Annotated in this window: 52 protein-coding genes, 1 tRNA gene and 1 pseudogene (1 of these 54 only partly in view); 27 read left to right on the top strand and 27 right to left on the bottom strand. The window is 70.5% G+C overall.

Going from position 1 to position 56,727, the window contains the following annotated elements; genetic code table 11:
- Positions 1–100: the 3' end of an anti-sigma factor gene (locus tag ABZU76_RS15370; RefSeq protein ID WP_354869417.1), read on the top strand. 623 nt of this gene lie to the left of the window's left edge; 100 of the gene's 723 nt are visible here — the last part of the coding sequence; its start codon lies beyond the left edge, outside the window; it ends in the stop codon at positions 98–100.
- Positions 101–280: 180 nt separating this feature from the next.
- Here ABZU76_RS15370 and ABZU76_RS15365 read toward each other — a convergent pair whose 3' ends face one another.
- Positions 281–1,039: an LLM class flavin-dependent oxidoreductase gene (locus ABZU76_RS15365; RefSeq protein ID WP_354869415.1), complete on the bottom strand. Its 759-nt coding sequence runs from the start codon at positions 1,037–1,039 to the stop codon at positions 281–283.
- Positions 1,040–1,206: 167 nt separating this feature from the next.
- Between ABZU76_RS15365 and ABZU76_RS15360 the strand changes: the two genes are divergently transcribed.
- From ABZU76_RS15360 to ABZU76_RS15325, 8 genes are all read left to right on the top strand, one after another.
- Positions 1,207–1,407: a hypothetical protein gene (locus ABZU76_RS15360; RefSeq protein WP_354869412.1), complete on the top strand. Its 201-nt coding sequence runs from the start codon at positions 1,207–1,209 to the stop codon at positions 1,405–1,407.
- A 222-nt stretch (positions 1,408–1,629) separates the two neighbouring features.
- Positions 1,630–1,764, top strand: coding sequence for a hypothetical protein (locus ABZU76_RS15355; protein ID WP_354869410.1), 135 nt, complete (start codon positions 1,630–1,632; stop codon positions 1,762–1,764).
- Positions 1,765–1,893: 129 nt separating this feature from the next.
- Positions 1,894–2,742, top strand: coding sequence for a molybdenum cofactor guanylyltransferase (locus ABZU76_RS15350; RefSeq protein WP_220242060.1), 849 nt, complete (start codon positions 1,894–1,896; stop codon positions 2,740–2,742).
- A gap of 38 nt (positions 2,743–2,780) precedes the next feature.
- A complete protein-coding gene (locus tag ABZU76_RS15345; protein ID WP_354869407.1) occupies positions 2,781–4,583 on the top strand; it encodes an aldehyde ferredoxin oxidoreductase C-terminal domain-containing protein in 1,803 nt (600 codons plus the stop codon).
- 53 nt (positions 4,584–4,636) lie between these two features.
- A complete protein-coding gene (gene fdhF, locus ABZU76_RS15340; protein ID WP_354869404.1) occupies positions 4,637–7,591 on the top strand; it encodes a formate dehydrogenase subunit alpha in 2,955 nt (984 codons plus the stop codon).
- Complete coding sequence (locus tag ABZU76_RS15335; RefSeq protein WP_354869401.1) at positions 7,588–9,318, top strand: NAD(P)H-dependent oxidoreductase subunit E; 1,731 nt, start codon at positions 7,588–7,590, stop codon at positions 9,316–9,318. Before fdhF ends, ABZU76_RS15335 begins: the two co-directional genes overlap by 4 nt.
- Positions 9,315–10,535 carry a gephyrin-like molybdotransferase Glp gene (gene glp, locus ABZU76_RS15330; RefSeq protein ID WP_354869398.1) on the top strand — a complete coding sequence of 407 codons (1,221 nt, stop codon included), beginning with the start codon at positions 9,315–9,317 and terminating at the stop codon, positions 10,533–10,535. The genes ABZU76_RS15335 and glp overlap by 4 nt, the downstream gene beginning before the upstream one ends.
- On the top strand, positions 10,532–12,439 hold the full coding sequence (locus ABZU76_RS15325) for a molybdopterin biosynthesis protein (RefSeq protein WP_354869395.1): 1,908 nt from the start codon (positions 10,532–10,534) through the stop codon (positions 12,437–12,439). Before glp ends, ABZU76_RS15325 begins: the two co-directional genes overlap by 4 nt.
- 49 nt (positions 12,440–12,488) lie before the next feature.
- Here ABZU76_RS15325 and ABZU76_RS15320 read toward each other — a convergent pair whose 3' ends face one another.
- Both ABZU76_RS15320 and ABZU76_RS15315 read right to left on the bottom strand, forming a co-directional pair.
- Positions 12,489–13,214 carry an NIPSNAP family protein gene (locus tag ABZU76_RS15320; protein ID WP_354869393.1) on the bottom strand — a complete coding sequence of 242 codons (726 nt, stop codon included), beginning with the start codon at positions 13,212–13,214 and terminating at the stop codon, positions 12,489–12,491.
- Positions 13,211–13,690: a hypothetical protein gene (locus ABZU76_RS15315; RefSeq protein WP_354869391.1), complete on the bottom strand. Its 480-nt coding sequence runs from the start codon at positions 13,688–13,690 to the stop codon at positions 13,211–13,213. Before ABZU76_RS15315 ends, ABZU76_RS15320 begins: the two co-directional genes overlap by 4 nt.
- 50 nt (positions 13,691–13,740) lie before the next feature.
- Between ABZU76_RS15315 and ABZU76_RS15310 the strand changes: the two genes are divergently transcribed.
- A complete protein-coding gene (locus ABZU76_RS15310; RefSeq protein ID WP_354869389.1) occupies positions 13,741–14,760 on the top strand; it encodes a WYL domain-containing protein in 1,020 nt (339 codons plus the stop codon).
- 552 nt (positions 14,761–15,312) lie between these two features.
- On the opposite strand, the gene ABZU76_RS15305 is transcribed toward ABZU76_RS15310, so the two are convergent.
- The 4 genes from ABZU76_RS15305 to ABZU76_RS15290 all read right to left on the bottom strand — a co-directional run bounded on the left by ABZU76_RS15305 (position 15,313) and on the right by ABZU76_RS15290 (position 16,969).
- Positions 15,313–15,750 carry a hypothetical protein gene (locus tag ABZU76_RS15305; RefSeq protein ID WP_354869387.1) on the bottom strand — a complete coding sequence of 146 codons (438 nt, stop codon included), beginning with the start codon at positions 15,748–15,750 and terminating at the stop codon, positions 15,313–15,315.
- A 413-nt stretch (positions 15,751–16,163) separates the two neighbouring features.
- Positions 16,164–16,631 (bottom strand): GNAT family N-acetyltransferase, encoded by a 468-nt coding sequence (locus ABZU76_RS15300; RefSeq protein WP_354869385.1) that lies wholly within the window; start codon positions 16,629–16,631, stop codon positions 16,164–16,166.
- A gap of 7 nt (positions 16,632–16,638) precedes the next feature.
- Positions 16,639–16,824, bottom strand: a complete 186-nt coding sequence (locus tag ABZU76_RS15295) for a hypothetical protein (RefSeq protein WP_354869383.1) — start codon at positions 16,822–16,824, stop codon at positions 16,639–16,641.
- 71 nt (positions 16,825–16,895) lie between these two features.
- Positions 16,896–16,969, bottom strand: a tRNA-Leu gene (locus tag ABZU76_RS15290).
- A gap of 171 nt (positions 16,970–17,140) precedes the next feature.
- Between ABZU76_RS15290 and ABZU76_RS15285 the strand changes: the two genes are divergently transcribed.
- The 6 genes from ABZU76_RS15285 (at position 17,141) to ABZU76_RS15260 (ending at position 23,252) form a co-directional block, all read left to right on the top strand.
- Positions 17,141–17,752 (top strand): response regulator, encoded by a 612-nt coding sequence (locus tag ABZU76_RS15285; protein WP_220242049.1) that lies wholly within the window; start codon positions 17,141–17,143, stop codon positions 17,750–17,752.
- A 449-nt stretch (positions 17,753–18,201) separates the two neighbouring features.
- Positions 18,202–19,380: a branched-chain amino acid ABC transporter substrate-binding protein gene (locus ABZU76_RS15280; RefSeq protein ID WP_354870050.1), complete on the top strand. Its 1,179-nt coding sequence runs from the start codon at positions 18,202–18,204 to the stop codon at positions 19,378–19,380.
- A gap of 93 nt (positions 19,381–19,473) precedes the next feature.
- A complete protein-coding gene (locus tag ABZU76_RS15275) occupies positions 19,474–20,484 on the top strand; it encodes a branched-chain amino acid ABC transporter permease (protein ID WP_354869380.1) in 1,011 nt (336 codons plus the stop codon).
- Positions 20,481–21,626: a branched-chain amino acid ABC transporter permease gene (locus ABZU76_RS15270; RefSeq protein WP_220242048.1), complete on the top strand. Its 1,146-nt coding sequence runs from the start codon at positions 20,481–20,483 to the stop codon at positions 21,624–21,626. The genes ABZU76_RS15275 and ABZU76_RS15270 overlap by 4 nt, the downstream gene beginning before the upstream one ends.
- Positions 21,623–22,552, top strand: coding sequence for an ABC transporter ATP-binding protein (locus tag ABZU76_RS15265; RefSeq protein ID WP_354869378.1), 930 nt, complete (start codon positions 21,623–21,625; stop codon positions 22,550–22,552). The genes ABZU76_RS15270 and ABZU76_RS15265 overlap by 4 nt, the downstream gene beginning before the upstream one ends.
- Positions 22,539–23,252 carry an ABC transporter ATP-binding protein gene (locus tag ABZU76_RS15260; RefSeq protein ID WP_354869375.1) on the top strand — a complete coding sequence of 238 codons (714 nt, stop codon included), beginning with the start codon at positions 22,539–22,541 and terminating at the stop codon, positions 23,250–23,252. Before ABZU76_RS15265 ends, ABZU76_RS15260 begins: the two co-directional genes overlap by 14 nt.
- Positions 23,253–23,321: 69 nt before the next feature.
- On the opposite strand, the gene ABZU76_RS15255 is transcribed toward ABZU76_RS15260, so the two are convergent.
- The gene (locus ABZU76_RS15255; protein ID WP_354869372.1) at positions 23,322–23,762 is read right to left on the bottom strand and encodes a hotdog fold thioesterase; all 441 of its coding nucleotides are present in this window, start codon (positions 23,760–23,762) and stop codon (positions 23,322–23,324) included.
- 62 nt (positions 23,763–23,824) lie between these two features.
- Here ABZU76_RS15255 and polA point away from each other — a divergent pair, with 62 nt between their 5' ends.
- The 3 genes from polA to ABZU76_RS15240 all read left to right on the top strand — a co-directional run bounded on the left by polA (position 23,825) and on the right by ABZU76_RS15240 (position 27,872).
- A complete protein-coding gene (gene polA / locus ABZU76_RS15250; protein ID WP_354869369.1) occupies positions 23,825–26,566 on the top strand; it encodes a DNA polymerase I in 2,742 nt (913 codons plus the stop codon).
- 195 nt (positions 26,567–26,761) lie between these two features.
- Entirely contained in the window at positions 26,762–27,316 is a 555-nt protein-coding gene (locus tag ABZU76_RS15245) for an EF-hand domain-containing protein (RefSeq protein WP_354869367.1), read from the top strand.
- A gap of 58 nt (positions 27,317–27,374) precedes the next feature.
- Positions 27,375–27,872, top strand: coding sequence for a MarR family transcriptional regulator (locus tag ABZU76_RS15240; protein ID WP_354869364.1), 498 nt, complete (start codon positions 27,375–27,377; stop codon positions 27,870–27,872).
- Positions 27,873–28,038: 166 nt separating this feature from the next.
- Here the strand turns inward: ABZU76_RS15240 and ABZU76_RS15235 are convergent, their stop codons facing one another.
- From ABZU76_RS15235 to ABZU76_RS15210, 6 genes are all read right to left on the bottom strand, one after another.
- Positions 28,039–28,866 carry a DUF72 domain-containing protein gene (locus ABZU76_RS15235; RefSeq protein WP_354870047.1) on the bottom strand — a complete coding sequence of 276 codons (828 nt, stop codon included), beginning with the start codon at positions 28,864–28,866 and terminating at the stop codon, positions 28,039–28,041.
- Between the two features lie 287 nt (positions 28,867–29,153).
- Positions 29,154–29,726 carry a TetR/AcrR family transcriptional regulator gene (locus ABZU76_RS15230; RefSeq protein ID WP_220242041.1) on the bottom strand — a complete coding sequence of 191 codons (573 nt, stop codon included), beginning with the start codon at positions 29,724–29,726 and terminating at the stop codon, positions 29,154–29,156.
- Positions 29,723–31,618 (bottom strand): YhgE/Pip domain-containing protein, encoded by a 1,896-nt coding sequence (locus tag ABZU76_RS15225; RefSeq protein ID WP_354870045.1) that lies wholly within the window; start codon positions 31,616–31,618, stop codon positions 29,723–29,725. Before ABZU76_RS15225 ends, ABZU76_RS15230 begins: the two co-directional genes overlap by 4 nt.
- 26 nt (positions 31,619–31,644) lie before the next feature.
- On the bottom strand, positions 31,645–32,361 hold the full coding sequence (locus ABZU76_RS15220) for an ABC transporter ATP-binding protein (RefSeq protein ID WP_354869361.1): 717 nt from the start codon (positions 32,359–32,361) through the stop codon (positions 31,645–31,647).
- Between the two features lie 143 nt (positions 32,362–32,504).
- Positions 32,505–33,428, bottom strand: coding sequence for a GNAT family N-acetyltransferase (locus ABZU76_RS15215; RefSeq protein WP_354869359.1), 924 nt, complete (start codon positions 33,426–33,428; stop codon positions 32,505–32,507).
- A gap of 19 nt (positions 33,429–33,447) precedes the next feature.
- On the bottom strand, positions 33,448–34,311 hold the full coding sequence (locus ABZU76_RS15210; protein WP_354869357.1) for a class I SAM-dependent methyltransferase: 864 nt from the start codon (positions 34,309–34,311) through the stop codon (positions 33,448–33,450).
- Positions 34,312–34,613: 302 nt separating this feature from the next.
- Here ABZU76_RS15210 and rpsA point away from each other — a divergent pair, with 302 nt between their 5' ends.
- Complete coding sequence (gene rpsA, locus ABZU76_RS15205) at positions 34,614–36,119, top strand: 30S ribosomal protein S1 (protein ID WP_354869354.1); 1,506 nt, start codon at positions 34,614–34,616, stop codon at positions 36,117–36,119.
- A 171-nt stretch (positions 36,120–36,290) separates the two neighbouring features.
- Here rpsA and ABZU76_RS15200 read toward each other — a convergent pair whose 3' ends face one another.
- Entirely contained in the window at positions 36,291–36,923 is a 633-nt protein-coding gene (locus ABZU76_RS15200; RefSeq protein ID WP_220242036.1) for a TetR/AcrR family transcriptional regulator, read from the bottom strand.
- Between the two features lie 224 nt (positions 36,924–37,147).
- Between ABZU76_RS15200 and ABZU76_RS15195 the strand changes: the two genes are divergently transcribed.
- Together ABZU76_RS15195 and ABZU76_RS15190 are read left to right on the top strand one after the other, a co-directional pair.
- A complete protein-coding gene (locus tag ABZU76_RS15195) occupies positions 37,148–37,588 on the top strand; it encodes an OsmC family protein (RefSeq protein WP_220242035.1) in 441 nt (146 codons plus the stop codon).
- Between the two features lie 18 nt (positions 37,589–37,606).
- Positions 37,607–38,596 (top strand): DJ-1/PfpI family protein, encoded by a 990-nt coding sequence (locus ABZU76_RS15190; protein WP_354869350.1) that lies wholly within the window; start codon positions 37,607–37,609, stop codon positions 38,594–38,596.
- 97 nt (positions 38,597–38,693) lie between these two features.
- Here ABZU76_RS15190 and ABZU76_RS15185 read toward each other — a convergent pair whose 3' ends face one another.
- Positions 38,694–38,909 (bottom strand): hypothetical protein, encoded by a 216-nt coding sequence (locus tag ABZU76_RS15185; RefSeq protein WP_354869348.1) that lies wholly within the window; start codon positions 38,907–38,909, stop codon positions 38,694–38,696.
- Between the two features lie 215 nt (positions 38,910–39,124).
- On the opposite strand from ABZU76_RS15185, the gene coaE reads away from it, so the two are divergent.
- Positions 39,125–40,312, top strand: coding sequence for a dephospho-CoA kinase (coaE, locus tag ABZU76_RS15180; RefSeq protein WP_354869346.1), 1,188 nt, complete (start codon positions 39,125–39,127; stop codon positions 40,310–40,312).
- Positions 40,313–40,431: 119 nt separating this feature from the next.
- Complete coding sequence (thrS, locus tag ABZU76_RS15175) at positions 40,432–41,706, top strand: threonine--tRNA ligase (RefSeq protein ID WP_354869343.1); 1,275 nt, start codon at positions 40,432–40,434, stop codon at positions 41,704–41,706.
- A gap of 4 nt (positions 41,707–41,710) precedes the next feature.
- On the opposite strand, the gene ABZU76_RS15170 is transcribed toward thrS, so the two are convergent.
- From ABZU76_RS15170 to ABZU76_RS15135, 8 genes are all read right to left on the bottom strand, one after another.
- Positions 41,711–42,286, bottom strand: a complete 576-nt coding sequence (locus ABZU76_RS15170) for a cyanamide hydratase (RefSeq protein WP_354869340.1) — start codon at positions 42,284–42,286, stop codon at positions 41,711–41,713.
- Between the two features lie 21 nt (positions 42,287–42,307).
- Positions 42,308–42,934 carry a response regulator transcription factor gene (locus ABZU76_RS15165; protein WP_220242029.1) on the bottom strand — a complete coding sequence of 209 codons (627 nt, stop codon included), beginning with the start codon at positions 42,932–42,934 and terminating at the stop codon, positions 42,308–42,310.
- Positions 42,931–44,277 (bottom strand): sensor histidine kinase, encoded by a 1,347-nt coding sequence (locus tag ABZU76_RS15160; RefSeq protein WP_354869338.1) that lies wholly within the window; start codon positions 44,275–44,277, stop codon positions 42,931–42,933. Before ABZU76_RS15160 ends, ABZU76_RS15165 begins: the two co-directional genes overlap by 4 nt.
- A complete protein-coding gene (locus tag ABZU76_RS15155) occupies positions 44,274–45,800 on the bottom strand; it encodes a glycosyltransferase family 39 protein (protein ID WP_354869335.1) in 1,527 nt (508 codons plus the stop codon). The genes ABZU76_RS15160 and ABZU76_RS15155 overlap by 4 nt, the downstream gene beginning before the upstream one ends.
- A gap of 94 nt (positions 45,801–45,894) precedes the next feature.
- Positions 45,895–47,406, bottom strand: a complete 1,512-nt coding sequence (locus ABZU76_RS15150; protein WP_354869333.1) for a glycosyltransferase family 39 protein — start codon at positions 47,404–47,406, stop codon at positions 45,895–45,897.
- Between the two features lie 2 nt (positions 47,407–47,408).
- Entirely contained in the window at positions 47,409–48,146 is a 738-nt protein-coding gene (locus ABZU76_RS15145; RefSeq protein WP_354869330.1) for an ABC transporter permease, read from the bottom strand.
- Between the two features lie 14 nt (positions 48,147–48,160).
- On the bottom strand, positions 48,161–49,066 hold the full coding sequence (locus tag ABZU76_RS15140; RefSeq protein ID WP_354869328.1) for an ABC transporter ATP-binding protein: 906 nt from the start codon (positions 49,064–49,066) through the stop codon (positions 48,161–48,163).
- 141 nt (positions 49,067–49,207) lie between these two features.
- Positions 49,208–49,726, bottom strand: coding sequence for a DUF402 domain-containing protein (locus tag ABZU76_RS15135; protein WP_354869326.1), 519 nt, complete (start codon positions 49,724–49,726; stop codon positions 49,208–49,210).
- A gap of 152 nt (positions 49,727–49,878) precedes the next feature.
- Between ABZU76_RS15135 and ABZU76_RS15130 the strand changes: the two are divergent.
- The 3 genes and pseudogenes from ABZU76_RS15130 to ABZU76_RS15120 all read left to right on the top strand — a co-directional run bounded on the left by ABZU76_RS15130 (position 49,879) and on the right by ABZU76_RS15120 (position 53,861).
- A pseudogene (locus tag ABZU76_RS15130) lies at positions 49,879–51,124 on the top strand (DUF5685 family protein).
- Positions 51,125–51,205: 81 nt separating this feature from the next.
- Positions 51,206–53,365 carry an excinuclease ABC subunit UvrB gene (gene uvrB, locus ABZU76_RS15125; RefSeq protein WP_220242022.1) on the top strand — a complete coding sequence of 720 codons (2,160 nt, stop codon included), beginning with the start codon at positions 51,206–51,208 and terminating at the stop codon, positions 53,363–53,365.
- A 136-nt stretch (positions 53,366–53,501) separates the two neighbouring features.
- A complete protein-coding gene (locus ABZU76_RS15120; protein ID WP_220242021.1) occupies positions 53,502–53,861 on the top strand; it encodes an MmcQ/YjbR family DNA-binding protein in 360 nt (119 codons plus the stop codon).
- 44 nt (positions 53,862–53,905) lie between these two features.
- On the opposite strand, the gene ABZU76_RS15115 is transcribed toward ABZU76_RS15120, so the two are convergent.
- The 3 genes from ABZU76_RS15115 to ABZU76_RS15105 all read right to left on the bottom strand — a co-directional run bounded on the left by ABZU76_RS15115 (position 53,906) and on the right by ABZU76_RS15105 (position 56,684).
- Positions 53,906–54,301 (bottom strand): VOC family protein, encoded by a 396-nt coding sequence (locus ABZU76_RS15115; RefSeq protein ID WP_220242020.1) that lies wholly within the window; start codon positions 54,299–54,301, stop codon positions 53,906–53,908.
- A 118-nt stretch (positions 54,302–54,419) separates the two neighbouring features.
- Positions 54,420–55,823 carry a S28 family serine protease gene (locus tag ABZU76_RS15110; protein ID WP_354869322.1) on the bottom strand — a complete coding sequence of 468 codons (1,404 nt, stop codon included), beginning with the start codon at positions 55,821–55,823 and terminating at the stop codon, positions 54,420–54,422.
- Between the two features lie 108 nt (positions 55,824–55,931).
- Positions 55,932–56,684: an enoyl-CoA hydratase/isomerase family protein gene (locus ABZU76_RS15105; RefSeq protein WP_354869320.1), complete on the bottom strand. Its 753-nt coding sequence runs from the start codon at positions 56,682–56,684 to the stop codon at positions 55,932–55,934.
- Positions 56,685–56,727: the final 43 nt, after the last annotated feature.

The raw sequence follows: 56,727 nt of genomic DNA, 5'->3' as shown, positions 1-56,727 counted from the left end.
ACTGCCCGCCGACGTCGACCACATCGCCGTCACCACCGAACCCGCGACCGGATCACCCCGGCCCACGACTCCGGGGGTGCTCCGATTCGACCTCGGGTGAGCAACTGTCCATTTCGTACCTGGCTGTGGAAAGTCCAGCTTGGAAGTCCCTGTTTGAAAGTCCCTGTTTGAAGGTCCACAGTGGAGGAAAACACGTGGCTGCGCACGCGTACGATCCGGTCCACCACGTCGCCGACGGGAACGAGCTGGCCCGCGAGCTGGACTGCTACCTCGCCGACGGCTACGACATCGAGTGCGCGGCCGACGGATGGCTGGTGCTGCGCCGCGGATCCGCACGGATCACGGTCGTCACCGCCGCCGCACTCCCCGGCTTGTCCGCGACCAGCGCGACGTCGGGGCGGGCCGCGTCGTCGAGGGTGTCGGGTGCGAGCGCGACGAGGCTGCCCTGGGGCGGGCGCGGGGTGATCAGCGGTCCTTTGACCGAGAAGGTCTCGCCGTCGAAGTCGACGTGGTGCACTTTGCCGGGATCGAGGTAGCGGCCGGTCTCGACGTCCTTGATGACGGCGTCGTCCTCCCACGAGTCCCACAGCCGCCGGACGACCTCGACGACGTCGGCCACTTCCTGTCGCAGCGCGTCGGACCCGAGCGGCGGCCGGCCGACGGTCGCCAGCGCCTCGGGCCGGGCGGTCGCGCCGACCAGCCACGCGGCACGCCCGTGGGTGGCGTGTTCGAGGCCGGCCAGCTGGGCGGCGAGGTGAAAAGGTTCGGCCGTGGTGACGTGGGACGCCGGGGCGAGCCCGATCCGGTCCGTCAGCGTCGCCACGTACACCGCCCGCGTGGTGGCGTCGAGCCGGTGGCCGCCGTCCGGTGGCAGCGGTGAGTCGTCGAAGGTCGCCAGGGTGACGCCCGCGCGCTCCACACCGGCCACCACCTCGGCCAAGTCCCTGGGGGACAACGGATCGGCGCCGGGATTCGCCGTCGACGTGCCGTCGATCTCCAGCGCGATGTGCAGGGGACGGCTTCGTGTGCGGGAGGTCATGCACCACCACCTCGGTCGTTTTCCCCACAGCTACTGCCTTTCGGTGCTCGGTCGCACCCGAGCTCAGGATGTGGGCGGTTTTGTTCTCCCGCCGGGTGGACGGGGCTGGACACGGCCGTGTCCGCGACGAGAATGGAAGACCGGTCTGGTGCGGGAGGCTGAGGACGATGAGGCGAGCGATCCGGGCAATGGCACGAGCGGTCACCGGCTGCGGCTGGGTGCTTGCACCTCCGTCCGCGCCGCTCGACTTCGGATTCGTCGTGCCCGCGCCCCGCCCGGCGGCGGCCGATGTGCCGAGCGTGCCGCTCTCACGCCGGGAGCGCGAGACGTTCCGGCGGATCGTGCAGGACTACGTCGCGTCGGAGTGACTGTCCACAGTGGCATCCGCGGTCAGGCCAGGCCGCCGAGGACTTCGAAGGTCCGGGCCTGGTCTTCGGGACTGCCGAGATCGGTCTGCGTGAACACCACTTCGGTCGCCCCGGCGTCGAAGTACCTGCGCGCCGCGGCGGCGACGGCGGTTTCGTCCCCGATGACGGCGAGCTCACCCGCAGATCGCCCATGACGTCGCCGTGATGTGTCAGGGGCGGATCGTGGAAACCGGCACCACCGAGGACCTGTTCACCAACCCGGGCCACGAATACACCCGCGAACTCCTCGCCGCGATCCCCGGCAACCGGCACCCGCTCGCACCGGCCGGTGACGGCGGGAGCGCGGGACCTCCGTGATGCGCACGGTGTACGGCAGCCGAGGTTGGCCGCCTGGGTGACTTGTGAATCGACAGCCGGCGCGAGCGGTTACGCGGCCGGGTCGTTGTTTCTCGCCACTGTCCGTGACTCGCGGCTATCCTCCGTCAGATGCAGAGCGAGGCGGGTGTGGTCCTGGCGGGAGGGCGCTCATCCCGGATGGGCCGGCCCAAAGCGGGCTTGGAGTGGCACGGCTCGACGTTGCTGTACCGGACGTGCGCGGTGCTGGGCCGGACGATCGACGGCCCGGTCGTGGTCGTCGCGGCGGCCGGGCAGGAGCTGCCCGACCTGCCGGCGGGGGTCGCGGTAGTTGAGGATCCGGTCGAGGGCCTCGGGCCGATGCAGGGTGTGGCTGCGGGGTTGGCAGCGGTGGCGGAGCGGGCCGAGGTCGCGTTCGTGTGCTCTACGGACATGCCGTTGCTGCATCCCGCGTGGGTGCGGCGGGTGCTGCGCGGGCTGGCGGAGACGGGCGCGGACATGGTCATGCCGTTCGCTCGGGGATTCCGGCAGCCGCTGGCCGCCGGGTACCGGACGTCGCTGGCCGGGCTGATCACCGGGCTGATCGGAGAGGGGAACCTGCGGCCGGGGATGTTGTTCAAGCACTGCGACGTCATCCAGCTCGACGACGCGCAGCTGCTCGACGACCGCAACTTGGCGCGGCTCGATCCGCGGCTGGAGTCGGCGGTCAACGTGAACACGCCGGAGGACTACGCCGAGGTGCGCAGCCGCCCGGCGCCGGAGGTGACGGTCGAGCGGTTCGGGGCGCTGGCGGGCAAGGACGGGCATCGGCCGCGCACGGGCCGGGCGGCGACGCTGGGTGCGGCGGCCGCGCTGGCCGGGCTGGCGTTGGACCGGCACGTGGTCGCCGCGGTGAACGGTGAGCAGGTCACGCGGGATCCGTTGATGCCACTCGTGACGGGGGATTCGGTGGCGTTCCTGTCGGCGGACGCCGGCGGCTGACCGCGCCACAACCGCCCGAACGGGCCTACAGTCAGGGCATGGCGCCGGGAGGCTTTTTCGGACGGGCACTGGTCGTCAACGTCGGCGACGACACGGCGACCGGCGAGACGTGCGAGCTGGACGAGCGGGTGCTGCGCGCGTACCTCGGCGGTGTCGGGCTGGGTACGTGGCTGATGCACCGGTTCGCGCCGCCGCGGGTGGATCCGCTGGCACCGGAAGCGCCGTTGGCGTTCGTGTTCTCGTCTCTCGTGGGCACGCCGCTCACCACCAGCGCGAAGTTCGCCGTGGTCGCCAAGTCCCCGTTGACCGGCTTGCTGACCGACGCGCTGGCGTCGAGCCAGTTCGCGATCGCTGGGAAACTGACCGGGCACGACGCGATCGTCATCCGGGGCCGCGCGGCGCGGTTGTCGGTGCTGCTCGTCGACGGTGCCGGGGTGCGGCTCGAGCCGGCGCCGGAGCTGGCCGGGTTGTCCGCGGCCGACGCCGAAACGCAGGCCCGACAGAGGTTCGGGCGCGGCTGGCGCACGGCGGCGATCGGGCCGGCCGGGGAGCGGCAGGTCCGCTACGCGACGATCAGCCACGACGGCCGCCATGCCGGACGAGGTGGGCTCGGCGCGGTGCTGGGGGCCAAGAACATCAAGGCGGTCCTCGTGCGGTCGGCGACCAAGGTGGCGGTGGCGGACCAGGCCGGGGTGCTGGCCGCGGCGAAGGATCTGCGGCGGCGAAGTTTCGGCCCGGCGACGGCGAAGTACCGCGAACTGGGCACGCTGGCGAACCTGCTGGCGTTCAACGCGGTCAGCACGCTGCCGACGCGCAACTTCACCTCGGCCACCTTCGACGGCGCGCCGAGGCTGGCCGCCGAGGAGCTGCACGAGCTGCGCGGGGTGGCCCGCAACAGCTGCGCGTCCTGCTCGATCGGCTGCGAGCACATCTACTCCCGCAAGGGCGGCGGCAGCCAGCGGATGGAGTACGAGAACGTGTTCGCCCTCGGCCCGCTGTGCGGGGTCTCCGACCCCGATGACGTGTTCGCCGCCAGCGCGAAGTGCGACGAGCTGGGCCTGGACACGATCTCGGCCGGCGGCACCATCGCGTGGGCCATGGAGTGCGTCGAGCGCGGCCTGATCGACGAACCGTGGCTGAAGTTCGGCGACGGCGCGGCCCTGCTGCGGGCACTCGAGGCGATCGGTACCCGTGAGGAAGGGCTGGGCGAGCTGCTGGCCCAGGGGTCGCGGCGCGCGGCGGGGGTCGTCGGGCATGGCTCGATCGGTTTCGCCCCGCAGGTGAAGGGCCTGGAGCTGCCGGGTTACGAGCCGCGCAGCCTGCAGTCGATGGCGCTGGGCCTGGCGGTGAACTCGCGCGGCGCCGACCACAACCGGTCCGGCGCCTACGAAGCCGACCTTTCGGGCGAGGTGAACCGGTTCCGCGGCGGCGAGGCCCACGTCGGCGCGGCGATCGGCACGGAGGACCGGGCCGCGGTGATGGACTCGATGATCCTGTGCAAGTTCCTGCGCGGGGTGTTCGAGGACCCGTTCAGCGAGTGGGCCACGCTGTTGTCCCTGGTCACGGGGTGGCCGGTGGACTCAGCCGAGCTGCGTACCACGGCCGCGCGGATCGTCCGCGCGAAGCGGGCGTTCAACCAGCGCGAAGGGGCGACCGCGAAGGACGACACCCTGCCGCCCCGCCTGCTGGAAACGCCGCTGGAACTGCCTTCCGGCCGCTCCGCGACGTTGACCGCTCAGCGGTTGCAGGCCATGGTCGACAGTTATTACGTTGCCCGTGGGCTCGATGAGGAAGGCCGGGTGCGCGCGAGCGACCTTCCCGATCTTCTCCTCGACGCCTGACTTACGAGGGTATGTTGTATGCAGCATCCGCTCGCCTGCGACGGAGGTCAGTGATGACGACAGTCGACGAGCCCGCCACGGCGGTGCGCACGGTGACCACGACGATCGACGGCCACTCCGTGACGGTGCCCGAAGGAACCAGCATCTACAACGCGGCGCAGCAGGCCGGCGTGGACATTCCCGTGCTGTGCCACAACGAACGCTACGACCCCGTCGGCGTCTGTCGGATGTGCGTGGTTGACACCGGCGGCCGGGTCTTCGCCGCCGCGTGCGTGCGCCCGTGCGAGGACGGCATGGAAGTCAAGACCAGCACGCCCGAGCTTGAACGCAACCGCGCGACGCTGACGGAGCTGCTGCTGTCGGACCAGCCGGATCGCGCTGAGGACCCCAAGCAGACCACGACCGGCGACAACCTGTTGCTGGAGCTGGCCGACCGGTTCGACGTCGCCAAGGAAACCACCGACCTGCCCTGCGGATCCGGGCGCGGCACGGACCTGTCCAACCCGGTCATCAGCGTCGATCACGACGCCTGCATCCTGTGCGACCGGTGTGTGCGGGCGTGCGACGACATCCAGGGCAACGACGTGATCGGCCGCTCCGGCAAGGGCTACTCGACGAAGATCGCCTTCGACCTCGACGACCCCATGGGCTCCAGCTCGTGCGTCACCTGCGGTGAGTGCGTGCAGGCCTGCCCGACCGGTGCGCTGACCAACAAGGCGATCAACCTCATCCCGATCCAGCCCCGCGAGCAGCTCGACGCCGTCGACAGCGTCTGCCCCTACTGCGGCGTCGGCTGCGCGCTGACCTACTACGTCGACCGCGACCGTGAGGCGATCTCCTTCGCCGAAGGCCGGGACCAGCCCGGGTCGAAGAGCCGGCTGTGCGTGAAGGGCCGGTACGGCTGGGACTACGCCGCCTCACCACAGCGGCTCACCATGCCGCTCATCCGCATCGACTCGTCGTACCCGAAGGGCCCGCTGTCCGCGGACGTGCGGGGTGACGCCGAGAACGACCGCGGGCGCAGTGGAGGCGGTGGAAACCGCAGTGGTGGTGGCCGGAGCCAGAAGCGCGGCCGTGACGGCCGGCGCAAGCCGGGCGGGCTCGTCGACTACGACGAGGTCATGCCGCACTTCCGCGAGGCGACCTGGGACGAGGCACTCGACCTGGTCGCGCGGCGGCTCAAGGAGATCCACGCGACCGGCGGGCCGGGCGCGATCGCCGGGTTCGGCTCGGCGAAGTGCTCCAACGAGGAGGCCTACCTCTTCCAGAAGCTGATCCGGGCGGGGTTCGGCACGAACAACGTCGACCACTGCACGCGGCTGTGCCACGCGTCGTCGGTCGCGGCGCTGTTCGAGGGCGTCGGCTCGGGCGCGGTGTCCACGACCTACGGTGACGTGGTCAACGCGGACGTTGTGATCATCACCGGGTCCAACCCGACGGCGAACCACCCGGTCGCCAGCTCGTTCTTCAAGCAGGCCCGCCGCCGTGGCACCAAGATCGTGTACGTGGACCCGCGCGCCAGCACGGTGGCCGAGCACGCCGACTACCACTGCCAGGTCAAGCCCGGCACCGACGTCGCGTTCTACAACTCGATCATGTACGAGGTGATCCGCCTCGGCCTGATCGATCGCGAGTTCATCGCCGAGCGGGTGTCCGGCTACGACGAGCTCGCGCGCACGGTCGCCGAGTACCCGCCGGAGCGCGCCGCGCAGATCACCGGCGTGGACGCGGACCTGATCCGCCAGGTCGCCCGGGAGTGGGGCGAGGCGGGCGCGGGCGTCATCTACTGGGGCATGGGCATTTCCCAGCACACCACCGGCACCGACAACGCCCGTTGCCTGATCGCGCTGTGCTCGATCACCGGCAACGTCGGGCGGCCCGGCGCCGGCCTGCACCCGTTGCGCGGCCAGAACAACGTGCAGGGCGCCTCCGATGCGGGTCTGATCCCGATGTTCTACCCGGACTACCAGGGTGTGGACCTCGACGGCACCCGGAAGCGGTTCGAGCAGGCGTGGGGCACGGAGCTGGATCCGAAGCGCGGGCTGACCGTCACCGAGATCATCGGTTCCGTGCTCAAACCCGGTGGCGTGCGCGGGATGTACATGCTCGGAGAGAACCCGTTCCTGTCCGACCCGAACATCAACAAGGTCCGCAAAGCCTTGGCAGCGCTGGACTTCCTGGTCGTGCAGGACATCTTCCTCACCGAGACCGCCGAGTTCGCCGACGTGATCCTGCCCGCGTCGTCCTACCTGGAAAAGAACGGCAGCTACACCAACACCGACCGGCGGGTGCAGCTGGGCCGCAAGGTCATGGACCCGCCCGGGCAGGCGAGGGTCGACTGGGAGATCGTGCAGGACATCGCCCGGCGGATCGGCCTGGACTGGAACTACTCGGCGCCCAGCGAGATCTTCGACGAGATGGTCGCGCTGATGCCGTCGTACAAGAACCTGCGCCACGACAACCTCGGCCTGTCCGGCAAGCTCTACCCCAATGCCGATCCGGAGCACTCCGACGGCACCGTGGTGCTGTTCGACGAGCGGTTCAACACCGACGACGGCCTGGCCCACCTCGTCGCCGCGCACTGGCTGCCCGCCAAGGAACTCCCGGACGCGGAGTACCCGCTGGTGCTCAACACGGGCCGGCTGCTGGAGCACTGGCACACCGGGTCGATGACCCGGCGCTCGTTCGCGCTGGACTCGATCGCCCCGATTCCGGAGGTGTACATGCACCCGAAGGACGCCGCCGACCGGGGCCTCGCCCACGGCGAACGGGCCCGCGTGCGGTCGCGGCGCGGGGTGATCGAGCTGCAGGTGCGGATCTCGCACCGCGAACAGCTCGGGAACTGCTTCATCCCGTTCCACTTCCGGGAAGCCGCGGCGAACCTGCTGACCATCGACGCGATCGACCCGTACGGGAAGATCCCCGAGTTCAAGTTCTGCGCGATCCAGGTCGAGGCCCTGGGCGCGGCGCACACGGAATCCGTCACGGCGGCGGGAGTCGCGGAATGACCTTGAGTTCCGAGCGGGTGCCCGGTGTCGAGGCGCGGGCGGGCAAGTTCCCCGGCCCGTCGCTGATCCCCGCGCTGAACGCGATCCAGGCCCGGCTGGGCTGGCTGCCGCGCGAGGAGCTGGAGGAGCTGGCGCGCGATGTGCGCCGGCCCCTTTACGAGATCGAGGGCCTGATCTCGTTCTACCCGCACTTCCGCACCACGCCGCCGAAAAAGGTGCAGATCAGCGTCTGTCACGACCTGTCGTGCTGGCTGCGCTCGGGCGAAGACCGGATTTCGGCGATCAAGCGGCAGTACGGCGAAGACACCGACGTCGAGCTGGTCGAGGTCTCGTGCCTGGGCCGCTGCGACGCCGCGCCCGCGGCCGCGGTGAACGAGCACCCGGCGCCGGTGTCCGAAGTGGACACTTTGGTCACCGCCGCGCGGGGCGGGCGAGTCGGGCCCGCGACGGCGACGCGGCGCGAGGAACCGTGGCCGAACGACCCGTACCCGGGCGGCTCCGGTGTGGGCGACCGCTACCGGTCGTTGCGCGCGTTGCTGGCCGGTGAGGTCAGTGCCGAGGCCGTGGTGGCGACGCTGAAAGACTCCGGGCTGCGCGGCATGGGCGGCGCCGGGTTCCCGACCGGGCAGAAGTGGAGCCTGGTCGCGGGCGCCCAGCCGGGCACGGTGAAGTACGCGATCTGCAACGCCGACGAGTCCGAGCCGGGCACCTTCAAGGACCGGCAGATCCTCGCCGAGCAGCCGCACCTGGTGCTGGAAGGGCTGCTCCTGGGCATGGCGGTGGTCGGCGCCGAGCAGGGCTGGGTGTTCATCCGACACGAGTACGGCCCCGAGGAACACGTGCTGCGCGAGGAGATCGATGCGCTGCGCGAGGCCGGGGTGATCGGCCCGGACGCGTGCGGCAGCGGGCGCCGGCTGGAGCTGGACATCTTCGTCTCGCCTGGCGGCTACATCCTCGGCGAGGAGACGGCGCTGCTCGAGTGCATGGAAGGCCACCGCGGCGAGCCCCGCAACAAACCGCCGTTCCCGGGCAACTACGGCCTGCACGGCCGCCCGACGCTGATCAACTCCGTGGAGACCTTCGCCGACGTGCCGGTGATTCTGCAGCGGGGCGCGGACTGGTGGCAGTCGCAGGGCGTCGGCGACTCGACGGGCTGGAAGTTCTTCGCCGTTTCCGGGCACGTGACCAGCCCGGGTGTCTATTGCGTGCCGATGGGCACCACCGTGCGGGAGCTGATCGACACCGCCGGTGGTGTGCTCGACGGCGCGGCCGTGGGCGCGGTGCAGCCGGGTGGGGCGTCGTCCAATTTCATCGGTCCCGACCGGCTCGACCTGCGGCTGGACTTCGCGTCGCTGGCCGAGGCCGGCACCATGCTCGGCTCCGGCGCGCTGGTGGTGCTGGCGGAGGGCACCGACCTGCTGGCCGCGTCGACGAACGTGCTGCGGTTCTTCCGCAACGAGTCGTGCGGCAAGTGCGTGCCCTGCCGGGTCGGGTCCACCAAAGCGCACACGCTGCTGAGTGGTGTGCTCGATTCGGGCTCCGAGCTGGACGACGCCGGACGGGGGAAGGTCCTGCAGCTGGAAGAGGCCATGCGCAAGACCTCGATCTGCGGGCTCGGCCAAGTCGCGCTCGGGCCCGTGGTGTCCGTGCTGGGCTTGGCCAAGGGCGCCGCCGCGGCCCGTCCGCACCCGAAGCCCGAGGGCGCGAAGGACCAGCCGGATCGGTGAGCGGACGCGAGTTCTTCACCACCCGCACCGTCGCCGAGGCCCTCGCGGGGTTCCGCCCTTCGCACCGCACCGCGGTCGAGACGGTCGCGTTGGCGGCGGCTTTGCACCGGGTGCCGGCCGGGGACATCCCGTCCCCGCACGCCCTGCCCGGCTTCGTCAAGTCCACAGTGGACGGATTTGCGGTCCGGGCGGCGGACACCTACGGCGCCTCCGACGGCCTGCCGTCCTACCTCGACCTGCTCGGCGCGGTGCGGATGGGTGCGGCGCCCACAGTGTCGGTGCGGCCGGGCGGCTGCGTGGCGATGCCGACCGGCGGCGTGCTGCCCGAGGGGGCGGACGCGGTGGTGATGGTCGAGTTCACCGCCGAAACCATGCCGGGCACGATCGAGGTCACCCGGCCGGTCGCGCCGGGCGGCGGGCTCGTGCGTGCCGACGACGACGTCGCGACCGGCGCGTCGCTCGTCCCGGGCGGACGGCCGCTGCGTGCCCCGGACCTGGGCCTGCTGGCCGCCGCCGGCGTGGTGACCGTGTCGGTGCACGCACGGCCGCGGGTCGTGATCATCTCCACCGGCGACGAGGTGGTTCCGCCGGAGACCTCGTCGCTGAGTGCCGGCCAGGTGCGTGACGCCACGGCGTCCGCGTTGGCCGGCTTGGCGCTCGACGCCGGTGGCGAACCCGTGCTCGGCGGCATCGTGTCGGACGAACCCGGAGCGTTGAAGGACAAGCTGACCTCGGTCCTGCCCAAGGCGGATCTCGTGGTCGTGTCGGCCGGGTCGTCGGTCGGGGCCCGGGACGAGACCGCGGGCGCCGTCGCCGCGGTCGGTGAGGTGTGGTGTCACGGCCTGGCGATCAAGCCCGGGAAGCCCACGCTGCTGGCCGAGTGTGCTGGGGTTCCGGTGATCGGCCTGCCGGGCAACCCGCTGTCCGCGCTGGTGGTGTTCGGGCAGATCGGGATTCCCCTGCTGTGGCGGCTCAGCGGCTGCGAGATCCCGCCGGCCCGGCCGTCGACGCGGGCGCGGCTGTCGCGAGACCTGGCCTCGGCCGCCGGGCGGCTCGACGTGGTGCAGGTGCGCGTGCGTGACGGCGTCGCCGAGCCGTTGTTCGGGCCGTCGGCGCTTCTGTCGGTGCTGACCCGGGCGGACGGGTACGTGGTCATTCCTGAGCCGGCGACCGGGCTGGACGGCGGCCTGGACGTCGATGTCACGCTGTACGCATGAACAGCCCGTTCATCTCCGACGTCCCCGCCGCCCAGGCCCACGACGCCTGGCGGGAAGCGCGGGCCGCGGCCGGGTGCCCGGCGCGGGTCGAGGCGATCCGGGTCCCCGTCGGTGCCGCGGTCGGCCGGGTCACGGCGGAACCGGTGTGGGCGCAACGGTCTTCGCCGGCGTTCGACTCGTCCGGGATGGACGGCATCGCCGTGCGCGCGGCCGACACCGTCGGGGCGTCGGAGACGACGCCGGTGGTGGTGACGGACTTCGAGGTCGTCGACACCGGCGACCCGCTGCCGCCCGGGTACGACGCGGTGGTCATGCGCGAGCACGTCCACCACACGCCCGACGGTGCCGAACTGCACACCGCGGTGCCGCCGTATCAGCACGTGCGCTCCATCGGCGAGGACATCAGCGCCGCCGAGTTGCTGTTGCCCGAGGGCCACCGGCTGCGCCCGGTCGACGTCGCCGCCAGTGCCGCCGCCGGCGTCATCGAGCTGTCCGTGCGGCGGGCGCCGATCGTGGTGATCATCCCGACCGGCGACGAGATCCGGCCGATCGGGACCGAGCTGCGGCCGGGCGAGATCGCCGACACCAACTCGGTCATGCTGGCCGCGCAGGCCCGCGAGGCCGGCTGCGACGCGCGGGTCACCGCCATCGTCGCCGACGACCCGGCCGCCATCACCGCCGCCGTGCGCGCAGCCGCGTGCGAAGCCGACCTGGTCATGCTCATCGCGGGATCCAGCGCGGGCCGCGACGACTACACCGCCCGCGTCGTCGCCGAAGCCGGAACCGTTGCCGTGCACGGAGTCGCGGTGCGGCCCGGGCATCCCGTGGTGCTCGGGACGGTGACGGGCGAGAAGGGCACGCCGATTCTCGGTGTTCCCGGCTATCCCGTCTCCGCGGCTCTCACCTTCGACATCTTCGCCGCGCCCCTGCTGGCCGAGCTCGAAGGTGCCGCACCGCGCGAGCGGCCCTCGACGACCGCGCGGCTCGCCCGGAAACTGCCGTCGGTGGTCGGGATGGACGACTGGGTGCGCGTGCGCCTCGGCCGCGTGCGCGACCACGTCGTCGCGACGCCGCTCCCACGCGGCGCCGGTGTGCTCACCTCGCTCGTCCGCGCGGACGGGCTGCTCGTCGTCCCGGCCGGCGTCGAAGGACACCACGCCGGCACCGAGGTCCAGGTGGAGCTGCTGCGCGGGCTCGCCGAGATCGACCGCACCATCGTTGCCATCGGCTCGCACGACCTCGTCCTCGACCTCGCGGCCTCGGCGTTGCGCGCCGCCGACCCGCTGGTGACGCTCGCTTCCTCCAACGTCGGGTCACTCGGCGGCCTGGTCGCCCTGCGCGACGGGCTCTGCCACCTCGCCGGTTCACACCTGCTCGACCCGGCCACCGGCGAGTACACCCTGCCCTACGTGGAGCGGTTGCTCGGCGACGACGCCGCGGTGATCCGGCTCGTCCACCGCGACCAAGGCCTACTCGTGGCGCCCGGAAACCCGCTGGGCCTCAAGGACGTCGACGACCTCACGCGTCCCGGCGTGCGCTACGTCAACCGCCAGCGCGGCGCCGGCACCCGCGCCCTGCTCGACCACGAACTGGGCCGCCGCGGCATCGATCCCGCCGTCATCCCCGGTTATGCCCGGGAGGAACACACGCACCTCGCCGTCGCCGCCGCGGTCTCCGCCGGCCGCGCGGACACCGGGCTGGGCATCCTCGCCGCGGCCCGCGCCTTCGGCCTCGACTTCGTGCCTGTCGCGCAGGAACCCTACGACCTCGTGATGCGCGCCGCGGACGTGTCGCACCACCTGCTGGCTCCCCTGTGGACACTGCTCGCGGATCCGGGCTTCCGAACACGCGTCGAGAAGCTCGGCGGCTACTCCTGCGCCCAGACCGGCGAACGCATCCGCTGAGTCAGGCGGTTCCGTCCTCCGGCTCCTTGTGCCGGGGCTTCGCCGAGGGTCAGCGCAGATGTGACCGTGCCGTGGGACGTAACCGCAGCTGTTGCATGGGCAACGTGGCGCTGTGTTCGAGAACCGGCAGCACGTGCTCACGCCATCCGGCCGACGCGGCGAGGCGGGTGTGGTGGGCGCGGTAGGCCGCATCATCGTCGAAGCGGTTGATCCACACGACGACGTTCTCCTCGCGCAGGGGCAACGCCGGGAAGTTGTTGACGGACGGATCGGTGACGAACACAGCGATGGGTACGCCGCCGGCCGCAACGAGTTCGGGGAGGACCGAGTCGAGGACGACCGCGCGGAACGGTTCATCGATCGGCCGGTCGCGGTGGACGACGGTGACGCCGACCACCGAGCGTGGCTGTGTGGCGGAATCGCGAGCAGTACCGAACCGCGGATACCCGTCGGCCAGCCGAAGCGGGTTCAGCAGCAACGCGTTGTCCGAGTCGACCATGGTGGCGTTCGCCCGGTCCCGATGTGCCTGCCACACCGGCCCGCCGTAGAAGGCCGGCAGGCTCGCACCGCGGGCGGCCATCGAGCCGAAGCCGCGCAACCACACGAACCGGTCCGGGTCGTCGAGATCGCGGAACTGTCCGACGACGTGCATGCCGACGTCTTCCTGTCCGTCGACGAAATATCTGTCGAACAGATCGATCAAGGTGTCGCGGCGACCCGGCCGGAGCGTGTACTGCCGCAGGTCGACCACTTCGGAGCGCGGGATGCTTGTCACTGGGCTTCCCGGGTGAAGCGCATCTCCCAGTTGTCCACCCACGTCGTGCCGCCGTCGACGCTGAAAGCCTGCCGCCAACGCGCGGTCGTGTCCGAGATCTCGGACCACACGAACCGCACTCGCACCGGCCGGCCGTCCACCTCGTCGGTGCCGTAGAACGTCCCGACGCCGTCGGTGAACCGCCCTCGCACCGGTGGCTCGAGCCGTCCGACCCGGTTGTTCACCCAGTAGATCGTCCAGTCTTTCCGCTCCTGGTCGTACGTGCGGATGGTGAAGCCGTAGTGGCCTGGCTCGGCGAGGGACACCTCGTCGACGTGGATCGCTCCACCGTGATGGGTGCGCGCGTTCGTGATGCCCTCGAATTCGATCCAGTCCGAAGTGCTGTCGAGCGGTGAGCTCAGCCGCCGGTGGCGCACCTGCCAGGTTCCGGTGAAGAAGTCGAAGTCGTAGGCGGGGCGCCGCTCTGTCTGCGTCATGCGAGCAAGTCTGCTGGCCAACGCTGACACCGTATGGCAGCTTTAAGTCGATGAACCAATCCGGCGTCCGTTCCGGGCGCCTGCTCTCGATCCTGCTGCTGTTGCAGGCGCGCCGCACCGCCACCGCCCGCGAACTCGCCGCCCACCTCGGCGTCTCGATGCGCACCGTGTACCGCGACGTCGAGGTGCTGTCTCAGATGGGCGTCCCCCTCTACGCCGAGAACGGTCGCGGCGGCGGCTACCGGCTGGTGGATGGGTATCGCACCACGCTCACAGGCCTGACCTCGCAGGAATCTCTGGCACTGTTCCTCATCGGACTCCCGGCGCCGGCGGCCTCACTCGGACTGACCGAACAGGCCCGCTCGGCCGAGGCGAAGCTGCTCGCCGCCCTCGGACCCCATCACGAAGAGCGAGCGAACCGGCTACGCGATCGCTTTCTGCTCGACCTGCCCGCCTGGTACAGCTACGCGACCACCCCCGCGGCTCTGCCCACGCTCGCCGACGCGCTGCTGACGAACCGGCGGGTGCACGTGAGCTACTGGCGCTGGGCCGAACCACGCGAAGTGCGCCGGACCCTCGATCCGCACGGCCTCGTCGTCAAGAACGGCGTCTGGTACCTCGTCGCCGCCGACCGCACCCGCGGCACCACGTCACCACTGCGGACCTACCGGGTGAGCAACATCCTGGAACTCCACACCGAGGACGTGACATTCGAGCGCGTCACCCCATTCGACCTCGCCGAGTTCTGGCAGCACCACCTGACCGACTTCGATCGCCGGCGCCTCACCGCGACAGCGCACATCCGGGTCGCTCCCGAACTCGTCGCAGAACTGCCGGACCTCGGCGACAGCAGCCTCGCCGACGCCGTCCGCCACGGCTCTCGCGACGAGCAGGGCTGGGTACTGGCGGAACTGCCGATCGAATCGGCAGCGAAAGGCGCCGTACAGCTGATCGGGTACGGCGGTGGTATCGAGGTGGTGTCACCACCTGAACTTCGCACCGAGCTCGTCGCCTTGGCCAAGGCTGTGCTGAAACAGTACGCGAACGGTTCTGGGCTGTCCGAAGGTTGACGCACGACCAGTGAAGCGGGGCAGAGCACTGCATATGGCCATAATTGTTGACTGTATTGAATAATGATCAACTGCTAGTGTTTTCCATGCGGGGCAGTTGAAATCGGGAAGGCCCAACCCGGGTTGGCCGTTCACATAGTCACCCGGGCGGCTGGCTGTCCTTGGACGGGTCGACGACGAAGTGGTTGTCGATGTTCGCGGGATAATCGAGTTTTTTCGAGGAGAACGCGACCGCTTTCGAGTGCGGAGTTCATTTCGGTGGGCATGCCCATTCGGGCTTACGCCGTCGCTTGCTGCGCAATCAGCGGAACCGAAACGCTCTGGGATCCGGAGACTTGCTCGCCAGCCCGGCCAGCTGCCAGCGCGCCCCGATGGTCCCCGGTGGTCAGCGAGGGCGGTATGGCAGGTGGGTAGCAGTTCGCCGGTACCCGCCACGTCTTGGCCCCGAGCACCAGTTCACGACGGCGGAACTGGTGGTGGAGCATCAGCGGCGCACCGTGGCGAAGTTCCTCGAGTTCTCTGCAAGGGAACCAGGCTGGGCCGCCGCAAGCCTCAATCGATCGAATCCGTGGCATACCGGTATCGGAAAACCACAGCTTCCCGCATGCCCTCCCAGCTCATGGCGACGTCCCGATGCAGGAGTTGCCCGAGTTCCCGCATGAATCCCTGGAGCGTCACGACGTGATCGTCCTCGGTCAACTGCCGTGGGTCCAAATCGATTTCGAGTTCATCGTCCAAGAACCAGGCATTGAGCTGACCTGGAAGATTGCCCCGGGCTAGAAGGCGATCATCAGGAGTCGCAGCAGCGTAGTCGGCGGCCATCTGGCCGGCACGCTCGAATCCAGCGCATGGGGTCCACACCTCAGGATGGGCCTTGAAATTCGCAAAGACCCTGCGCCAGGCATCGGTCGTCATGTCCGAGACCACGATGTCGATCAGTGCTCCGCCGGTGTCGAACGACTCAGCCCAGCCAGGATTGCTCAGCGCCATGCCGCGAGCCTCCCAGATCGAGGCGTCACGAGATCCACCATCCGACGAGCAATCCTGGCAGGGCTGGAAGCGGTATCTCTGGCGAAGATCGCCACAATCCTCGGTCTGGTCGAGGACGAGTAGGCGCCGGCCCCTCCGCCGCGACGAACGTGGACCGCGAATAGACCGCGCGTAGCCGTACTTTGCCGGTCGCCGTCGCGCGGCACCGGTTGACACAAGATCGGCCCCTGACTGAGTTGCGCCTGGTCATGGGCCGGTTTGCGCTGGTGGAAAGGGGTCCATGAGCAGCGATTACGCTGCTCAAGGGCCCTACGTTTCGTCCGGTCGGGCTGACAGGATTCGACCCTGCGACCTCTTGACCCCCAGGATTTCGCGGACCACGGACCGCCCCTTCGGTCGTCGCGGTCGGCCGATCAGGTCAGCGCGCACCGCAGGACGATCTCGCCGTCGTCGATCTCACCGGTCGGCTGGAAGCCGAAGCCCCGGTAGAACGGCCATGGTTCGCCCTTTCCTGGTTGGTAACTGGTGAATAGTTCGGTGCCACCGTCCGCCCTGACCAGTTCGATGACTTTGGCCAGCGCGGCGCGCCCGTAGCCGCGGCGTTGGAACTGCGCTCCGACGAGCAGCCGCCACAGGACGTACGAGCCGGCCACGCCGCGCGTACCTGGGGACACCGCCCAGTTCAGCATGACGAAACCGACGGGCACGTCGTCCGCGTACACAGCGCGATACCAGGGCGACAACTGTGGTTTCTTGCCCGCCTCCTTCAGCGACTTCTTCACCGATGCGACGAACTTCTTCTGGTCCGGACGGACACGCACGGCGCATACCTCGTCGCGGTTGGCGTCGGTGATTTCACGCAGTTCGACGTGTGCGGTCACCTGGCCATTATCGCGGTCCGGGGCCCGCCAGTCCTGCCATCCGGCAGTCCCCAGGCGAGAGGGGTGAACGTAGGTCGGGGTCGTTGGTCTTCACGCCGGCGCCGAGCACGGCCGAGCCGATGGTGATGACCAGCGTGGCCGCGGCGCCGTCGAGGGCCGGCCGGTCGCGGTCGCGGTCGCGGTCGCGTGCCACCGGTTGACACAAGATCGGACCCCGACCGAGTTGCGCCTGGTCAGGGGCCGGTTTGTGCAGGTGGAAAGGGGTGCCCCCGGAGAGATTCGAACTCTCACTGGACGGGTTTTGAATCCGTTGCCTCTGCCAGTTGGGCTACGGGGGCGAGCGCGAGGAACTTTACGCGATCACCGGTGACGCGCGTGTGGCGGGGCGGGGTGTCGCGCCCGCCACTTCGTGGTGAACGCCATCTTGGGAACTGGATCGTTCCCGGTAGGCTGACCTTTCGCGGGTCACCGCGAGTCAACCGTCCCGCCGAGCCTTCAGGAGGACCCCGGTGACCGAACAGGCTACCGAGGCCAACGGTGCCGCCACCGTGCCGCAGCGTCGGGTGCTCGTCGCCGAGGACGAGGCGCTCATCAGGCTCGACCTGGTCGAGATGCTGCGTGAGGAGGGCTACGAGGTGGTCGGCGAGGCCGGCGATGGTGAAGAAGCCATCAACCTGGCCACCGACCTCAAGCCCGACCTCGTCATCCTCGACGTCAAGATGCCGAAACTCGACGGCATCGAGGCGGCCGCCAAGATCACGAGCGACCGCATCGCGCCGGTCGTCATCCTCACCGCGTTCAGCCAGCGCGACCTCGTCGAGCGGGCCCGTGACGCGGGCACGATGGCGTACCTGGTCAAGCCGTTCGCGAAGCGTGACCTCGTGCCGGCCATCGAGCTGGCCGTGAGCCGCTTCTCCGAGCTGCAGGCGCTGGAGGCGGAAGTCGCGGGCCTCACCGATCGGCTCGAGACCCGCAAGGTCATCGACCGGGCGAAGGGCCTGCTGATGAGCCGTCAAGGCCTCACGGAGCCGGACGCGTTCCGGTGGATACAGCGCACGGCGATGGACCGCCGCACGACGATGAAGGCGGTCGCCGAGGCCGTGGTGGAGAGCATCGGCTAGGCCTCACCCATCCGAGTGGCAAGACGGGCGTGACCAGGGGGTCGCGCCCGTTTTGGTGTGGTCTTCCGTCGCTCTGCGCGGTGCAAGAGGGCAAGTTTGCTACCTTCGAGTCTGATCATGGCTTACCGCCCCTTCACCAGCCGAGTGGAGTCCCTAGACTGCCAACATCGATCTGGCCGCACGTCAAGTGCTCCGATCGAGGTGCCATCCGAGTACTCAGTGTAATCACCCGGTTGTCAGATTGCGACAATCGGGTGGATAACGTCCATTACTGCCGGTGACGACCGTCACGATGTGGATACAAGACAGTGGGTAACTCTGTGCAACACCTCACGGGGCGGCTACTTTCAGCGGCCAGTCAGTTCCCACATAGGGACGAGCCGTTCGCTTCGAACGGTTGGTTGGCATTTGGAGGAAGAGTGCAGAGAGCACGACTCACGAAGATCATCGTGCTGGCGGCTGCGGGGGCCATCTCCCTGAGCGCGTGCGCGGCGCGTACCGACAGCGGTTCTGGCGGAAACGACAGCGGAGCCCCGCAGGCGGCAGCGCCTTCGGCCGCCGCGGACGCCGCCGACCCCGCGGGCGACGGCAAGGCGCAGTGTTCGCCGACCTCCATCGCCTACGCCGGCACCATCAACGGCGCCAACGCGGCCCTCGGCATCAACATCCTGAACGGTGCCAAGCTCGCGGTCGACCAGCACAACAAGGCGAACCCGGGCTGCCAGGTCAAGCTGGAGCAGTACGACACGGAGGGCACGCCCGACAAGGCGCCCGGCATCGTGACCCAGATCGTCAACACGCCGGCGATCATCGGCGTGGTGGGCCTCCCCTTCTCGGGTGAGTCCAAGGCGGCCGGCAACATCTTCAACACCGCCGGTCTCGTCACGGTCACCCCGTCGGCCACGAACCCGACGCTGAGCGAGAACGGCTGGAAGACCTTCTTCCGCGGTCTCGGCAACGACAACACGCAGGGCCCCGCCGCTGCGAAGTTCATGACCGGTGACCTCGCAGCCAAGAAGGTCTGCGTCATCGAGGACGACTCCGACTACGGCACCGGCCTCGCCGCCTCGACGATCAAGGCCCTCGGCCCGGCACTGTCGTGCCAGGACAAGGTCAAGACGAAGCAGACCGACTTCTCGGCCGTGGTCAACAAGATCAAGGCCAACGCGCCCGACGCGGTCTTCTACTCCGGCTACTACCAGGAAGCCGCTCCGTTCGCGCAGCAGCTGAATGACGCCGGCGTCACCGCGAAGTTCGTGGGCCCGGACGGCGTGAAGGACGACGAGTTCGTGAAGGGCGCCGGCGAAGCCGCTGCCAACGCGTACTTCACCTGCCCGTGTGTGCCGGCGGACCAGTTCACCAAGTTCACCGACGCGTACAAGGCCGCCACCGGCAAGGACCCGGGCACCTACTCGCCCGAGGCCTACGACCTCGCGACGATCCTGCTGAAGGGCATCGACTCGGGCAAGACCACGCGTCCTGCGCTGCTCGACTTCGTCAAGACCTACGACGGCCAGGGCATCACGAAGCACTTCAAGTGGAACGACAAGGGTGAGCTGTCGTCGACCACCGTGTGGACCTACAAGGTCGAGAACGGGAAGATCGTCCGCAACACCGAGATCAAGTAGTTCCGGCTTCCGTTCCAGTTACCGGGGTGCGTGTCCGGCGGCTCGATCCCGCCGGACCCGCACCCCGGACCCACATGGAGAACTAGTGTGTCGATGACCCATGACCTGAGCTCGCTCGTCCTCGCGCAGGGCGACAGCTGGATCACCTTCGACGTGAAAGGCTTCCTTGACCAGTTCTGGGCCAACACGATCGACGGTCTTGCCTACGGCAGCATCTACGCGCTCGTGGCGCTGGGCTACACCCTCGTCTACGGCGTCCTGAAGCTGATCAACTTCGCCCACTCCGAGGTGTTCATCTACGGCGCCTACGCGGTGTGGTTCACCTTGTTCGGCCTCGGTTTCCGGCCCGGCGACACGCCTGAGCTGCCGGTCTTCGAGGTAATCGGGTTCTTGCTCCTCGCCTTGCTCGCGGCGATGGCCGTGTCCGGCGGTACGGCGGTGCTCCTCGAACGCGTGGCCTACCGTCCACTGAGGAAACGCGGCGCGCCGAAGCTGGTCTTCCTGATCACCGCGATCGGCGCTTCCTTCGTTCTGCAGCAGATCCTCTTCATCTGGCGCGGCGGCAACGCCGAGCAGGGCATCCGCCTGATACGCAACGAACCGGTGTTCAAGCTCTTCGGCGCCGACGTCACCATCGTCACGATCATCACGATCATCGCGTCGGTCGTGCTGATGCTCGCCACCAACATGTTCGTGAACCGCACCAAGTTCGGCCGCGGCATCCGCGCTGTGGCGCAGGACCCGGACACCGCGACGCTGATGGGTGTGAACAAGGAGCGCGTCATCACGCTCACGTTCCTCATCGGTGGCCTGCTCGCCGGTGCGGCGGCCCTGTTCTACATGATGAAGGTGCCGCAGGGCGCGTCCTACCAAGGCGGGTTCATCCTCGGCATCAAGGCGTTCACCGCCGCGGTGCTCGGCGGCATCGGCAACTTGCGTGGCGCGCTGCTCGGCGGTCTGCTGCTCGGGGTCGCCGAGAACTACGGTCAGTCGCTCTTCGGCGGAGGCTGGCGTGACGTCGTCGCGTTCGTGCTCCTCGTGCTGGTCCTGATGGTTCGCCCGACCGGTATCCTCGGCGAGTCGCTCGGAAAGGCACGGGTATGACAGTGACCTCGACGCCTACCGCGCCTGCCGCGGCCAAGCGCAGGCGGCCCATCTCGGAGTGGTGGAACAACCTGCCGCGCGTGCAGCAGTGGCTCGTGCTCGTGCCGCTGGTGGTGCTGATCTACCTGCTGCCCGTGCTGAACCCGCCGATCCTCTCCACGCAGCCGGGGTACAACTTCCCGATCGCGATGTTCGAGGTGTCCCGCTACGCGCTGGTCGCCATCGGGCTCAACATCGTGGTGGGCCAGGCCGGCCTGCTCGACCTCGGGTACGTGGGCTTCTTCGCGGTCGGCGCGTACGTGATGGCGCTGTTCACGAGCCCCGACTCGACGTTGCACAAACTGCCGTTCCTCATCGTGCTCCCGATCGCCATGGTGGTCACGATGATCTTCGGCGTGATCCTCGGGACACCGACGCTGCGATTACGCGGGGACTATCTCGCCATCGTGACGCTCGGGTTCGGCGAAATCGTGCGCCTGCTGGCCGACAACGTCGACCCGTTGCGCGGTAACAGCGGGTTCCAGGCGGTGGGGCACCCACCGGGCACCAACGCCGACGGCAGCGCGTTGTTCAACAACTCCGACGGCACGCCGTGGTACTGGCTGTGCGTCACGGTCATCATCATCGTGCTGTTCCTGGTCGGGAACCTCGAGCGCAGCCGGGTCGGCCGCGCGTGGGTCGCGATCCGGGACGACGAGGACGCGGCCGAGATCATGGGCCTGCCGACGTACAAGTTCAAGATCTTCGCGTTCGTCTCCGGCGCGGCGGTCGGTGGCCTGTCCGGCGCGCTCTATGCCGGGCAGCTGGGCTTCGTGAACAACCAGAAGTTCGACGTCGTCACGTCGATGTTGTTCCTCGCCGCGGTGATCCTCGGTGGGGCGGGCAACAAGGTCGGCGTGCTGCTGGGTGCCATCGTGGTGGCGTACGTGCCGCTGCGGTTCCAGGCGATCGCCGAGTACAAGTACCTGATCTTCGGCCTCGCGCTGATCATCCTGATGATCTTTCGCCCGCAGGGCCTGCTCGGTGCGCGGCAGCGGCTGCTCACGTACGGCAGGCAGGCGTACCAGCGGCTGCTCGGTCGCGGCGAGCAGATCTCGAGTGACGGCTCACTGGCCCCCGAGACCCCGGGAGAGAAGGCATGACCGGCCCTGGCAACGGCACGGGCCCGGAGGTCCCGGCCGAGGGCGGCCTCGTGGCGGAGGTCGCCCAGATGAGCGCGGAGCAGCTCGCCGAGCACGAGGCGGAGGTCGCCGAGGTCGTCGCACCGGACCGTGAGATCGACGTCGCGGTCGGGCAGACGCTGTTGAAGGTCGACGACGTCACCGTGCGGTTCGGCGGTCTCGTGGCGCTCGACGCGGTGTCGTTCGACATCCGTCGCGGCGAGATCCTGGGCCTGATCGGGCCCAACGGCGCGGGCAAGACCACGTGCTTCAACGCGATGACCGGCGTGTACCGGCCGACCTCGGGCCAGGTGCTGCTGGAGGACAAGCCGCTGGGCAAGGCCTCGCGCCACGCCATCACGCAGCTCGGCATCGCGCGCACGTTCCAGAACATCCGGCTCTTCTCCGAGATGACGGCGCTGGAGAACGTGGTGGTCGGCACCGACGCCCGCCACAAGACCAGCCTGATCGGCGCCCTGCTCCGCACGCCTCGCCACCACCGCGAGGAGAAGCAGGCGATCGAGAAGGGCATGGCGCTGCTGGAGTTCGTCGGTATCGCCGACCGGGCGGCCGACCGCGCGAAGAACCTGCCGTACGGCTATCAGCGGCGCCTGGAGATCGCGCGGGCGCTCGCGACCGAGCCGAAGCTGCTGTGCCTCGACGAGCCGGCCGCCGGGTTCAACCCGGCGGAGAAGGAAGAGCTCATGGGGCTGATCCGGACGATCCGCGACGACGGCTACACCGTCCTGCTGATCGAACACGACATGAAGCTGGTCATGGGCGTGACCGACCGGATCGTGGTGCTGGAGTTCGGCAAGAAGATCGCGGAAGGGGTGCCCGCCGAGATCCGGGCGAACCCCGCCGTGATCGCCGCCTACCTGGGGGTGCCCGACGATGACGTTGCTTGAGCTGTCCGAGGTGTCCGTCCACTACGGCCGGATCCAGGCCGTGTCGGACCTGTCCATCCGGGTTGACGAGGGTGAGATCGTCACGCTGATCGGGGCCAACGGCGCGGGCAAGTCCACCACGATGCGGGCCATCTCCGGGATCCGGGCGATCTCGGGCGGCACGATCCGCTTCGACGGCGAGGACATTTCGCGGCTGCGCGGTGACCTGCGCGTGGTCCGCGGGATCTCGCAGTCGCCCGAAGGCCGAGGGATCTTCCCCGGCATGACGGTGCTCGAGAACCTCGACATGGGCGCGTATGCGCGCAAGGACCGGAAGAACCTGCAGCCGGACTTCGAGCGGGTCTTCGAGCTGTTCCCGCGGCTCGCGGAACGCAAAACCCAGGTCGGTGGCACGATGTCCGGCGGCGAGCAGCAGATGCTGGCCATCGGGCGCGCCCTGATGGCGAAGCCGCGGCTGCTGCTGCTCGACGAGCCGTCGATGGGGCTCGCGCCGCAGTTCATCCAGCAGATCTTCCGGATCATCACGGAGATCAACCGCCAGGGCACCACGGTGCTGCTGGTGGAGCAGAACGCGCAGCAGGCCCTCTCGCGGGCGCACCGCGCGTACGTGCTGGAGACCGGGCGCATCACCAAGTCCGGCACCGGGAAGGAACTGCTGGCCGACACCAGCATCAAGGAGGCCTACCTCGGCGTCGGCTGAGGTAGGAGGCCCTGTGCGACGGCCCCTCGCCCTGGCGGGTGAGGGGCCGTTGTCATGGCAGCGGGTGGGTCAAGCGCCCGGCGGGCGGTCGCGCACGACGCAGGTGAGGCGGGCGGTGCAGGTGCGCCGGCCCTCGTCGTCGGTGAGCACGATCTCCGCGGTGATCGTGCCGCGCCCGACGTGCAGCGGGGTGGCGACGCCGGTGACCGTGCCGGAGCGGACGGCGCGGTGGTGAGTGCAGGACAACTCGAGGCCCATCGCGGCGCGGTCGGCGCCGGCGTTGAGCGCGGCGACGTACGAGCCGAGCGCCTCGGCGACGGTGGCGTTGGCTCCGCCGTGCAGCAGGCCGTAGGGCTGGAGGTTGCCCTCGACGGGGATCGTGCCGACCACGCGCTCGGGGGTTGCCTCGAGGATCTTCAGCCCGAGCTTGTCGTTCAGTTGCTGGTCGGCGGCGGCGGGGTCGATCCCCGCGCGAGTTTCCAGCGCCAAGTCGCCGGCCTGCTCGGTCACGCAATGCTCCTCAACCTATGCGACACGTAAGAGTGTCGGACCCTCACCTTAGACTCGCTCCCGTGAGCCCGAGTGAGAACCGAACCGTAGTGAACGCCACAGCAGCCACGACCACGGCCGAGCGGCCCCGCCTGCTGCTCATCGACGGTCATTCGATGGCCTACCGCGCCTTCTTCGCGTTGCCCGCGGAGAACTTCAAGACGAAGACCGGCCAGGTCACCAACGCGGTGTTCGGGTTCACCTCGATGCTCATCAACCTGTTGCGCGACGAGGAGCCCACGCACCTCGCCGTTGCGTTCGACCTCTCGCGCAAGACCTTCCGGTCCGAGACGTTCGCCGACTACAAGGCCAACCGCAGCACCACGCCCGACGAGTTCCGCGGCCAGGTCGACCTGGTCAAGGAGGTGCTCGACGTGCTGGGCATCCCGTCGCTGGTCAAGGAGAACTTCGAGGCCGACGACATCATCGCGACGCTCACCACGCAGGCCGGCGCGGAGAACTTCGACGTGCTGATCTGTACCGGCGACCGCGACGCGCTGCAGCTGGTCAACGAGCACGTCACCGTGCTCTACCCGAAGCGCGGCGTGTCGGACCTGGTCCGCTTCACGCCTGACGCCGTGGAGGAGAAGTACGGCCTCACGCCGACCCAGTACCCCGACTTCGCGGCGCTGCGGGGCGACCCGTCGGACAACTTGCCGGGCATCCCCGGGGTGGGGGAGAAGACGGCGGCGAAGTGGATCCGGCAGTTCGGCACGCTGGCCGACCTGATCGACCGCGTCGACGAGGTCAAGGGCAAGGTCGGCGACGCGCTGCGCGAGAACCTGACGTCGGTCACCCTCAACCGCCAGCTCACCGAGCTGGTGCGCGACGTGCAGCTCGACCTGGTGCCCGACCAGCTGGAGCTGCGGCCGTGGGACCGCGACGCGGTGCACCGCCTGTTCGACGAGCTGGAGTTCCGCGTGCTGCGCGACCGGCTCTTCGCCACGCTCAGCAGCGCCGAGCCGGAGGCCGAGGAGGGCTTCGACGTCTCGGGCGAGGCACTCGCGCCCGGCGCGCTCGGCGCCTGGCTCGCCGCGCACGCCGGCGAGGGCGAGCCGGTGGCGCTGGCGTTCCGCGCCACGGGCACGTCGATCCGCTCCGACCTTCGGGCGCTGGCGTTCGCGTGCGCCGACGGCGAAGGCGCGTACGTCGACGTCACGGCGATGGACGAGGCCGACGACACCGCGCTGGCCGCGTGGCTGGCCGACGAGAAGATCCGCAAGATCGGCCACGACCTCAAGGTGGCGCTGCACGCGGTGCGCGCCCGCGGCTGGACGCTCGCGGGGCTGGTGCTCGACACCGCGCTCGCGGCCTACCTCGTGCGGCCCGGCCAGCGGACCTTCGAGCTCGACGACCTGGCACTGCGCTACCTGCACCGCGAGCTGCGCTCGGAGGCCGCCGAGGGCGACGGCCAGCTGTCGTTGCTCGACGGCGGCGCCGAAGGCTTGGAGCAGAAGGAAATCTCCGACGAGCTGGTGAAGGCCCGCGCGATCTTCGAGCTCGCCGGCGCGCTCGGCAAGGAGCTGGAGGACCTCGGCGGGGCGAAGCTGCTCGCCGAGCTGGAGCTGCCGCTGCTCGAGGTCATCACCGAGCTGGAGGCCGCGGGCATCGCCGTGGACGTGGAGCAACTCACTGAGCTGGAGGCCCACTACCTCAGCCGTGTCACGCAGGCCGCCGAAGAGGCGTACAAGGTGATCGGCAAGCAGATCAACCTCGGTTCGCCGAAGCAGCTGCAGGTCGTGCTGTTCGAAGAGCTCGGCATGCCGAAGACCAAGCGCACCAAGACCGGCTACACCACCGACGCCGAGGCGCTGCAGAGCCTGTTCGAGAAGACCGAGCACCCGTTCCTGCAGCACATGCTGGAACACCGCGACGCCACGCGGCTGCGCACCACCGTCGAGGGCCTGATCAAGTCGGTCGCCGACGACGGGCGCATCCACACCACGCTGCAGCAGACCATCGCCGCGACCGGGCGGCTGTCGTCGGTCGACCCGAACCTGCAGAACATCCCGGTGCGCACGGAAGAAGGCCGGCGCATCCGCGACGCGTTCGTGGTCGGCGAGGGTTACGTCGAGCTGATGACCGCGGACTACAGCCAGATCGAGATGCGGATCATGGCGCACCTGTCGAAGGACGAGGGCCTGATCGAGGCCTTCAACAGCGGCGAGGACCTGCACACGTTCGTCGCGTCGCGCGCGTTCTCCGTGCCCGCCGAGGAGATCACGGCGGAGCAGCGCTACCGCGTCAAGGCGATGTCCTACGGTCTGGCCTACGGGTTGTCGGCCTACGGGCTTTCGCAGCAGCTGCGCATTTCGACCGAGGACGCGAAGTCGCAGATGGAAGCGTACTTCAACCGCTTCGGCGGCGTGCGCGACTACCTGCAGTCCGTGGTCGGCGAAGCCGGGAAGACCGGCTACACCGAGACGATCTTCGGGCGCCGCCGCTACCTGCCCGACCTCACCAGCGACAACCGCCAGCGCCGCGAGATGGCGGAGCGCATGGCGCTCAACGCGCCGATCCAGGGCAGCGCGGCCGACATCATCAAGGTCGCGATGCTCAACGTGCACCGCGAGCTGGTCAAGGCGAAGCTGCGCAGCCGCGTGCTGTTGCAGGTGCACGACGAGCTCGTGCTGGAGGTCGCCGAGGACGAGCGCGCCGAAGTCGAGAAGCTCGTGCGCGAGGGCATGGGGTCGGCCTCCCACCTGGCCGTGCCGCTGGAGGTTTCGGTCGGCTACGGCCGTTCGTGGAATGAAGCGGCGCACTAGAACTCCGAACGGACCAGAAAGGCTCCTTCCCCGCGGGGAAGGAGCCTTTTCGGTTACTTCGCGTCACTAACGAAATCACCGGGTCGGGCCGGGGGAGAACCCGGGTGCCGGTGCAGGTGATCTTGAGTCGCGACAACGCTGAGCTTCGCCCACGGGGTCCCCGGCCAAGGGGGATCGGAGAGAGGACGGCGAACGATGGCGAGTGAACTGCAGAGACGCAAGATCTCCACGGTGTTCGGGGCGATGGACGTCGACGGCGACGGATTCCTCACCGAGGCCGACTTCCAGGCGCTCACCGACCGTTGGACGAAGGCGCGCGGCCTCGCTCCCGACTCGCCCGAGGCGGCACGCCTGAGCGAGATCATGATGGGCTGGTGGACCACGCTGCTCGCCGCGTCCGACATCGACCGCGACGAGAAGGTGACGCTCGACGAGGTCCTGCTCGTGGTGGACCAGCTGGGGGACATGCCTGACTCGGTGCGCGGGACGGCGGCCGCGATGTTCGAGGCCATCGACGAGAACGGCGACGAGCGCATCTCGCGCGAGGAGTACCGCCGGCTGATCGAGACCTGGAACGGCACGGCCACCGACACCGACACGGTCTTCCCGGTGCTGGACCTCAACGGCGACGGCTACCTCACGGCCGACGAGTTCACCGAGCACTGGCTCGAGTTCTGGGCCGGCGACAACGCCGACGCCCCGGGCACCTGGGTGTTCGGCCGGTTCGACCTGCCCCTGGGCGTCCGCTGACGACCCGCGCGCCGCGGCCGCACCTCCGGCGGCCGCGGCACGCGGACGGGGAGACGTGATGTACGAGATCTCCGATCTCACGAAGAACGGCACCGCTTCCGGTGCCGGCTTCTGGCTCCACCAGGCGGCCCTGGCCTGGCGCGCCGCGCTCGACGTCCGCCTGAGCCCACTGGGTCTCACGCCCACGCAGTTCCTCCTGCTGTCCGCGGCCGCCGGCCTCGAGCGCACCGCCGGCCCGGCCACCCAGCAGGAGGTCGCCGAACACGCCGGTGCCGACCGCATGATGACGTCGAAAGTCCTGCGGGCACTGGAAGTCCGCGGCCTGCTCACCCGCACAGCCCACGAACGCGACGCCCGCGCCGTCCGCGTCTCCCTTACCCGCGCCGGCCGCGACCTGGCAGCCGACGCCGCGGCCATCGCAACCGAGTTCGACAGCGCTTTCTTCGGCCGCGCCGCGGAACGCCTCGCCCGCGAACTCCGGTCCGTCGCCGAAAGCCGGGGAAGGTCCGGACCACTGACGGCGGAGGAAGCGTTGCCGACGGCGCCGAACGGGTGAGTGTGCCGGTCCGGGATGGCGCTTTTCCGGAGCGGGGCCCCATCGGGTTCGCCGGGCTTGGACGACGGGCTCGCCAAGACCGGCGTGGAGGTGCAACTCGAGATCAGGCTCAAATGGCGCCGCGCCGGCGTGCGTGAGACCGCAGGTCCTGTGTGGACAGTCCGGCTCAGAACAGCGTCGGCGGTCCCACCGGCATCGGCTCGGCGAGGGGTTCCAGTTCGGGTACGCGCGCCCGCACCTCGTCGTGGAAGCGGCGGGCCAGGAGCAGCGCGTCGGCGTTGTCCGGGGTGTGGAGGAAGACCGTGGGGGAGCGGCCTTCGCGCAGCCAGTGCACCACGGCGTCGGCCCAGGGGCGCCAGCCGGCGGCCGTCTCGTCGGGGTCGTCGCGGCCGATGTAGCGGACGACGGGGTCGGCGGTCAGGGCGCGGATCCGCTGGGGCATGCGGGGCTTCTTGAGCCACGCCTCCTGCTCGGCTTCGGATGTCGGCGGCTGGGAGAACAACACCGTGGTGTCGAAGGTGATCCACTCGGCGCCGGCGACGGCGAGGACGCGTTCCAGGGCCTGGGCGGCGCGCGCGTCTTCGAAGAACGCGCGGTCGCGGACCTCGACGGCGTAGTGGTACTCGCGGGGCAAGCGCCGCAGGAAACCCGCGAGGGCGCCGAGGGCCTCCGGCGAGAACGACGGCGGGAGCTGGATCCACAGGGTGTGGGCGCGCTCGCCCAGTGGCTCGATCGCCGCGAGGAACGTGGCCAGTACCGTGTCGACGTCGCCGAGACCGCGTTCGTGTGTGATCGGCTTCGGCAGCTTGAGCACGAAGCGGAAATCGGGCGACGTCTGCTCGGCCCAGGTCTCGACCGTGGCGCGGGACGGCGTGGCGTAGAACGTCGTGTTGCCCTCGACCGCGTTGCACCACGTCGCGTACGCGCGGAGGCGCTCGCGGGGTGCCAGGGGGTGCGGCAGGAGCCGGCCCTGCCAGGGCGCGTGCGTCCACATCGCGCAGCCGACATGGAGTTTCACGCGGGCGAGCTTAGCGGGAGCGCCGGTCGCCTCCGTGAGGTGATTCACCCGGGTCACCCGCCCGGTCAGCGGTACCCGCGTCACGGTCGCCTCACTTAGCGTGACATGCGCAGGTGTCGATCGATAGCGGAGGACCGAGAGATGATCAAGCGGCTCTTCAAGTTCGTCATGCGCCACGGTTGCTGCGCCGCGTGCACCGGCAAGGGCTGCGGCTGCTGCGCCAACTGCGGCTGACCCGGCGCGCGAAAGAACAGTCCGGGGTCTCAGCCGCGACCGAGGCCCCGGATCAGCACCATCACCGAGTCACGCACGTCGGCCCGGGTGCGGGCGGGCTGGAAGACCTGCCAGTCGAGCGCGACGACCAGCATCGTCCCGAACAGGCCCGCCGCCGCGGTCTCGATGGCGACGCCCGCGGGCAGCCGGCCGGCCTCGTCGAGGCGGTGCAGCTGCCCCTTCACGATCGAGATGATCTCTTCGCGCAGCAGCGCCAGCGTGTCGTGCCACTGGCCAGGCGTGCGCCACAGCTCGCTCACCACGATCTGCGAGAACCCCGGGTACTCGGCGATGAACTGCAGCGTCGTGTCGACCTGCGCTTCGATGACGTCGAGCGGCTCGCCGTCGGTCACGGCCGCGCGCAGGCGCCCGGCCAGCAGGTCGACGCCGAAGCGGAGCAGGCTGTCGACCAGCCCGTCCTTGGAGCCGAAGTTGTAGTACACCGTGCCCTTGGCGACGCCGGCCTCGGTCGCGATCTCGTCCACCGTCAGCCCCACGAGGCCCCTGCTGGCCGAAAGCCGCAGGGTCGCCTCGAAGAGCTTCCGCTTGGTCGTCTCCCTCACAGGCTGAGCTCGGGTTTGAGCGCCGACACCGTCCAGACCCGGTGCTTGCGGGCCGCCAGCGTCGACAGCACGATCCCGCCGACGAGGTAGGCCAGCAGCACCCCGACGTCACCGAGGATCTGCAGCGACGCGCCGGAGTAGAGCAGGTGCCGGAAGCCGTCGATGGCGTAACCCATCGGCAGCACGACGTGCAGCGGGTAGAGCGCGTCGGGGATCGTCTGCCACGGGAACGTGCCGCCCGCGCTCACCAGTTGCAGCACCAGCAGCACCAGCCCGAGGAACTTGCCGACGGCGCCGAAGAACGCGTTGAGCGCGTGCACCACCGACGTGAACGCCAGCGAGACGAGGATCGCGAACCCGATCGCGCCCAACGGGTGCGCGATGTGGATGCCGACCAGCCACGTCACCGCGGCGAACAGCACGATCACCTGCGCGATGCCGAGCACGGCCGAGGACAGCCAGCCGCCGAGCGCCACCCGCAGCGGCGCGGCGCCCGCGGTGAGCGCCCGCGTGGACAGCGGGCGGATGAGCAGGAACAGCACGAACGCGCCGATCCAGGTGGCCAGCGAGATGAAGAACGGGGCCAAGCCCGCGCCGTACGTGCCCGCGGAGGCGACGCCGTTGGCCGTGACCGCGACCGGGTCGGCGATGGTGTTCGCCGTGGCGGTGCGCGTCGGGTCGTCCGGGTTCGGGATCTGCGACAGGCCCGAGGACAGTCCGTCGCGCAGCTGGTTCGCGCCGCTCGCGAGCCGGTCGGTACCCGTGACGGCGGTCTTCTCCCCGTCGTCGAGCTTCGCCGCACCGTCGCGCAGCTGGTTGGCGCCGTCGGACGCCTGAGCGATCCCGCTGGTCAGCTGCGGCGTGGCCGAGGCGAGCTGGTGGGCACCGTCCGACACCTGACGGGCGCCGCTCGCCAGCTTGGCGAGGTCGCCGTTGGCCGACTGGATCTTGGTGTTCGCCTGGTCGACGGGCGAGCGCAGCTGGTCGAGCTGAGCCAGGATGCCGTTGACCTGGGTGTCGGACAGACCCGCGTTGTGCAGGTCGGTGTCGAGCTGGGTCCGGTAGCCGTCGAGCTTGCCCTGGATGTCGGCCGACGCGGACGCGGCGAGCGAGGCGGCGTCGGCCACCTGCTGGTTGCCGTCGGCGACCTGGCCGGCACCGGTCGCGAGCTGCTGGGTCTGGCTCGGCAACTGCGCGGTGCTCGTCTTCAGCGTGTTCAGCCCGGTCGCGAGCGTGCCGGAGCCGGTGGCGAGCTGGCTCGCCCCGTCGGCGAGCTGGTTTTGGCCGGTCTGCAGCTGCGTGGCGCCGTCGGCGAGCTGCTTCGCGCCGTTGGCAGCGTCGGAGATCTTGCCGTAGATCGTGGAGAAGCCCACGAGGAACCGGTCGGCCGCCTCGCCGCCCACCTTCTCGGCGATGGTCTTGCGCACCTGGTCGGCCACCTGCTTCGCGATGGTGCCCGCGAGGTAGTTGTTGGCGTCGTTGGTGGTCAGCGTGATCGTGGCCTGCTGCGGCGTGAAGTTGCCCGACGACAGCAGCGCGGTGGAGAAGTCGCGCGGGATGCCGATGGCGAAGGAGTACTTGTCGTCGCGCACGCCGTCGCGGGCGTCCTTTTCGGACACTTCGTGCCACTGGAAGGTGCCGGACTTCGCGAGCTCGTCGGTCACCTCACGCCCGACGTTGCGCGTGGCACCCGTCGAGTCCTTCGCACCGACGTCGCTGGTGAACACGGCGGCGGGCAGCTTGTCGAGGCGGCCGTACGGGTCGTAGTTCGCGTACAGGTAGAAGGAGGCGTAGAGCAGCGGCACCAGCACGAGCGCGGCCATCGCCAGCTTCGGCAGCGTGCCGGCCGAGAGCCGGCGCAGTTCGTTGAGGGCGATGCGGAAGGCGTTCAGGCCGCCGGCGCGCTTGTCGGGGGCGGTCATGCCGGTTCTCCTTCAGCGCTGACGTTTGCAGCGGCGGGCTCTTCGACTGCGGGCTTTTCGACGGTGGGCTCCTCGATGCGGGGGAGCAGGCGCACCGGCCCGGGCTGGTCGGTCGACCCGATGCGGGCCGGGGGGTATGGGAGGGCGGACGCGGGTGTCGTCGCGGTGAGCACGGCGACGGCGAGGCCGCGCTTCGCGTGGTCCTCGGCGACCGCGGTCCACGTCTCGACGAGGCTCGTGTGCCGGTCGGGGGTGTCGAGCACGAGCACGCGCACGCCGGTGCGCTCCGCGGCCAGCTCGGCGAGCAGCCGGGTGCGCAGCGCGGGCTCGAGGTTCTCGAAGCGGGTGCCGGCGAAGGGAGCGGCGTCGTGCTCGGTGAGCCAGCGCGCCACGTCTTCCTTGCCCGCGGCCCGGTGCGCCAGGGCGAGCTCCTCGCCGGCTACCACGCGCAGCGGCAGCGCCTCGTCGGGCTCGCTCACGCCCGGGGCGTCGACCACGGCGACGAGGTCGCGCAGCAGGCCGGGGACGTCGGCGGTGACCGTGCCGGTGCTCGGCTTGACGCGGCCGGCCAGCGCGAGGCCGAGCGCGGTGATCCCGACGCCGGGCTCGCCGTGGACCAGCGTCACGCAGCCGTCTTCGACGGTCAGCGAGGTGGGTGGCAACAGTGTGCCGTGGGGGCCCTCCAGGGACACCCGGTCGGCTCGTACCTGCACGGGGACACTCCAATTTCTCCACTGACCGGACTTTTGAACTGACCGGTCAGTGCAAAAATCTAGCGCACATGATCAACGAGCGGCAAGGCGGGTGGTCGCACGTCACACGACCGGGGTGGCGGTGTCCCGGTGAGCGGGCCTGGTCAGCGCAGCGCGGTCGCCGGGTGGGCTTCCCACGACGTCCACAGTGGACGATAGCCCTGCCGGTGCCAGAACACCGAGGACAGGGGGTTCATCGGGTTGTAGTAGAGGTACGCGCCGACCGTGCCGGAACGCAGCAGCTCGCGGTGCACTCGGTCCATGAGGACGCGCCCGATCCCGCTGCCGCGGTGGCCGGGCGCGGTCACGACGTTGTTCACGTACGCCCACAGCCCGGGCGGCAGGAGCTCGGCGGCCTCGGTGCCCGGAGCCGAGTCCACCCACGCGCACTGGGCGAGCGCCACCGGACGGCCGCCGGCTTCCGCGAGCCAGGTGGCCGGTTCGTCGAGCGCGCGGCGCAGCGCGGGCGCCAGCAATTCGGCCGTCTGGTCGCGACGGCGGTGCGCCACCAGCCCGGTGTAGTCGAACGTGGCGGCGCACAGCCGGAGCACGGTGTCGAAGTCGCCCGGCCCGGCCAGGCGCACGGCGATCCCGTCGGTGCCGGCGGCATCCCGTTCAGCCGGCGGCGGGTCCGTCCGCACGGCGAGCGCGGACATCGGGGCGAGCCCGTGGTCGAGGAACGCCCGGATCGCCTCCGCGTCACGGCTCGGCCAGTTCACCACGCACGCGGAGTCGGCTTCGGCCGGCTCGGTGTCCACGAGGGACCGCAGCTCGCCCAGCAGGAGGTCGAACCCCTCGGTGCCGGCGGTGTCCGGGTCGGGGAACAGCTGCCACACCTGCGCGGCCGACCACAGGAGGGGAGTGTCGCCGGGGCCGTGGCGGTGACGCTGCACGACCCCGGACACGCGCGCGCCCGCCCCCGTCACCGCGCCGACCCGCTCGCCGGCGGCGTCGCTGATCGACGGCGGGGGCGGCGGTAGCAGCGGGTCGAGCGCGGCGAACCGCGCCGCGGGTTCGGTGGTGGCCACGAAAGCGCAGCGTAGCCGCTCAGGAGCGGCGCGTGCGGAAGATCGCCGTGCCGGGGAAGAGCTTGCCGCGCAGCGGGCTCCACTGGCCCCACGTGCGGGTGTGGCCCTCGGGCCACTCGGGCTCCAGCAGATCCTCGAGAGCGAAGCCGCCGGCGGCCAGCGCGCGCACGTAGTCGCCGAGTGTGCGGTGGTACTCGACGTAGGTGGCCTCGCCGTCGTCGTCGACCTCCACGTACGGCGTGCGGTCGAAGTACGGCTGCGTGACGGTGAGCCCCAGCGGGCCCGGGTCGTCGGGGAAGATCCACCGCATCGGGTGGGTCACCGAGAACACCCACGGCGAACCCGGGCGCAGCACGCGGTGCACCTCGGCGAACACCGTCGCGAGCGAGGGCACGAACGGCAGCGCGCCGAACGCGGAGCACGCGGCGTCGAAGCTGCCCGAGACGAACGGCAGGTACTCGGCGTTGGCCTGGACCAGGGGCACCGTGACGCCGGTGCGCTCGTTGCCCTCGCGCGCGTGGCGCAGCATCCCGCCGGACAGGTCGGTCGCCACGGCGTCGGCTCCCGCCGAGGAGAGCCAGCGCGAGCACGCCGCCTGGCCGCAGCCGACCTCCAGCACCCGCCGGCCGCGGACGTCGCCGAGCAGCCGCACGTCCTCCTCGCGCACGCCCTCCGGGCACCAGACGAAGTCGGCGTCACCCAGGAACTCGCCGTGGGTGGCCTGGTAGTCGTCGGCGTCGGCGTCCCACCAGGCGAGGTTCGCCGCGGCCGCCTCGCCGCCGGCGACCGTGCGGTACGCGACGCCGGCCGTGCCGAGCTGCAGCTCGGCGTGGGCGTGACGATCGGCTGTGTCCGCCGCGGGGGCTGCCGAGTGGTCGGACATGCTGGGTCCTTCCGGGAATGACGGGGAATGCCGGCGCCGGCCGAATCGTTGCCGGAAGGGTACCGGGAGCTGTGGGGACCCTGATTGTGTGCCCTACCGGGGCCCGCGTACGATACGTGTTAGCGCAGTGGGTTCGCGCTGCCTGGGTCTTCACTTGCCGGGGGAGCGCACCGTTTGCGGGTCATGCCGCGGTCGTTCACTGGTGGACGTTGCTCGTGAGGTCGTCGCATGTCCCGTATTCACGCCCGGACGCGCTGCCAACCAAACACCCTACGATCCCATCCACCGGAGCAACCCGCCTAATGACCACCGACACCGCCACCGCCCCGACCGCCCCCACCGGGGCCCCGCAGGTCGCCATCAACGACATCGGGTCGGAGGAAGACTTCCTCGCGGCTATCGACAAGACCATCAAGTACTTCAACGATGGCGACATCGTTGAAGGCACGATCGTCAAGGTCGACCGCGACGAGGTCCTGCTCGACATCGGCTACAAGACCGAGGGCGTCATCCCCTCGCGCGAGCTTTCCATCAAGCACGATGTCGACCCGGCTGAGGTTGTCTCCGTCGGCGATGAGGTCGAAGCTCTCGTTCTCCAGAAGGAGGACAAGGAAGGCCGCCTGATCCTGTCCAAGAAGCGCGCTCAGTACGAGCGCGCCTGGGGCACGATCGAAGAGCTCAAGGAGAAGGACGAGCCCGTTAAGGGCACCGTCATCGAGGTCGTCAAGGGTGGTCTCATCCTGGACATCGGCCTCCGCGGCTTCCTTCCCGCCTCGCTGGTCGAGATGCGCCGCGTGCGCGACTTGCAGCCGTACGTCGGCCGCGAGCTCGAGGCGAAGATCATCGAGCTGGACAAGAACCGCAACAACGTGGTCCTGTCCCGCCGCGCCTACCTCGAGCAGACGCAGTCCGAGGTCCGCAGCGAGTTCCTCAACAACCTCGCCAAGGGCCAGGTCCGCAAGGGCGTCGTGTCCTCCATCGTCAACTTCGGCGCCTTCGTGGACCTGGGTGGCGTCGACGGCCTGGTGCACGTCTCCGAGCTGTCCTGGAAGCACATCGACCACCCGTCCGAGGTCGTCGAGGTCGGCCAGGAGGTCACGGTCGAGGTTCTGGACGTCGACATGGACCGCGAGCGCGTCTCGCTGTCGCTGAAGGCGACCCAGGAAGACCCGTGGCGCCAGTTCGCCCGCACCCACGCGATCGGCCAGATCGTGCCGGGCAAGGTCACCAAGCTCGTCCCGTTCGGTGCGTTCGTGCGCGTCGAGGAGGGCATCGAGGGCCTGGTGCACATCTCCGAGCTGGCCGAGCGCCACGTGGAGATCCCGGAGCAGGTCGTCCAGGTCAACGGCGACGTCATGGTCAAGGTCATCGACATCGACCTCGAGCGCCGTCGCATCTCGCTGTCGCTGAAGCAGGCCAACGAGGGCGTCACGGCCGAGACCGAGTTCGACCCGACCCAGTACGGGATGGCCGCCGAGTACGACCCCGAGGGCAACTACATCTACCCCGAAGGCTTCGACCCGGACACCCAGGAGTGGCAGGACGGCTTCGACAAGCAGCGCGAGGAGTGGGAGCGGCAGTACGCCGAGGCCCTCACGCGCTACGAGGCCCACATGGCGCAGGTCAAGAAGGCTGCCGAGGCCGACGCCGAAGCCGCTGCCGACGCCGCCACCGGCATCGAGGGTGGCAGCGGGGGCGGCGACCAGACGTACACCTCCGCTCCGGCCGAGGCCAAGAGCGGCGGCACGCTGGCCAGCGACGAGCAGCTCGCGGCTCTGCGCGAGAAGCTGTCGGGCGGCCAGGGCTGAGTCACGCCTGACGCCGAGCACCACTGAGCTCTGACACCGCGGCCCCGGTCCTGTTCGGACCGGGGCCGCGGTGTTTTTCGTCTGCGCTCAAGGTGTTCGAAGTGGACGATCCCGAGGTCGGGGTGGAGGAAGGTCGACAGAACCCGGCCGGCACGGTGGCGTGGGCCGGTGTCAGTTGTGGAGGCCGAGCCCGGTGATCATCGACAGCACGCCGGTGCGGTACATGACCTCGTTCGCTTCGTCGGTCGGCTCGATGAACCAGTCGCTCAGCGGCGTCTGCGAGCGAATCGTGAGCTCCACACTGACCAGGCCGTGCATCGACGTCCACAGCAGATAGCCGTAGTCGCGCGAGTCCCTGCCGGGATCGCCGATGCGGCGGATCTTGCCGACGAACATCGCGAACGTCGTGCGCAGCACCGCTGTGCGCAGCTCCGGATCCGGGTCGTAGCCGTGGACCGAGCGTTCGAACATCATCGCGTAGCGGGCCGGGCTTTCCAGTGCGAAGCGGCGGTAGGCCAGCGCGACCTCGAGCAGGTCCGCGACGCCGTCGTCGGTCTCCGGTGGCACGTCGAGCAGCTCGTCGCGCAGGAGGTCGAACGCGCGCTCGTACAGCGCGTCGAGCAGGCCGGTGCGGCCGCCGAAGCGCGTGTAGACGGTGATGGTGGACGCCCCGGCCGCCTCGGCCACGCCGCGCACGGTGAGGCCGGCGACGCCGCGGTCGGTGAGCACGTTGAGGGCGGCGTCGAGGAAGCGGCTCCGGTTGTGCTGGTCGGCAGGTTGCGTCGACAGATGGCGGGTGGCCACGACCGTTACCCCCTTCGCCCGTGCGCGCAGGACAGGTCCGCGTCTCGCCTGCCGAAGATACGATATTCGCGCTCGCTTGGGAACTTCGCCATGCGGCCGGATCTGTGGGATCTTCGTCCTGTGGACCTCGCCACGGCGTGGCACCACTTCGTCCACAAGCGACGTTCGGTTAGCTGCAGCGGTGCAGCGGCACCGTCGAGAACCCCGACCAGGAGGCGAACCGGATGACTGAGCCGGAACCGGGCACTGTTGTCGTCAGTGAAGCAGGCGAAGGCCGCTTCACTCAGCACGTGACCGCGGGCGGTTTCGAGCTCGTCGTGGACGAGCCCAAGTCGGTCGGCGGCGACGGCAGCGGCCCGACTCCGTACGACCTGCTGCTCGGCGCGCTGGGTTCCTGCACGGCGATCACGCTGCGGATGTACGCGGACCGCAAGAACATCCCGCTGGCGAACGTGACCGTCCGGCTGCGCCACGACCGCATCCACGCGCGCGACTGCGAGCGCTGCGAGACCGAGGTGGGCATGGTCAGCCGCATCAGCCGCGAGATCGAGCTCGAGGGTGACCTCGACGAAGAGCAGCGCACGCGGTTGCTGGAGATCGCGGACAAGTGCCCCGTGCACCGCACGCTGGAGCACGAGATCGACGTCCAGACCAAGCTGGTCTGAGGAAACGGGGTGCGCGCCATGGAGCGAAGCGAGCGGGTTGTCGTGGTCGTCTACGACGCGGTGCGGCTCCTGGACGTGACCGGGCCGCTCGAGGTGTTCGGGATGGCCAACGAGCACGGCGCGCACTACGAGCTGCTCACCGCGTCGCCGGGCGGCACCGACGTGCGCACCACCACCGGTACGCGCCTGGGTGCGGATGTGGCGCTGGAAGACGTCGACGTCAAGGGCGGCACGCTCGTGGTGCCGGGCAGCCCGAACTGGCAGATCACCGTGACCGACGAGCACCTGCTCGACGAGGTCCGCCGCCTTTCCCGCCAGGCGCGGCGCACGGCGTCGGTGTGCGCGGGCGCCTTCACGCTCGCCGCCGCCGGACTGCTGGAGGGCCGCCGCGCGGCCACGCACTGGGAGCTCGCCGACCAGCTCGCGCGCCGATACCCGGGCGTCGAGGTGGACTGCGAAGCGATCTTCGTACGCGACGGTTCGGTGATCTCCTCGGCCGGCGTCACCTCCGGCATCGATCTGTCGCTGGCCCTCGTGGAGGAGGACCTCGGCTCCGAGGCCGCGCGGCTCGTCGCGAAGCACCTCGTGGTGTTCCTGCAGCGGCCCGGCGGGCAGTCGCAGTTCAGCGTGCGCCTGGCGGCCCAGCCCGCGCGCAACGATCTACTGCGCGGGATCATGGACCGCATCACGGCCGACCCGTCGGCCGACCACAGCCTGTCTTTGCTTGCCGACGACGCGGGCGTCAGCGTCCGCCACCTCACGCGGCTGTTCCGCGACCAGATGGGCACCTCCGTCGCCCGGTTCGTGGAGAGCACGCGCTTGGAAGCCGCGCGGCAGCTGCTGGAGACGGGCACGGACCCGCTCGACGTGGTCGCGCGCCGCACGGGGTTCGGCTCGGCGGAGACGCTACGCCGGGTGTTCACTCGGGAGCTGGGGGTGCCGCCGAGCGCCTACCGGGCCCGCTTCCGGACGACGGGCACACCGGCGTTGGCCGGTGCGGGCCGCTAGCACAGCGCAAGGTCCTGGGACAGCTGAAGTCACGCGACGTGCGGGTCCAGGTGCTCGCCGCGGTGACCGGTCACGCGACGGCGTGCGCGCGGCGAAGCTAGGAGGTCGAGACGACCGGAACCCAGATGCGTTCCAGCGCCGCGGCGCGGGCGCGGCGGCGGAGACCGGCGAAGCTGTGCTGGGCGGGTACGAGGAGGGCGCTGACCCACGTGCGCCGGTATTCGGCGAGGGCTTCCGCCACGGGGCGGTAGCCGACGCAGTGCACCAGTCCCGGCGTTCCGAGCCGGTGCTTGCCGACGTGCTTTTCCGCCATCGTTCCTCCGTGTGGGCGACCCTTCCGCCGCGCACGGTACGCAATCGCGCCGGTAAATCCGGGGAGCCGCCCGGCGTGTCACCCGGATCAGTCAGCCAGTTCCGGACAATGTCCTTGATTTTCGACTTGGGGTGTGCCTCTACCCGTGCGAGTGCACGTGCAGGGCTCTGACGTCCCCTGATCGGGTGGCGCACGGGTCTGGCTAGGGTGAGGTCATGCTGCGAGTGGGTCTGACGGGCGGGATCGGCGCGGGGAAATCGACGGTGGCGAACCGGTTCGCGGAGCACGGTGCCGTGCTGGTGGACTCCGACCGGATCGCGCGTGAGGTCGTGGAGCCGGGCACGCCCGGACTGGCGGCCTTGGTCGAGGCGTTCGGCGAGGACATCCTGTCCGCCGACGGGTCGCTCGACCGCCCGGCGCTGGCCGCGAGGGCGTTCGCCGACGACGCGTCGCGCAAGCGCCTCAACGCGATCGTGCACCCGCTCGTCGGGGCGCGCACGGCCGAGCTGATGGCCGAGGCGGCCGACGACGCGGTGATCGTCCACGACATCCCGCTGCTCGTGGAAGGCAACCTGGCGCCGGCGTACCACCTCGTGGTGATCGTCGACGCGCCCGTGGAGGTCCGCGTGCGCCGGCTCGTGGAGGCGCGTGGCATGGCGGAAGCCGACGCGCGGGCGCGGATCCGAGCGCAGGCCGGCGACGAGCAGCGCCGCGCGGTCGCCGACGTCTGGCTCGACAACGGCGGCGCGCAGGACGGCGTTCTCGCCGAGGTCGACGCCCTGTGGGCCGACCGGCTCGTGCCGTTCGAGGCCAACCTGCGGCTGCGCAAGCCGCGCCCGCCGATGTCGCCCGTGATCGTGCCCTCCGACCCGACGTGGCCGCTGCAGGCCGAACGCCGGCTCGCGCGCCTGCGGCAGATCGCGGGCGAGCGGCTGCTGCGCGCCGACCACATCGGGTCCACCGCCGTGCCGGGGCTGCCCGCCAAGGATGTCCTCGACCTGCAGCTCACCGTTCCCACGCCGGCCGACGCCGACGCGCTCGCCGAACCGCTGGCCGACGCCGGTTTCCCCCGGCTGGAGGGCGACTGGTGGGACGACCCGCAGGACGGCTCCGCCGCGCCGTGGCCGAAGCGCCTCCACGTGGGTGCCGACCCGAAGCGCCCGGTGAACCTGCACGTCCGTACGCCCGAGACCCCGGCGTGGCGCCTCGCGCTGCTGTTCCGTGACTGGATCCGCGCGAACCCGGCCGAGCGCGACGCGTACGCGGCGGTGAAGGAGCAGCTCGCGCGCGAGCACTCGGCCGACGGCACCGTCGCGGACTACGCCGACGCCAAGCAGGGCTGGGTCAACGACGCGTTCACCCGCGCCGAGATCTGGGCCGGGCAGACGTCGTGGCAGCCGTGAAATCCGGGTGCGCGGCCGGCGGTGGCGCTGCTAGCGTCGCCGGCATGCAGCGCTCGGCCAGCACGACGACGCCGGACACCGTCCCGGCGCGCTGAGACCTGAGCGAACCAAGCCCCGGGGTGGTCACCCCGGGGCTTCGTCGTGTCCCGCGGGTTTCCGCCTCGGCCGTCCACGAGGAGACCCCGATGCCCGACCACCGCAGGATCGGCCGTGAGCTCGGCCTGTTCGGCACCGACCCGCTGCTCGGCGCCGGCCTGCCCTACCTGCTGCCCGACGGGGCCGTGATCCGGCACGAGCTGGAGGAGTACGTCCGCGATGTCGAGCGCCGCGCGGGCTACCGCCACGTGTACTCACCGGTGCTCGGCAAACGCGAGCTGTACGAGATTTCGGGGCACTGGGCGCACTACCGCGACGACATGTTCCCGCAGCTGGACGTCGGCGGCGAGCAGCTCGTGCTGCGGCCCAGCCTGTGCCCGCACCACGCGCTGATCTACCGCTCCCGAGCGCGCAGCTACCGCGAGCTGCCGCTGCGGATCGCCGAGCTGGGCGGGATGTACCGCGCGGAGCTGTCCGGGGTGCTCGGCGGGCTCGGCCGGGTGCGCGCGATCCAGCTCAACGACGCCCACCTGTTCTGCCGCCTCGACCAGGTCGCCGACGAGGCCCGCGGTGCGCTGGAGCGCATCCGCCGCGTCCACGCGGACCTCGGGCTGCGCCCGGCGCGCTACCGGCTCTCGCTCGCCGGCGGCTCGGGGGACTACGTGGGCTCCGCCGAGCACTGGGCGCGCGCCGAAGCCCTGCTCGTCGAGGCGCTGCAAGGCTTCGACTACGACGTGGCGCCGGGCGAAGCGGCGTTCTACGGCCCGAAGGTCGACGTCCAGGTCACCGACAGCGCAGGGCGCTCGGCCACCCTCTCCACCGTCCAGGTGGACTTCCACCAGCCCGAGCGGTTCGACCTCGGGTACGTCGGCCCCGACGGCGCCGTCCACCGGCCGGTGCTGGTGCACCACAGCCTTCTGGGCAGCCTGGAACGCGCGATGGCGCAGCTGCTCGAAGAGCACGGCGGGGCCTTGCCGCCGTGGCTCGCGCCGGTGCAGGTGGCGGTGCTGCCGGTCTCGGAGGCTGAGCTGCCGCGGGCTTGCGCGCTCGTGCGCCGCGGTCAGGAAGCCGGTCTGCGGGTGGAGCTCTCCTCGCCCGACCAGGGGAGCTTGGGCGCGCGGATCCGGGACCACCGGCTCGTGCCGTACCAGGCGGTGATCGGCGCCCGGGAGGCCGAGGCGGACCTCGTCGCACCCCGGCTGCGCGACGCCCGGCGCCTGGATCCGTTGCCGGCGGCGGACTTCGTGGCCGTGGTCGCCGAACGAGTCGCCGCCCGCGGCGCGGTGCTGTGGCTCTGACTCGTCAGCCGAGCGGGTTCGCGGCGATCCGGGCCGCGATCCCGCTCGCGACGGCCCCGCCCGCCGCGCTGTCGGGCTTGCGCGCCGCCTGGTCCTCGAAGCACGCCAGGAACTCCGCGCCGAAGCCGAGCCGCGGGTAGTGCGTGAGGATCGTCGTCCGCACGTCGGGCGGGAATTCCTCCGGGCGCCGGCCGGAGACGTCCCAGCTCGTCGCGACCTGCAGCAGGTGGGATTCGGGATCCGCGGTCGCGGCGACGTCGTCGCGCATGTGCAGGACGATGATCTCCTCGACGTGCGCGGCGCGCCCGGCCGGCCACCCCGCCGCAGCCCCGAACACCCAGGCCAGGTGGCCGCCGGCGGTCTCGAACGGAAGACCGTGGTTGTCGAATTCGGCCGTGAGCGCGAGGTCGTGCAGCAGGGCCGACACGTAGTACAGCTCGTCGTCGAAGGCGATCCCGTGGGCCGCCGCGTAGTGCGCGCCCCAGAGGTACGAGCGGACAGAGTGGTTCAGCAGTGCGGCCGAGCAGAACCGCGTGGCCACGGCCCGCGCGGCCGCGGCGGCGGGCGTCTCCGGGAACATGGGCTCAGCCAACCACAGGAATCAGCCGCCGAGCAGGCCTCGTTCGAACGCCACGGCTACCGCGGCGGCCCGGTCTTTCACACCGAGCTTCGCGTACGCGTGGATCAGGTGCGTCTTCACCGTCGCTTCGCTGATGAAGAGCTTCTTCGCCGCGTCCTTGTTCGTGGAGCCGCGCGCGACGAGCGTGAGCACCTCGATCTCGCGCTGTGACAACGGCTCCTTCGCCGGCGCGCGCATCTGGCCCATGAGCCGGCTCGCGACGGCGGGGGAGAGCACGGCCTCGCCCCGCGCCGCCGCGCGCACGGCGCGGAACAGCTCCTCGCGCGGCGCGTCCTTGAGCAGGTAGCCCGTGGCGCCGGCCTCGATGGCGGGCAGGACGTCGGAATCGGTGTCGTACGTGGTCAGCACCAGCACGCGCGCCGGGTTGCCGAGGCGGGCGAGCTCGGTGATGGCGGAGACGCCGTCGGTGCCCGGCATGCGCAGGTCCATCAGCACGACGTCGGGCTTGAGCGACACCGCGAGGGTCACGGCCTCGGCGCCGTTCGCGGCTTCCCCCAGCACTTCGAACCCGTGCTCGCCGGTGAAGATGCCGCGCAGGCCGTCGCGGACGATCGGGTGGTCGTCGGCGATGAGCAGCGTGACGGTCATGCTGACGCCCCCTCGTGGTCGATCCCGCCGTCCTTCAGCCCGCCCAGTGTGGCAGCCGGCACGGCGGGCAGGTTCACCGAGATCGCCGTGCCGCCACCGGGTTCCGACTCCACGTGCAGCGTGCCCGCGAGCCGTTGCACGCGGCTTCGCATGCCGGGCAGCCCGAAGCCGCCTTCGCTCGGGGGCGGGTTTTCGGGATCGAAGCCGACGCCGTCGTCGACCACGTCGAGAGTGACCTCGTCGCCCATGTACGACAACGTGAGCCCCACGCGGCCGGCCCGGGCGTGTTTGGCCACATTGGACAGTGCTTCCTGCGTGATCCGCAGCAGCGTCGCCTCGATCTCGGGGTGCAGCGCCTCGGCCGTGCCCGTGGTCGAGAACGCGGCGGGCACGGTGGTGCGCTCGCTCCACAGCCGCGCCACCTCGGCGAGCGCGTCGGGCAGCGTCGCCGACTCAAGCGGCTCCGGCCGCAACGCGTGCACGGACCGCCGCGCCGCCGTCAGGTTCTCGCGCGCGAGCGCCTTCGCGGTGTCGAGGTGCCGCTGCCACTCGGCGGGGTTTTCCCGGGCCTGGGCGGCGGCTTCGAGCTGCGTGATGATCCCGGTGAAGCCCTGGGCGAGCGTGTCGTGGATCTCCTGGCTCAGCCGCTGCCGCTCGTCGAGCACACCGGCTTCGCGCGCCTGCGTGAGCAGTTGCCGTTGCAGGCCCCGGTTCTCGGCCTCGGCGGCGGCGAGTTTGTCGAGCGCCCGTTTGCGTTCCGCGCTCTGCCTGCCGACGGCCGCGAACACCGCGCCGCCTCCGCCGATCGCGGCCGTCTGCACGATCACCAGCGTCACCCAGATCGCCGGGGCCGTGGCCAGCGCCTCGATCGGGCCGCCGTTGGCGACGGTGTTGATGAGCAGCGACGTGACAGCCACGCCGAGAATCGACATCACCAGCGGCCGCAACCGCATGGCCGCGAAGAAGCCGTGCACCATGAAGATCAGGAAGTACGTCTCGCGCGCTTCGAGTACCGAGCCGAAACTGACGACGCCGACGAAGCTCAGCGCCGCGAAGGCGGCGTTCTCGCGCACCCGGTCGCTGGGCAGCTTGTGGGTCAGCAGGAGCCACACCGCGGCGCCGGCGGCGATCGCGAGCGTGGTGAGCCGATGGGCGCCCGTCTGGTCGAGCCGCAGCAGGCTCAGCACGGTGGGGATCGCCAGCAGCACGAACGGAGCGGTCGTCTCGGCGCGGTTGAACCACGAGTGCCACCGCAGCGGAGGATCCCCTTCGCGCGGTGACAGGGGCGCCAGGAGCGAGCCCCGCCAGTCGAGCTTCACGTCCCGCGCGTCTTCCGACCTCATGCCTTCAGATCTTTCACCTGGGGCCAGACCACCGGCCAGCTTTCCGTGCGACCGGTGAGCAGCCAGATCGGGAGGTGCTCGCTTGCGTTGGGCACGCCCAGGCGGTTCCGCACCGAGCCGACGACGCGGGCGTCGCGGAAGTGCGGCGCGAGCTTCGCGGGGTCGGCGCCCACGAACAGCACGATGTCGGCGTCGTCGGCCGGCCTTCCGAAGTACCAGAAGCCGCGGCTGCCGCTGTAGGCCTCCGGCAGACCGGCCTCCGGGCCGTAACGGTCGAGCGCGCCCGCCTGCCAGTAGCCCGCGGTCACGAGCGCGGTGTGCGCGCGCTGCTCGGGCGGCAGCAGCCGGTACACATCCGCGACGGAGGTCGCGAGGTCCGGCCAGCCGACCTCTTCGGTCGCGTACGCGGGATGCGGCGCGTCGGGGTGCTCCACGAGCCACTGCGCCGGCCACACCGGCAACGCGTACGGGAGGCTGTAGAGCGCCGACAGCACAAAGACCGGCCACGTCGGCACCCACCGCCACCACAAGGCGGGCCGGTGGTCCTGCAGGTGCACGGCCGCGGCTGCCCACAGGATCGGGAACATGCCGGCGGCGTAGTAAAAGCGGCCGCCTGCGACGAGGAACACCGCGACCACGCCGATCGCCGTCCAGCCGAGGAACCGGTACGGCCGCAGGCTTCGCGCGGCGAGCAGCACACCGAGGCCGTAGCAGACGCCGAGCGCGCCGATCACGAGTCCGGCGCCGGCGAGCAGGCCCGGCAGGAACTCCGCGCGCCCGCCTGCTTCGGCGACCTCGTTCGAAACCGCGTCGCCCATGCCCAGCTGCGGCCAGCCGTTGAGCGATTGCCACAGCAGCGTCGGCACGCACGCGAGCGCGGCGATCCCCGCGCCGGCCCAGAGCTTCGGGCGGCGCAGCAGCTCGCGCGGGCCGAAGACGAGCGCCGTCACGGCGGTGATGGCCCAGAACCCGCCGATCAGGAACTTCACGTTGAGTGCCACGGCGGTGACCAGGCCCAGCCACAGCAGGAGATTGTCGTCGCGAGTGCGCAGCCAGCGGACGAGCAGCCAGAGTACCAGCGTCCACAGCAGCGGGTCCACGGTCGAGGTGGCGAGGTAGTGGCCGCTGCCCACGAACTGGCCGCAGATCGCGTACGCGGCGGCTGCTCGCGTCTGGGCCTTCCGGCCGCCGCCGAGCTCACGCGCGATCAGCGCGGTCACCACGACCCCGGCGGCGGTGGCGAGGATCGCCGGCAGCCGGAAGACCACCAGCGAGCCCGGAGCGATCGCGTCCATCAGCGCGGCGAGCAGCGGCAGCACCGGGGGCTGGTCGGCGTACCCGAATGACAGGTGCTTGCCGGCGGCGAGGAAGTACAGCTCGTCGCCGAAGTAGCCGTACCGGCCGGCCGTGGCCAGCAGGATCGCCGCGGTCCCGGCCGCGAGCAGCGCGACCGGACGCCGGGCGAACTCGGTGACGGCCGCGTCGTGCCTGGTCGGTGTGCCTGCCGTGGTCACGGCGTCCATCGTGCTCCCTGCTGCTGTCCGGGCCCGCTGCGCGGCACCCTACGGGCCGGGGCCCGGCACCACCGGCTGGTGTGTGGCGCCGGGCACACCGGGGTCAGCTGTGCGTGTTCACCAGGTGCGGCCAGATCTGCTGCCACGGCTGCAGGCGCCCGGTGGCGAGCCACAGCGGTGTGTCGTCGGCGACGCTCGGCAGGGCCGTGCCGGTGTCGACCTTTCCGATCTGGCGCAGGTCGGTGAAGTGGCCGAGCAGCGGCCGCGGGTCGGCGCCGACGTAGAGCACGCTGGTGTCGGAGTCCGGCGGCACGACCAGCGTCGCGTAGCCGCGATTCGGGCTCGCGGGCTCGGGCAGGCCCAGCGGGCGGCCGTACTCCTCGAGCGCGCTCGCCGACCAGTAGGACTCGCCGACCAGGGCCGTGTGCGCCGGGTCGGGCAGCTTCGCGAACTGGTCCGCCACCGAGCGCGCGGCCTGCGGCCAGCCGATCTCGGCGAACGCGAACGTCGGCGACGACAGCGCGGGGTTCGCGGCGAGCCACGGCTGCGGCCACACCGGCAGCGAGATCGGCAGGGCCAATAGCACCGCGACGACGTACACCGGCCAGGTCGCGAGCCAGCGCCACCAGCGCGAGGCCAGGCCCGTCTCCAGCTCGACGGCGGCCGCCGCCCAGCACGGCGCGAACATGCCGGCGATGTAGTACGACCGGCCGTTGACCACCACGAACACCAGGGCCAGGCCGAGCGTGGTCCACGCCAGGAAGCGGTACGGCCGCAGCTGCTGCGAGCGCAGCAGGCGCCACAGGCCGTAGCAGAGGAGCACGATCCCGATCGGGAACCCGGCGGTGAGCAGCGCCGAAGGCAGCCACAGCAGGCGCCCGCCCCACGTCTGGTCCACCTCGGCCGAGATCGCCTCGCCCATGCCGAGCTGCGGCCAGCCGTGGGTCGCCTGCCAGATCAACGTCGGGACGAGCGCGGCCACCGCGATGGCCGCGCCGACCCACAGCTTCGGGCGGCGCAGCAGCTCCCGAGGCCCGAAGACCAGCAGCGCGATGATCGCGACGGCCCAGAAGCCGCCGATCAGGAACTTCACGTACAGCGCCACGGCGGTGACCACCCCGGCCCAGAGCAGCAGGTTGTCGCCGCGGGTGCGGATCCAGCGGACCAGCAGCCAGATCACCACGGTCCACAGGAACGGGTCCAGCGTCGAGGTGGCCAGGTAGTGGCCCGACGCGATGAACTGCGTGCTGACCGCGCACGTGGCCGCGGTCAGGGCCTGGGCCTTCGCGCGGCCGCCGAGCTCGCGGGCGATCAGGGCGGCGAACACCACCGACGCGACCATCGCGAGCATCGCCGGGAGCCGCAGCACGAAGACCGAGCCGGGTGCGATCGTGTCCATGGCCCGAGCCAGCAGGGGCAGCATCGGCGGCTGGTCCACGTAGCCCCAGGCCAGGTGCCTGCCGGCGGCGAGGAAGTAGAGCTCGTCGCCCATGTAGCCGTAGCGGCCGGCGGTGAGCAGCAGCGCCGCGCCGAGCAGGCCGGCGAGCGCGAACACCGGGACACGGGCGAACGGGGCGGCCACGCGCCGGGCGGCCGGCAGCGTCGTCACGGACATGCTCACTCCCACCGGAAGGTGCGGGCCGCGATCGCCGAGCAGACCACGGCGAAGGCGACGAGCGAACAGAGCTGCAGCAGCTCGGGCGAGTTCCCGGCGGCCGCTTCGCGCAGGCCGTTGATGGTCGCGCCCAGCGGCAGGACGTCGGCCACGTGCTGCAGCACCGGCGGGAGCTGCTCCTTCGGCACCCAGACGCCGCCGAGCGCGAGCATCGGGAAGAACGCCGCGGCGCCGATGCCGCTGGCCGCGCGGTTGGTGGGCGCGAGCGCCGCGATCAGCGTCCCGACGGAGAACAGCGCCAGCGCGCCGAGCACCATCACGAGCAGGAACCCACCGAGGTTCTCCGGCAGCGCCATGCCGAGCGCGATCCTGCCCACCCCCAGGACGAGCAGGATCGCGACCGCGGCGGCGGCGAGGTTCACGAGCAGCTGTGCGGCGAGCAGCCGTCCGGGTGGGGCGGGGCTGGCCGAAAGGCGCTTGAGGACGCCCTTCTCGCGGTAGGTGGCCACGGCGGCCGGGAACATCATCACCGCGAGCATCGCGATGAGGATCGCCACGGCCATCGGCGCGATCAGGGTCGGCAGCGGCGCGTGGCCGCCGAACTCGGCGCTGGGCTTGCTCGAACCCGGCATCAGGCCGAACACGAGCAGCAGCGCCAGCGGGATGCCGACCACGGTGACGGGTGCCCCCGGGTCGCGCACGAACAGCTTCGCCTCGACGGCGGTCATCTTCGTGAGCATTTCTCCTCTTCCCCTCAGTCCAGTTTCCGGCCGGTCAGCGCGACAAAGGCGTCGTCGAGGTTCGCCTGGTCCACGCGCAGGTCGCCCGCGAGCACCTGGTTGCGGGCGAGGAACGACGTCACGGTCTGCAGCGCGGTGGCGCGCCCCGTGACCACGAGCTGTGAGCCGTGGCGTTCGACCTCGAGCACGTCGGGCAGCGCTTCGAGCTGTGCGAGGTCGACCGGCGCCGACGGGCGGAACCGGATGCGCTGCTCGTCGCCGACCTGGCGGACCAGCCCGGCGGGCGTGTCGATGGCGACGACGCGGCCGGAGTCGATCACGGCGATGCGGTCGCAGAGGCGCTCGGCCTCCTCCATGAAGTGGGTGACGAGCACGACCGTGACGCCCTCGTCGCGCACTGCCTCGACCAGGTCCCACGTGTCGCGGCGGGCCTGCGGGTCGAGGCCCGTGGTGAGCTCGTCGAGCACCGCGATCTCGGGGCTGCCGACGAGCGCGAGCGCGATCGACAGGCGCTGCTGCTGCCCGCCCGAGAGCTTCTTGTAGGCGGTGTCGCGCTGGTGCGTGAGCCCGAGCAGGCCGAGCAGCCGCTCGGTGTCCGCCGGCTTGCGGTAGAAGGACGAATACAGCTCCAGCGCCTCGCCCACCCGCAACCGGTCGGGCAGCCGGCTCTCCTGAAGCTGCACGCCGAGGCTCTGGCGCAGCTCGTGCCGGTCGTGCCGCGGGTCGAGCCCGAGCACCGACAGCATGCCGCCGTCGGGCGTGCGCAGGCCTTCCAGGCATTCGACCGTGGTGGTCTTGCCCGCGCCGTTCGGGCCGAGGATCCCGAAGATCTCGCCCCGCTCGACGGTGAACGACACGTCGTCCACCGCCACCTTGTCCCCGTAGGTCTTGTGGAGGTGCTGGACCTCGATCACCGGCATGTCCGCCGTCCCCTCTCGAACTCTCCGTCTGTGCCGAAGAAGAGTCCCGTGGGGAAGGGGTGCGGCGGATCGCCGGAACGGCCACAACCGGCATCCACCGCCAGGCGGCGGGCATCCACCGATCGGTGGACCCGGGGTCCCCTAGGGGTGCCGGCGCCAGGTGGCGGTGATGTCCTTTGTGGACAGCCACGCTGCGAGGTCGTAGCCGTGCGCGGCCAGGCCTTCCACGGTGGCATAGGCGGTTTCGAGCGCGTACTCGCCTTCGGACTGAGGCAGCAGGCCCGCCGAGACGGCGGCGAGCAGTTCGTCGGAGTCGATCACCCGCACGGAGACCTTGTCCTTGAGCACGAGGTCGAGGTAGAGGTCCGTGGAGAACCACCGGGTGCCTTCGCGGCGCACGCGCACCACGTCGAGATAGAAGGTCTGGTCGCGTTCGTGGCCGGGGTTGAACCAGAAGTCGGTGATGCGCAGGCCGAGGTCCGGCAGCAGCCACGACTCGAGGTAACGGAACTGCTCGCGCCCCGGCGTCGGGCGCGCGAGGTACAGCCCGAACGGCTCGGTCCGGAACTCCTCGACCTCGCGTTCGATGCCCTTGGGGTCCACGTTGACGCCGGCGGCCGGGTCGAAGCTCTCCACCTTCGGCGGGTGCACGTCGGTCATCCGCCCATCCTGCCGGGCGCGGGGCGTCCGGAGCGGTCCGTGCGGCCGGGTGTCCGCGAAATCCACCCGGTTGCCGGGGTGGTCACGGCTCGGCCACTTCCACGCCGGATGTCCGGTTCGCCGGTTAGGTTGGCCTGACCTGGGGAGGGATCATGTTCGGGATCATCCGGCCGTGCCGGCACCGGCTGTCCGCGCGGCTGCACGCCGACTGGCTCGCGCACCTGTGCGGGCTGTGCCTCGCGTTGCGCGACGAGCACGGACACCTCGCGCGGGTCGTGACGAACTACGACTCGCTGGTGATCTCCGCTCTCGTGGAGGCACAGGCCGCCGGCCGGCGCCGGAACGCGGGGCCGTGCGCGTTGCGCGGGATGCGTTCGGCGTCCGTCGCGCGAGGGGACGGGGCGCAGCTCGCCGCTGCCGTGTCGCTGGTGCTCGCGTCGGCCAAGATCGGTGACCACGTCGCCGACGGCGATGGTGCGCTCGGCCGGGCGGCGCTGCGAACACCGGCGAAGAAGCTCGCGGCCCGTTGGGCGGCACAGGGCGCGCGCACCGGCGCTCGCATCGGCTTCGACACGGCGGTGCTGGTGGACGGGGTGGCGCGGCAGGGCACGCTGGAGCACGAGGCGGCCGCGGGGGACTCGCTGCTGCTGGTCACCGAGCCGGCCGAGGTGGCCGCGTCGGCGGCGTTCGCGCAGACGGCCGTGCCGGCGGGACGGCCCGGCAACGTCGCGCCGCTCGCCGAGGCCGGGCGGCTGTTCGGGCGGGTCGCGCACCTGCTCGACGCGGTGGAGGACCAGCCCGCGGACGACGCGGCGGGCAGCTGGAACCCGTTGACGGTCACCGGCACCGGGCTCACCGAGGCGCGGCGGCTCGTCGAGGACGCGGTGCTCGGGGTCGAGCTCGCGGTGCGGGAGGCGTCGTTCGCGCAGCCGGAGTTGGTCCACGCGCTCCTGGTGCACGAGCTGCGCCAGGCCGTGACCCGGGCGTTCGGGCACCGGCAGGAGCCGCCGCCCGGGTGGCTCGGACCGGGACCGCTGCCGCCCGGGGTGCCGCCCGCGCCGGGAGGTGCCTGGGCCGGTGCTCAGCCCGGGTGGGGGGTCGCCCGTTTCGCCGCCTCAGCCGCCGCCCCCGCCTCCGCCGAAGCCGCCGAAGAAGAAGCGCAAGCCCGGGGACGGGCCCGAGGACGGTGACGGCGGTGGGTGCTGGGTGCCGAAGTTCGCCGTGCCGCCACAACCGCGCGGGTTCTTCGCGGGTTGCGCGGTGGCGACGTACATGTGCTGCAGCTGCCAGTTCTGCTGCCGCGACCCGTTCCCGGGCCCCTGGAGCGGGAAGGTGCGGCAGAACCACTGCGATTGCGACCCGTGCGTGCTGCTCTGCGCCTGCTGTGACGGCTGCTGAACAGGGTTCCGGCCCAGGTCAGCAGGCCTGTGGTGGCGCCTCGGCTGAAAACTGTCGGGGGGTCGGCCTACTCTGGTGGACGTGGCTTTCGCAACCGAACACCCCGTCCTCGCGCAGTCCGACTTCCGGCCGGTTTCCGACGTCCCTCGTTCCGGCGGCCGGTTCGAAGTGATCAGCGAGTACACGCCCGCCGGCGACCAGCCGGCGGCCATCGACGAGCTCGAACGCCGGGTCAGGGCGGGCGAGAAGGACGTCGTGCTGCTGGGCGCCACGGGCACGGGCAAGTCGGCCACCACCGCGTGGCTGATCGAGCGCGTGCAGCGGCCCACGCTGGTCATGGCGCCGAACAAGACGCTGGCCGCGCAGCTGGCCAACGAGCTGCGGGAACTCTTCCCGAACAACGCGGTCGAGTACTTCGTCAGCTACTACGACTACTACCAGCCCGAGGCGTACATCGCGCAGACGGACACCTACATCGAGAAGGACTCGTCGATCAACGACGACGTCGAGCGGCTGCGCCACTCGGCCACGATGAACCTGCTCTCGCGCCGCGATGTGATCGTGGTGGCCAGTGTGTCCTGCATCTACGGCCTCGGCACCCCGCAGTCCTACCTCGACCGGTCTTCGATGCTGAAGGTCGGCGAGCGGCTCGACCGTGACGTGTTCCTGCGCGCGCTGGTCGACGTCCAGTACACGCGCAACGACATCGCGTTCGCCCGCGGCACGTTCCGCGCGCGGGGCGACACGGTGGAGATCATCCCGGCGTACGAGGAGCTGGCGATCCGCGTCGAATTCTTCGGCGACGAGATCGAAAAGCTGTACTACCTGCACCCGCTGACCGGCGACATCGTGCGTGAGGTCGACGAGGTGCGGATCTTCCCGGCCACGCACTACGTCGCGGGGCCGGAGCGCATGGAGAAGGCGATCAAGACCATCGAGGAGGAGCTCGAGCAGCGCCTGGCGGAGCTGGAGAAGCAGGGCAAGCTGCTGGAGGCGCAGCGGCTGCGCATGCGCACGGCCTACGACATCGAGATGATGCGGCAGGTCGGGTTCTGCTCCGGCATCGAGAACTACTCGCGCCACATCGACGGCCGCGAGGCCGGGTCCGCGCCCGCGACGCTGATCGACTACTTCCCGGACGACTTCCTGCTCGTGATCGACGAGTCTCACCAGACCGTGCCGCAGATCGGCGGCATGTTCGAGGGCGACATGTCGCGCAAGCGCAACCTCGTCGACTTCGGGTTCCGGCTGCCGAGCGCGGTCGACAACCGGCCGCTGACGTGGGAGGAGTTCTCCGACCGCATCGGGCAGACGGTGTACCTGTCGGCCACGCCAGGTCCGTACGAGATGGGGCAGACGAGCGGCGAGTTCGTCGAGCAGGTCATCCGGCCGACTGGCCTGGTCGACCCGAAGGTGGTCGTGAAGCCCACCGAGGGCCAGATCGACGACCTGGTTCACGAGATCCGTGAGCGCGCCGAGAAGGACGAGCGGGTGCTGGTCACCACGCTCACCAAAAAGATGGCCGAGGACCTCACCGACTACCTCCTGGAGCTCGGCATCCGCGTGCGCTACCTGCACTCGGAGGTCGACACGCTGCGCCGCGTCGAGCTGCTGCGCCAGCTGCGCTCGGGCGACTTCGACGTGCTGGTCGGCATCAACCTGCTGCGCGAGGGCCTCGACCTGCCCGAGGTGTCGCTGGTGGCGATCCTCGACGCGGACAAGGAAGGCTTCCTGCGCAGCGGCACGTCGCTGATCCAGACGATCGGCCGCGCGGCGCGAAACGTGTCCGGTGAGGTCCACATGTACGCGGACAAGATCACCGACTCGATGCAGCACGCCATCGACGAGACCGACCGCCGCCGCGCGAAGCAGGTCGCCTACAACGAGGAACGCGGCGTCGACCCGCAGCCGCTGCGCAAGAAGATCGCCGACATCCTCGACCGCGTCTACAGCGAAGCCGACGACTCCGACCAGACGGTCGCCGTCGGCGGCTCGGGCCGCAACACCTCGCGCGGCAAGAAGCCCGAACAGGGCGACCGAGTGCGCAGCTCCGGCATGCTCGTGGACAAGGACGTGTCGGGCATGCCGCGCGCCGAGCTGGCCGACCTCATCCAGCAGATGACCGACCAGATGATGCAAGCCGCCCGCGACCTGCAGTTCGAGCTCGCCGCCCGCCTGCGCGACGAGGTGTCCGACCTGAAGAAGGAACTGCGCGGCATGGACGCGGCCGGCATCCGCTGACGCCCTCCCGCGGCCCGCTGCCCTCCGGGTGCGGCGCGCCGCGAGGAGGTTCGGCCTGGCGGACCCGGCTCCGGGGAGCGGTGGGCGTGGCTGCTCGAGCCGGGGGCTGCCGGTTGCTGGACGGAGGTGAGCGGCGGTGTGGCTCGACGAGGTGATCGAGCATTGCCTGGGCAAGCCCGGGGCCGTGGAGACTTACCCGTTCGGGGAGCACGTGCTCGTGGTGAAGGTCGCGGGCAAGGCCTTCGCGTTCATCGGGCTGGAGCGGCCGGGCTCGGTGGGGCTCAAGTGCGGCGGCACGCGTGAGGAGGCGGCCGAGCTGCGGGAGCGTTACCCGGAGTCGGTGGCCGTGCTGGACTACCTCGGTCGCTACGGGTGGAACCGCGTGGATCTGGGCGCGAGCCGAACCGCCGCGGTGCCCGGCGAGGAGCTGAACGAGCTGCTCGACGCTTCCTACGCGGCTGTGCGGGCGAAGCTGCCCAAGGCGCGCCGGCCCTGAGTGGCCAGGACTGAGCAGTCAGGACGGGGCGGTCACGGGGGCGGTCAGGGTCGGGACGGAGCGGGGGCGTTCTCGTCCGGCTGGAGCACGCCGAAGATGTTGCCCTCGGTGTCCTTGCAGTACGCGAGCCAGCCGACGCCCGGGACGGGGTCCTTCGCCAGCGCCATGGTGCCGCCGGCTTTGGCCACGGCGTCGATGGTGGCGTCGACGTCGGTGACCTCGATCGTGTTGATGAAGCCGGAGACCGGGGCGTCCTCGGCGGGGGCGGGGCCGCGGCGGGGGAGGAGGCCGCCGTCGATGCCTTCGCCGTCGCCGGTGGAGACGACCCAGTACGGGACCTCGCCCCACTGTTCGATCTTCCAGCCGAACACGGCGGTGTAGAAGGCGACCGCGCGCTGCGGGTCGCCGGCGTGGATTTCGAAGTGGACGGGCCGGGGCATGGCTGCCTCCTCAGACCGGGCCGACAGGGCGCGCCCGAGACTACGCCCTCGCGCCCCCGCCCGCCGTCACCTGAGCAGCGATCCCGCCAAGATCCACAAAGGACTCACCGCACCCGCCTCACAAGCGCGGGCGGTCCGCCATGACCTGGTTCGTGTCGAAATCCGGGAACCCCGCCGGAGCCGCAACCGACGCCAGTGACCGAGAAGAAGCGGCCGACAGACCAGCCCAGCGGCGGATCGTCGCGGTCGCCTCCGCGGCCTGCGCGGCCGGCAGCTGCGCGATCGTCGAGCCGTGGTTGCCGCCCGGCACGAAGTAGCGGTAGGAATCGCGTGAGCCGTACCCGAGCTCGAACGGCTCGGCGCCCCACGGGTCGTTCGAGCCGTACACGAACAGCAGCTGCCGCCCGTGCGCCTTCACCCAGAAGTCGACGTCCGGCATCGCCAGGTAGTCGAAGCGCGGCAGCTTCACCGACGCGGGCACGAACGTCGACGGCACGTCGGTGCCCGGGTAGCGCAACAGGTCGCGCAGGTAGCTGTCGTACGCCTCGGGTGAGCCGAGCTGCACCGCGGCCTGGTAGTAGTACGGCACGAACGGCTCGAGCGCCTGGTCGGAGTACGTGTTGAGACTCTCGACCTGCTCGAACCACGCCCACACGTCGGCCGCCGGCGCGCCCGGCTTCGGGATCGACGCGCACGCCGACGCCGGCTGGTACTGCCAGAAGGCGAAGTACGAGTCGATCACCGAGATCTCCAGCGACTCGTCGATCGAGCCCACCGTGGTGAACGTGTAGCCCTTGCTCGCGGCGTCGGCCTTCGCCAGCTCGCCGAGCTCGTCGCGCCGCTTCAGCGCGTCTCGCTGGATCGCCTTGAGCGAAGCGCGGCACGCGGGGTCGCCGACGTTCGCGAGGAAGCGGTTGTACTTGTCGATCGGGTCGATCACGTCGTTGGGCGCGACGTAGGGGATCGTGCCGTTCACGTCGTCCGGGAAGAACCGCCGGAAGTACGTGGCGGTCATCCCGCCCTTGCTCCCGCCCGTCGCGAGCCACTTGCCCGGGTAGATCTTCTTGAACGCCTGCACAGCGGCGTGCTCGTCGGCCGCGGCCTGCCAGATCGTGAGGTCATGCGACCAGTTCGCCGGCTGCGGCCGCGAAGGCGTGAAGTAGCGGTACTCCATCGAAAGCTGGTTGCCGTCGACGATCCGCGTCGGCTCGGAGCGGTTCGGGGCAAGGGACACGTTGTACCCGCTGGTGAACGCGACTGTCGGCGCGGAGAAGTCGCGGTGCAGCAGCGTGTACCGCTGCTCGAACTTCGGCCCGTCCGGGTGGCGGTGGTCGGCCGGCTGCGTGAACGTCAGCTCGAAGAACCGGTAGCCCGCCGGCGCCGGATCCTCCTTGACCACCGTGAGGCCCGGGATCGTGGCGAGGGCGGCCGTGATGTCCTCGTCGCCGGCCGCGCTCGCGACCGGCGTGAGCCCCACGGCAGCCAGCACAGCGGTGGACAAGACGGTGAGCAGCCTGCGCACGTGGTTCCCCCTCGACGGCCCCGAGATCAACTTCCGGATCCTCACAGACCCGGCCGTGCCCGGCAAGGCGCACCATCCGGTCGGGCGCCGACTTCCGTAGGGTCGGAACTAGCGCTTCAGCACACGGTCCACATAGGACTTGACGTTCGCCAGTGACCGCTCCGACCGCCACATCCGGTCCACGTGCGCGTCATCGGCGGCCCGGTTCTCCGCGATCCGCTCGTGGTAGGGCTGGCGCAGCTGCGCCTTGGTGTGGGCGAACGCGTCGGCCGGCAGCTCGCCGAGGCGGGCGGCGAGCTCACGCGCGCGGCCGAGCACCTCTTCCGGCGCCGCCACCTCGTCGACCAGGCCGCGGGCGAGGGCGTCTTCGATGGTCAGCGTGGCGCCGCTGTACATGAGCGCGGCGAGCGGGTTCGTGCCGTACGCGCAGCGCAGGATCTCCGTCGCGGCCAGTGGGAAGGGCACGCCCACGAGCAGTTCGGTCACGCCGATGCGCCCTGGGCCGGTGGCAGCCACGCGGTGGTCGCACCCCGCGGCTAGCACCATCCCGCCCGCGATCGCGTGGCCGTTGACCGCGGCCACGAGCGGCTGCGGGAAACCGAAGACCGCCAGCAGCGCGTCGGACAGCGCGGGCAGGAACTCGCCGACGTAGCTCGCGCCGCCGGCGTCGATGCTGAGCAGGTCGACGCCCGCGGAGAACATGTCGCCCGATCCGGTCAGCACCGTGGCCTTCGCGCCGTCGGCCGCTTCCTCGAGCTTGAGCACGAGCTCCCGGCAGGTGGCGGTGTCGAGGGTGTTGCCGCGGCCGTGCTCGAGCGTGAGCACGGCGACGCCGTCTTCGACTGCGAGGTGGATGGTCACGCGAGGAGACGTTACCGGCGTCCGGCCGCCCGCGCGGGGCGGC

The sequence above is a fragment of the Amycolatopsis sp. NPDC005232 genome (assembly GCF_040607795.1).
Taxonomy (GTDB): domain Bacteria; phylum Actinomycetota; class Actinomycetes; order Mycobacteriales; family Pseudonocardiaceae; genus Amycolatopsis.
Note: the sequence above shows the minus strand (reverse complement) of the source record. Positions and strands in the feature narration are given on the sequence as shown.

Coding starts and splice junctions, on each gene's coding strand:
- ABZU76_RS15365 (WP_354869415.1), bottom strand. CDS start 1,039: ATGACCTCCCGCACACGAAGCCGTCCCCTGCACATCGCGCTGGAGATC.
- ABZU76_RS15360 (WP_354869412.1), top strand. CDS start 1,207: ATGAGGCGAGCGATCCGGGCAATGGCACGAGCGGTCACCGGCTGCGGC.
- ABZU76_RS15350 (WP_220242060.1), top strand. CDS start 1,894: ATGCAGAGCGAGGCGGGTGTGGTCCTGGCGGGAGGGCGCTCATCCCGG.
- ABZU76_RS15345 (WP_354869407.1), top strand. CDS start 2,781: ATGGCGCCGGGAGGCTTTTTCGGACGGGCACTGGTCGTCAACGTCGGC.
- fdhF (WP_354869404.1), top strand. CDS start 4,637: ATGACGACAGTCGACGAGCCCGCCACGGCGGTGCGCACGGTGACCACG.
- ABZU76_RS15335 (WP_354869401.1), top strand. CDS start 7,588: ATGACCTTGAGTTCCGAGCGGGTGCCCGGTGTCGAGGCGCGGGCGGGC.
- ABZU76_RS15325 (WP_354869395.1), top strand. CDS start 10,532: ATGAACAGCCCGTTCATCTCCGACGTCCCCGCCGCCCAGGCCCACGAC.
- ABZU76_RS15315 (WP_354869391.1), bottom strand. CDS start 13,690: ATGACGCAGACAGAGCGGCGCCCCGCCTACGACTTCGACTTCTTCACC.
- ABZU76_RS15310 (WP_354869389.1), top strand. CDS start 13,741: ATGAACCAATCCGGCGTCCGTTCCGGGCGCCTGCTCTCGATCCTGCTG.
- ABZU76_RS15305 (WP_354869387.1), bottom strand. CDS start 15,750: ATGGCGCTGAGCAATCCTGGCTGGGCTGAGTCGTTCGACACCGGCGGA.
- ABZU76_RS15275 (WP_354869380.1), top strand. CDS start 19,474: ATGACCCATGACCTGAGCTCGCTCGTCCTCGCGCAGGGCGACAGCTGG.
- ABZU76_RS15270 (WP_220242048.1), top strand. CDS start 20,481: ATGACAGTGACCTCGACGCCTACCGCGCCTGCCGCGGCCAAGCGCAGG.
- ABZU76_RS15265 (WP_354869378.1), top strand. CDS start 21,623: ATGACCGGCCCTGGCAACGGCACGGGCCCGGAGGTCCCGGCCGAGGGC.
- ABZU76_RS15260 (WP_354869375.1), top strand. CDS start 22,539: ATGACGTTGCTTGAGCTGTCCGAGGTGTCCGTCCACTACGGCCGGATC.
- ABZU76_RS15245 (WP_354869367.1), top strand. CDS start 26,762: ATGGCGAGTGAACTGCAGAGACGCAAGATCTCCACGGTGTTCGGGGCG.
- ABZU76_RS15240 (WP_354869364.1), top strand. CDS start 27,375: ATGTACGAGATCTCCGATCTCACGAAGAACGGCACCGCTTCCGGTGCC.
- ABZU76_RS15235 (WP_354870047.1), bottom strand. CDS start 28,866: ATGTGGACGCACGCGCCCTGGCAGGGCCGGCTCCTGCCGCACCCCCTG.
- ABZU76_RS15210 (WP_354869357.1), bottom strand. CDS start 34,311: ATGTCCGACCACTCGGCAGCCCCCGCGGCGGACACAGCCGATCGTCAC.
- rpsA (WP_354869354.1), top strand. CDS start 34,614: ATGACCACCGACACCGCCACCGCCCCGACCGCCCCCACCGGGGCCCCG.
- ABZU76_RS15195 (WP_220242035.1), top strand. CDS start 37,148: ATGACTGAGCCGGAACCGGGCACTGTTGTCGTCAGTGAAGCAGGCGAA.
- ABZU76_RS15190 (WP_354869350.1), top strand. CDS start 37,607: ATGGAGCGAAGCGAGCGGGTTGTCGTGGTCGTCTACGACGCGGTGCGG.
- ABZU76_RS15185 (WP_354869348.1), bottom strand. CDS start 38,909: ATGGCGGAAAAGCACGTCGGCAAGCACCGGCTCGGAACGCCGGGACTG.
- coaE (WP_354869346.1), top strand. CDS start 39,125: ATGCTGCGAGTGGGTCTGACGGGCGGGATCGGCGCGGGGAAATCGACG.
- ABZU76_RS15170 (WP_354869340.1), bottom strand. CDS start 42,286: ATGTTCCCGGAGACGCCCGCCGCCGCGGCCGCGCGGGCCGTGGCCACG.
- ABZU76_RS15165 (WP_220242029.1), bottom strand. CDS start 42,934: ATGACCGTCACGCTGCTCATCGCCGACGACCACCCGATCGTCCGCGAC.
- ABZU76_RS15160 (WP_354869338.1), bottom strand. CDS start 44,277: ATGAGGTCGGAAGACGCGCGGGACGTGAAGCTCGACTGGCGGGGCTCG.
- ABZU76_RS15155 (WP_354869335.1), bottom strand. CDS start 45,800: ATGGACGCCGTGACCACGGCAGGCACACCGACCAGGCACGACGCGGCC.
- ABZU76_RS15150 (WP_354869333.1), bottom strand. CDS start 47,406: ATGTCCGTGACGACGCTGCCGGCCGCCCGGCGCGTGGCCGCCCCGTTC.
- ABZU76_RS15145 (WP_354869330.1), bottom strand. CDS start 48,146: ATGCTCACGAAGATGACCGCCGTCGAGGCGAAGCTGTTCGTGCGCGAC.
- ABZU76_RS15140 (WP_354869328.1), bottom strand. CDS start 49,066: ATGCCGGTGATCGAGGTCCAGCACCTCCACAAGACCTACGGGGACAAG.
- ABZU76_RS15135 (WP_354869326.1), bottom strand. CDS start 49,726: ATGACCGACGTGCACCCGCCGAAGGTGGAGAGCTTCGACCCGGCCGCC.
- ABZU76_RS15115 (WP_220242020.1), bottom strand. CDS start 54,301: ATGCCCCGGCCCGTCCACTTCGAAATCCACGCCGGCGACCCGCAGCGC.